At 63.8% G+C, this 57,671-nt stretch carries 49 protein-coding genes (1 of these 49 running past the window's edge); 24 read left to right on the forward strand and 25 right to left on the reverse strand.

Annotated elements, in window-relative coordinates; translation table 11 throughout:
- The coding region (locus DCO48_RS22955) for an RHS repeat-associated core domain-containing protein (protein ID WP_305887845.1) at positions 1–758 on the forward strand (758 nt) is incomplete at its 5' end.
- Positions 759–989: 231 nt separating this feature from the next.
- Entirely contained in the window at positions 990–2,111 is a 1,122-nt protein-coding gene (locus DCO48_RS09905; RefSeq protein WP_116550424.1) for an OpgC family protein, read from the forward strand.
- Between the two features lie 66 nt (positions 2,112–2,177).
- Here DCO48_RS09905 and DCO48_RS09910 read toward each other — a convergent pair whose 3' ends face one another.
- On the reverse strand, positions 2,178–3,593 hold the full coding sequence (locus DCO48_RS09910) for an amino acid permease (RefSeq protein WP_116550425.1): 1,416 nt from the start codon (positions 3,591–3,593) through the stop codon (positions 2,178–2,180).
- Positions 3,594–4,032: 439 nt separating this feature from the next.
- Between DCO48_RS09910 and DCO48_RS09915 the strand changes: the two genes are divergently transcribed.
- The 3 genes from DCO48_RS09915 to DCO48_RS09925 all read left to right on the forward strand — a co-directional run bounded on the left by DCO48_RS09915 (position 4,033) and on the right by DCO48_RS09925 (position 8,660).
- Positions 4,033–7,200: a transglycosylase domain-containing protein gene (locus DCO48_RS09915; protein ID WP_116550426.1), complete on the forward strand. Its 3,168-nt coding sequence runs from the start codon at positions 4,033–4,035 to the stop codon at positions 7,198–7,200.
- A 126-nt stretch (positions 7,201–7,326) separates the two neighbouring features.
- Positions 7,327–7,899 (forward strand): PadR family transcriptional regulator, encoded by a 573-nt coding sequence (locus DCO48_RS09920; protein ID WP_116550427.1) that lies wholly within the window; start codon positions 7,327–7,329, stop codon positions 7,897–7,899.
- The gene (locus DCO48_RS09925; RefSeq protein ID WP_116550428.1) at positions 7,896–8,660 is read left to right on the forward strand and encodes a siderophore-interacting protein; all 765 of its coding nucleotides are present in this window, start codon (positions 7,896–7,898) and stop codon (positions 8,658–8,660) included. The genes DCO48_RS09920 and DCO48_RS09925 overlap by 4 nt, the downstream gene beginning before the upstream one ends.
- Before the next feature lie 10 nt (positions 8,661–8,670).
- Here DCO48_RS09925 and DCO48_RS09930 read toward each other — a convergent pair whose 3' ends face one another.
- Positions 8,671–9,321, reverse strand: coding sequence for a Pr6Pr family membrane protein (locus DCO48_RS09930; protein WP_116550429.1), 651 nt, complete (start codon positions 9,319–9,321; stop codon positions 8,671–8,673).
- A 4-nt stretch (positions 9,322–9,325) separates the two neighbouring features.
- Complete coding sequence (locus tag DCO48_RS09935; protein WP_116550430.1) at positions 9,326–9,547, reverse strand: VF530 family DNA-binding protein; 222 nt, start codon at positions 9,545–9,547, stop codon at positions 9,326–9,328.
- Between the two features lie 189 nt (positions 9,548–9,736).
- On the opposite strand from DCO48_RS09935, the gene DCO48_RS09940 reads away from it, so the two are divergent.
- The 5 genes from DCO48_RS09940 (at position 9,737) to DCO48_RS09960 (ending at position 18,877) form a co-directional block, all read left to right on the forward strand.
- On the forward strand, positions 9,737–11,785 hold the full coding sequence (locus tag DCO48_RS09940) for a TonB-dependent receptor (RefSeq protein WP_116550431.1): 2,049 nt from the start codon (positions 9,737–9,739) through the stop codon (positions 11,783–11,785).
- Positions 11,786–11,985: 200 nt separating this feature from the next.
- Entirely contained in the window at positions 11,986–13,338 is a 1,353-nt protein-coding gene (locus DCO48_RS09945; protein ID WP_116550432.1) for a carbohydrate porin, read from the forward strand.
- A gap of 46 nt (positions 13,339–13,384) precedes the next feature.
- On the forward strand, positions 13,385–15,793 hold the full coding sequence (locus tag DCO48_RS09950; protein ID WP_116550433.1) for a glucose/quinate/shikimate family membrane-bound PQQ-dependent dehydrogenase: 2,409 nt from the start codon (positions 13,385–13,387) through the stop codon (positions 15,791–15,793).
- 176 nt (positions 15,794–15,969) lie between these two features.
- The gene (lon, locus tag DCO48_RS09955; RefSeq protein WP_116550434.1) at positions 15,970–18,390 is read left to right on the forward strand and encodes an endopeptidase La; all 2,421 of its coding nucleotides are present in this window, start codon (positions 15,970–15,972) and stop codon (positions 18,388–18,390) included.
- 94 nt (positions 18,391–18,484) lie between these two features.
- Positions 18,485–18,877 (forward strand): protease inhibitor I42 family protein, encoded by a 393-nt coding sequence (locus tag DCO48_RS09960; protein WP_116550435.1) that lies wholly within the window; start codon positions 18,485–18,487, stop codon positions 18,875–18,877.
- Positions 18,878–18,885: 8 nt separating this feature from the next.
- Here the strand turns inward: DCO48_RS09960 and DCO48_RS09965 are convergent, their stop codons facing one another.
- Both DCO48_RS09965 and DCO48_RS09970 read right to left on the reverse strand, forming a co-directional pair.
- Positions 18,886–19,905 carry an alpha-xenorhabdolysin family binary toxin subunit B gene (locus DCO48_RS09965; RefSeq protein WP_116550436.1) on the reverse strand — a complete coding sequence of 340 codons (1,020 nt, stop codon included), beginning with the start codon at positions 19,903–19,905 and terminating at the stop codon, positions 18,886–18,888.
- Entirely contained in the window at positions 19,905–21,098 is a 1,194-nt protein-coding gene (locus tag DCO48_RS09970; protein ID WP_133247608.1) for an alpha-xenorhabdolysin family binary toxin subunit A, read from the reverse strand. The genes DCO48_RS09965 and DCO48_RS09970 overlap by 1 nt, the downstream gene beginning before the upstream one ends.
- Before the next feature lie 268 nt (positions 21,099–21,366).
- Here DCO48_RS09970 and cmoA point away from each other — a divergent pair, with 268 nt between their 5' ends.
- Together cmoA and cmoB are read left to right on the forward strand one after the other, a co-directional pair.
- Positions 21,367–22,110, forward strand: coding sequence for a carboxy-S-adenosyl-L-methionine synthase CmoA (cmoA, locus tag DCO48_RS09975; RefSeq protein WP_116550438.1), 744 nt, complete (start codon positions 21,367–21,369; stop codon positions 22,108–22,110).
- Positions 22,107–23,063 carry a tRNA 5-methoxyuridine(34)/uridine 5-oxyacetic acid(34) synthase CmoB gene (gene cmoB / locus DCO48_RS09980; RefSeq protein WP_116550439.1) on the forward strand — a complete coding sequence of 319 codons (957 nt, stop codon included), beginning with the start codon at positions 22,107–22,109 and terminating at the stop codon, positions 23,061–23,063. The genes cmoA and cmoB overlap by 4 nt, the downstream gene beginning before the upstream one ends.
- Positions 23,064–23,168: 105 nt before the next feature.
- Here cmoB and DCO48_RS09985 read toward each other — a convergent pair whose 3' ends face one another.
- From DCO48_RS09985 to DCO48_RS10000, 4 genes are read right to left on the reverse strand one after another with little or no spacing between them, the layout of a single operon-like run.
- Positions 23,169–23,366: a hypothetical protein gene (locus tag DCO48_RS09985; protein WP_116550440.1), complete on the reverse strand. Its 198-nt coding sequence runs from the start codon at positions 23,364–23,366 to the stop codon at positions 23,169–23,171.
- 51 nt (positions 23,367–23,417) lie between these two features.
- Positions 23,418–26,597: a CusA/CzcA family heavy metal efflux RND transporter gene (locus DCO48_RS09990; RefSeq protein WP_116550441.1), complete on the reverse strand. Its 3,180-nt coding sequence runs from the start codon at positions 26,595–26,597 to the stop codon at positions 23,418–23,420.
- A gap of 19 nt (positions 26,598–26,616) precedes the next feature.
- On the reverse strand, positions 26,617–27,840 hold the full coding sequence (locus DCO48_RS09995; protein WP_116550442.1) for an efflux RND transporter periplasmic adaptor subunit: 1,224 nt from the start codon (positions 27,838–27,840) through the stop codon (positions 26,617–26,619).
- 48 nt (positions 27,841–27,888) lie between these two features.
- Positions 27,889–29,115, reverse strand: a complete 1,227-nt coding sequence (locus tag DCO48_RS10000; RefSeq protein ID WP_116550443.1) for a TolC family protein — start codon at positions 29,113–29,115, stop codon at positions 27,889–27,891.
- A gap of 195 nt (positions 29,116–29,310) precedes the next feature.
- Between DCO48_RS10000 and DCO48_RS10005 the strand changes: the two genes are divergently transcribed.
- Entirely contained in the window at positions 29,311–29,985 is a 675-nt protein-coding gene (locus DCO48_RS10005; protein ID WP_116550444.1) for a heavy metal response regulator transcription factor, read from the forward strand.
- Complete coding sequence (locus tag DCO48_RS10010; RefSeq protein ID WP_116550445.1) at positions 29,982–31,364, forward strand: heavy metal sensor histidine kinase; 1,383 nt, start codon at positions 29,982–29,984, stop codon at positions 31,362–31,364. The genes DCO48_RS10005 and DCO48_RS10010 overlap by 4 nt, the downstream gene beginning before the upstream one ends.
- 48 nt (positions 31,365–31,412) lie before the next feature.
- Here DCO48_RS10010 and pdxJ read toward each other — a convergent pair whose 3' ends face one another.
- From pdxJ to rpoE, 10 genes are all read right to left on the reverse strand, one after another.
- Positions 31,413–32,156, reverse strand: coding sequence for a pyridoxine 5'-phosphate synthase (gene pdxJ, locus DCO48_RS10015; RefSeq protein WP_116550446.1), 744 nt, complete (start codon positions 32,154–32,156; stop codon positions 31,413–31,415).
- Between the two features lie 44 nt (positions 32,157–32,200).
- On the reverse strand, positions 32,201–32,884 hold the full coding sequence (gene recO, locus DCO48_RS10020; RefSeq protein ID WP_116550447.1) for a DNA repair protein RecO: 684 nt from the start codon (positions 32,882–32,884) through the stop codon (positions 32,201–32,203).
- Between the two features lie 60 nt (positions 32,885–32,944).
- Entirely contained in the window at positions 32,945–33,847 is a 903-nt protein-coding gene (gene era / locus DCO48_RS10025) for a GTPase Era (protein ID WP_116550448.1), read from the reverse strand.
- Positions 33,840–34,529: a ribonuclease III gene (gene rnc, locus DCO48_RS10030; RefSeq protein WP_116550449.1), complete on the reverse strand. Its 690-nt coding sequence runs from the start codon at positions 34,527–34,529 to the stop codon at positions 33,840–33,842. Before rnc ends, era begins: the two co-directional genes overlap by 8 nt.
- Before the next feature lie 235 nt (positions 34,530–34,764).
- A complete protein-coding gene (gene lepB / locus DCO48_RS10035) occupies positions 34,765–35,619 on the reverse strand; it encodes a signal peptidase I (RefSeq protein WP_116550450.1) in 855 nt (284 codons plus the stop codon).
- Between the two features lie 5 nt (positions 35,620–35,624).
- Entirely contained in the window at positions 35,625–37,424 is a 1,800-nt protein-coding gene (gene lepA, locus DCO48_RS10040) for a translation elongation factor 4 (protein WP_116550451.1), read from the reverse strand.
- 171 nt (positions 37,425–37,595) lie between these two features.
- Positions 37,596–38,975: a DegQ family serine endoprotease gene (locus DCO48_RS10045; protein WP_371919498.1), complete on the reverse strand. Its 1,380-nt coding sequence runs from the start codon at positions 38,973–38,975 to the stop codon at positions 37,596–37,598.
- Between the two features lie 314 nt (positions 38,976–39,289).
- Complete coding sequence (locus DCO48_RS10050) at positions 39,290–40,252, reverse strand: MucB/RseB C-terminal domain-containing protein (protein WP_116550453.1); 963 nt, start codon at positions 40,250–40,252, stop codon at positions 39,290–39,292.
- Positions 40,253–40,264: 12 nt separating this feature from the next.
- On the reverse strand, positions 40,265–40,855 hold the full coding sequence (locus DCO48_RS10055) for a sigma-E factor negative regulatory protein (protein WP_116550454.1): 591 nt from the start codon (positions 40,853–40,855) through the stop codon (positions 40,265–40,267).
- Between the two features lie 31 nt (positions 40,856–40,886).
- Positions 40,887–41,468, reverse strand: a complete 582-nt coding sequence (gene rpoE / locus DCO48_RS10060; RefSeq protein ID WP_010220971.1) for an RNA polymerase sigma factor RpoE — start codon at positions 41,466–41,468, stop codon at positions 40,887–40,889.
- Between the two features lie 457 nt (positions 41,469–41,925).
- Between rpoE and nadB the strand changes: the two genes are divergently transcribed.
- A complete protein-coding gene (nadB, locus tag DCO48_RS10065) occupies positions 41,926–43,542 on the forward strand; it encodes an L-aspartate oxidase (protein WP_116550455.1) in 1,617 nt (538 codons plus the stop codon).
- On the opposite strand, the gene DCO48_RS10070 is transcribed toward nadB, so the two are convergent.
- Both DCO48_RS10070 and DCO48_RS10075 read right to left on the reverse strand, forming a co-directional pair.
- Complete coding sequence (locus tag DCO48_RS10070) at positions 43,511–43,963, reverse strand: protein YgfX (protein ID WP_116550456.1); 453 nt, start codon at positions 43,961–43,963, stop codon at positions 43,511–43,513. The two genes, nadB and DCO48_RS10070, sit on opposite strands and share 32 nt — an antisense overlap.
- Entirely contained in the window at positions 43,947–44,201 is a 255-nt protein-coding gene (locus DCO48_RS10075) for a succinate dehydrogenase assembly factor 2 (protein ID WP_116550457.1), read from the reverse strand. The genes DCO48_RS10070 and DCO48_RS10075 overlap by 17 nt, the downstream gene beginning before the upstream one ends.
- Positions 44,202–44,366: 165 nt before the next feature.
- On the opposite strand from DCO48_RS10075, the gene DCO48_RS10080 reads away from it, so the two are divergent.
- Both DCO48_RS10080 and DCO48_RS10085 read left to right on the forward strand, forming a co-directional pair.
- Positions 44,367–45,308 carry a folate-binding protein YgfZ gene (locus tag DCO48_RS10080; protein ID WP_116550458.1) on the forward strand — a complete coding sequence of 314 codons (942 nt, stop codon included), beginning with the start codon at positions 44,367–44,369 and terminating at the stop codon, positions 45,306–45,308.
- Between the two features lie 36 nt (positions 45,309–45,344).
- Positions 45,345–46,151, forward strand: a complete 807-nt coding sequence (locus DCO48_RS10085) for an HDOD domain-containing protein (RefSeq protein ID WP_116550459.1) — start codon at positions 45,345–45,347, stop codon at positions 46,149–46,151.
- A 3-nt stretch (positions 46,152–46,154) separates the two neighbouring features.
- On the opposite strand, the gene DCO48_RS10090 is transcribed toward DCO48_RS10085, so the two are convergent.
- A complete protein-coding gene (locus DCO48_RS10090; RefSeq protein WP_116550460.1) occupies positions 46,155–47,537 on the reverse strand; it encodes a sensor histidine kinase in 1,383 nt (460 codons plus the stop codon).
- The gene (locus DCO48_RS10095; RefSeq protein ID WP_116550461.1) at positions 47,530–48,201 is read right to left on the reverse strand and encodes a response regulator; all 672 of its coding nucleotides are present in this window, start codon (positions 48,199–48,201) and stop codon (positions 47,530–47,532) included. The genes DCO48_RS10090 and DCO48_RS10095 overlap by 8 nt, the downstream gene beginning before the upstream one ends.
- 202 nt (positions 48,202–48,403) lie before the next feature.
- Here DCO48_RS10095 and DCO48_RS10100 point away from each other — a divergent pair, with 202 nt between their 5' ends.
- The 5 genes from DCO48_RS10100 to DCO48_RS10120 all read left to right on the forward strand — a co-directional run bounded on the left by DCO48_RS10100 (position 48,404) and on the right by DCO48_RS10120 (position 53,855).
- The gene (locus DCO48_RS10100; RefSeq protein ID WP_116550462.1) at positions 48,404–49,693 is read left to right on the forward strand and encodes an OprD family porin; all 1,290 of its coding nucleotides are present in this window, start codon (positions 48,404–48,406) and stop codon (positions 49,691–49,693) included.
- Between the two features lie 32 nt (positions 49,694–49,725).
- Positions 49,726–50,706 carry a tripartite tricarboxylate transporter substrate binding protein gene (locus DCO48_RS10105; RefSeq protein ID WP_116550463.1) on the forward strand — a complete coding sequence of 327 codons (981 nt, stop codon included), beginning with the start codon at positions 49,726–49,728 and terminating at the stop codon, positions 50,704–50,706.
- A 132-nt stretch (positions 50,707–50,838) separates the two neighbouring features.
- Positions 50,839–51,297 carry a tripartite tricarboxylate transporter TctB family protein gene (locus tag DCO48_RS10110; RefSeq protein ID WP_116550464.1) on the forward strand — a complete coding sequence of 153 codons (459 nt, stop codon included), beginning with the start codon at positions 50,839–50,841 and terminating at the stop codon, positions 51,295–51,297.
- A gap of 1 nt (position 51,298) precedes the next feature.
- On the forward strand, positions 51,299–52,813 hold the full coding sequence (locus tag DCO48_RS10115; protein WP_116550465.1) for a tripartite tricarboxylate transporter permease: 1,515 nt from the start codon (positions 51,299–51,301) through the stop codon (positions 52,811–52,813).
- Positions 52,806–53,855 (forward strand): AbrB family transcriptional regulator, encoded by a 1,050-nt coding sequence (locus DCO48_RS10120; protein ID WP_116550466.1) that lies wholly within the window; start codon positions 52,806–52,808, stop codon positions 53,853–53,855. The genes DCO48_RS10115 and DCO48_RS10120 overlap by 8 nt, the downstream gene beginning before the upstream one ends.
- Here DCO48_RS10120 and ung read toward each other — a convergent pair.
- Positions 53,852–54,547: a uracil-DNA glycosylase gene (gene ung / locus DCO48_RS10125; RefSeq protein WP_116550467.1), complete on the reverse strand. Its 696-nt coding sequence runs from the start codon at positions 54,545–54,547 to the stop codon at positions 53,852–53,854. The two genes, DCO48_RS10120 and ung, sit on opposite strands and share 4 nt — an antisense overlap.
- Before the next feature lie 129 nt (positions 54,548–54,676).
- On the opposite strand from ung, the gene DCO48_RS10130 reads away from it, so the two are divergent.
- Positions 54,677–55,783 carry an enoyl-CoA hydratase/isomerase family protein gene (locus DCO48_RS10130; protein ID WP_116550468.1) on the forward strand — a complete coding sequence of 369 codons (1,107 nt, stop codon included), beginning with the start codon at positions 54,677–54,679 and terminating at the stop codon, positions 55,781–55,783.
- A 48-nt stretch (positions 55,784–55,831) separates the two neighbouring features.
- Here the strand turns inward: DCO48_RS10130 and DCO48_RS10135 are convergent, their stop codons facing one another.
- Positions 55,832–56,185: a hypothetical protein gene (locus DCO48_RS10135; protein WP_116550469.1), complete on the reverse strand. Its 354-nt coding sequence runs from the start codon at positions 56,183–56,185 to the stop codon at positions 55,832–55,834.
- Between the two features lie 213 nt (positions 56,186–56,398).
- Here DCO48_RS10135 and DCO48_RS10140 point away from each other — a divergent pair, with 213 nt between their 5' ends.
- A protein-coding gene (locus DCO48_RS10140; protein WP_116550470.1) for a sensor domain-containing diguanylate cyclase crosses the window boundary here: on the forward strand, positions 56,399–57,671 show its 5' portion. It continues 215 nt past the right edge of the window; 1,273 of the gene's 1,488 nt are visible here — the first part of the coding sequence; its start codon is at positions 56,399–56,401; its stop codon lies off the right edge, out of view.

A 57,671-nucleotide genomic window follows, 5' to 3' on the forward strand; every position in this document is an offset into this window, starting at 1 on the left:
CAGAACCGATGACCGGGCACTACCTGCTGGGTAGTTATCGAGGCTTCAATCCACTGTTGATGCGCTTCAATAGCCCGGACAGTTTCAGCCCGTTTGGCAGCGGCGGACTGAATGCGTACGCCTATTGCGCAGGCGACCCGGTGAATCGGCGCGATCCAAGTGGCCATTCATTCTGGTCGTCGATCCTGAAAGGCCTGGGGTTGGCCGGAAAATCCTCTCTGAGCCGAGCCAACCTGCAAGCCGATATGAGAAAAAGTGCCGCGTTTTTGAACGCATTCACTATGCGCTTGGCCGAGACGCCGGCAACGACGACCCTGCTCAGAAACTACAGGGTATACTCACCTACGATCAGCACATTTGAAAGAGCCATGTTCGGCGGCAAAGTGGAACTCAATATAAGCGGGCATGGGCTACCGGGGTATATCGAAGATGGTAGCAATATGAAAAAAGCAGCTGACTTCGTCGAGGAGTTCACAGCGCAGCCTGGCATTATCAGCCCAGAAACCGCCCGTATAAGACTGCTGCTCTGCCACGGTGCCGACCCGGCACCCGATGGTTCAGCGTCACTTGGCCAACGGCTGCACGATGCAACCGGCATACCGGTGAAAGCTTACCAAGGGGTGTTGAATGCCAGAACCGACTCAGTTCCCAAGCAGAGAATCCCCTTCAACATCGAACCGAACAAACAAGCGCCCAACTATAAACCCATGACCTTCACTTCGTCGTCGAAAACAAATCGGGAAGTGCGAAAGGCCTAAACTGATCTGAACATACCCTGCTCCACCTGACAGTGGTGTATTTCGCCGTGTGCCGTCTGTGCAACGGCCGATGTCGCTGCCCCCTGGAGACATCCAGTAACAAGCCCCCATTGCAATTGTTTCCCTTTTTTTACACCCTCGCCGCCGCTGATCGGTAACGCTCCGCGCCGCGGAACCTCACCGCGTGGGCACCTATCCTTTACTGAAACACCCTCGCCAAGGCCTGACATCATGAACAACGGTCGCGACCATCGCATCGACTTCTTCCGTGGGCTGGCGCTGATTTTCATCTTCTGGGACCACATTCCCGGTAACCCGCTGGCCAACATCACCGTACGCAATTTCGGCTTCAGCGACGCGGCGGAAATCTTCGTGTTCCTCGCCGGCTACGCCGCCGTGCTGGCCTACGGCAAGATCGCCCTGCGCGACGGTTGGCTGGTCGCTTGCGTACGCATCCTGCGCCGGGCCTGGGTGCTGTACATCGTGCATATCTTCCTGCTGGTGCTGCTGATGGGGATTGTCTTCGTCGCCAACAACCATGTCGAAACCCGCGACATGATTCAGGACATGGGCCTCTACTACTTCCTCGGCAACCCACAGCAAGCGCTGGTCGACGAACTGCTGCTGCGCTTCAAACCGAACCTGATGGACCCCCTGCCGCTGTACATCCTGCTGCTGCTCGGCTTGCCGCTGGTGCTGCCGTTACTGCTGCGCAAGGCCGAATATGTAGTTGGGCTGTCGGTGGCACTGTACCTGCTGGCACCGACGTTCCAGTGGAACCTGGCGGCACAGGAAGGCGGCGTGTGGTTCTTCAACCCGCTGGCCTGGCAACTGCTGTTCGTGCTGGGCGGTGCGGTGGCGATAGATGCGCAGCGCGAGAAACCGCAGGAGACCCGGCCGCTAACGCGCCAGCCACTGTTCTGCGTGGCCGCCGGGTATCTGCTGGTGTGTGCGGCGATTGCCCTGTCGTGGCGCTGGCCCACCGTGCACGATGCACTGATGCCAAGGATGCTCGCCGAGTGGCTATACCCGATCAGCAAGACCAACCTGTCGCCGGCACGCCTGCTGCATTTCCTCGCGTTGGCCTACTGCACGGCGAAGCTGTTGCCCCGCGGCGCCTGGGTGCACGGCTGGCTGGCGCAGCAGAGCTGCCGAATGGGCCGCTACTCGCTGGAGGTGTTCTGTTTGGGTGTGCTGCTGGCGCCACTGGCAGACATGGCCAATGCGCTGGGCGGGGATGAGTGGCCGATGCAGGTGCTAACGGCACTGGTGGGGGTGGGCTTGATGGTATTGCTGGCGGTGTGGCTGGACCTGAACAAGCGCTTGAATCGGCCGGTTCAGGTTACCGCGTGAGGGCCTCATCGCGGGACGAGCCCGCTCCCACAGCACGCTGGGAGCGGGCTCGTCCGGCGAAGCGTTTTAGGCGCGCGCCACAGCGCCCGCTTCAGCCTTCGGCGACAGCTTGAACAGGTAATACAGCACGGTCAGCAGCACCAGGAACGCCGGGCCGACATACAGCGCCACGCGGGTTTCTTCGAAGTACGCCATCAGGCCTACCACCAGAATCAGGAACGCCAGCGCCAGGTACGAGCTCAGCGGCCACAGCCACATGCGGTACTTCAACGCTGCGCGCTCGGCATCGTTCAGGCCGGCTCGGAACTTGAGCTGCGCGAGCAGGATCATCACCCAGGTCCAGATCGCACCGAAGGTGGCAATCGCGGTGACCCAGACAAACACTTTCTCCGGTACCAGGTAGTTGGCAAGCACGCCCAGCAGCAGTGCGCCGATCGACAGCAGCAGCGCGTTACGCGGCACGCCATTGTTCGAGGTACGGGCGAAGGTCGCCGGCGCCTGGCCGTTCTGCGCCAGGCTGTAGAGCATGCGCCCGGTGCTGAAGATACCGCCGTTGCACGACGACAGCGCGGCGGTGATGACCACGAAGTTGATGATGCCGGCGGCGGTCTTGATGCCCAGACGCTCGAAGGTCATCACGAACGGGCTGCCCTGGCTGCCGATTTCGTTCCACGGGTAGATCGACAGGATCACGAACAGCGCACCGACGTAGAACAGCAGGATGCGCCAGAACACCGAACCGATGGCCTGTGGAATGGTTTTTTGCGGGTTGCGCGCTTCGCCGGCGGTCAGGCCGATCATTTCCACGCCCAGGTAGGCGAACATCACCATCTGCAGCGACATCAGCACGCCGGTCACGCCGTTGGGCATGAAACCGCCATTGCTCCACAGGTTGGAAATACCCAGGGCCACGCCGTCATTGCCGAAACCGAAGGCAATCACCCCGACCCCGCCCAGCACCATGGCAATGATGGTGACGATCTTGATCAGGGCAAACCAGAACTCGAACTCACCGAAGGCCTTGACTGCAATCAGGTTGATCGCGCCCATGCTGCCCAGCGCCGCCAGGGCCCAGATCCAGCGCGGCACTTCGGGGAACCAGATGCCCATGTAGATGGCCACTGCGGTGATTTCCGCCACACAGGTCACCAGCCACAGGAACCAGTAGTTCCAGCCGGTCAGGAAGCCCGCCAATGGGCCCAGGTAGTCCTGCGCGTAACGGCTGAAGGAGCCGGCGACCGGGTTGTGCACGGCCATCTCGCCGAGCGCCCGCATGATCACCAGGATCGCCAGACCGCCAATGATGTACGACAGCATGATCGCCGGGCCGGCCATTTCGATGGCCTTGGCCGAACCGAGAAACAGACCGACACCGATACAGGCGCCCAGCGCCATCAGGCGAATGTGACGTTCGCCGAGCTCTCGCTTGAGTGGGCCGCCCTGGGCGGTCTCACCATGAGAAGGGTGGTTGCCGACTGGCATAGAAATACAACCTCATTTTGTTATTGGATATAACCCGTCGTGCAGGCAGCGCGCCACCGATAAGCAGTGCGGCACCTCGCCGGACCCAGCCTTGTGGGCGGGGCCCGCCTGCCAAGCGGCGAAGCACCGGCAGAGCGAAAGGGGCGAGCAGTATAGAAAGGCCACTACAGGTCTTTTCACTATAAAAACCACGATATTTGGCGAGAAGTCTCGGCAATAACCGCTATTACGGAGTGGCATTCCCCGAGTCGCGTCGGACCGAGGGAAACCGGGCGGCTAACATAGCACCAAAACGGGGCATTACCAGTCCCACCAAAGACGCATTTCCAGTCAATGACTTACACCTCAAGCGCTGAAATCCCACAATTTTTTCACCTTCGCCGGCCAGCGTCTAAGCTTCAGGCAAGCAAGACGAACATTCGTAGCCGGGCTGAACACTATGGGCGCACAGTTGCATCAGGAACCAACCAGGACTCAAGCACCCTCTGCAGAAACGGATGACTCGCCATTGCCCAAACGCCCGCGCCTACGCCGGGGCTGGTGGTTGTTCTGGCTGATCGTACTGGTCCTGCTGATTGTCGGCGCCGTGATCGGCATGGGCGCTTACCGTGAAATGCAGAGCTCGGAACTGCAATCGCGCGAATTCAGCAAGTTCGCCGCGACGCTCAGCTATTCCATGCACCCCGGCCCCACCGATTCGATCCAGTACCCGGGCGACGGCCCGTTCGACAAGCGCCTGGGCTACAGCGCCATGGACGAGTTCTTGCAGCGCCTGCTCAAGCGCGACTACGTGATCGTCGAGCAGACGCGCTTCTCGCCCGCCCTGATGAACTATGTCAAGCACGGCTTCTTCGTGCCCTATACGGAAAAGATCCAGGCGGGCCTGGCGATCACCGACTGCAAGGCCGAGGTGCTGTACCAGTACCACTACCCACAATACCTTTACCCGGATTTCGGCTCGATCCCGCCGGTGATCGTGCACAGCCTGCTGTTCATCGAGAACCGCGACCTGCTCGACCCCAACGACCCGCGCGGCAACCCCGCAGTGGATTGGCCACGCTTCGCCATGGCCGCCTACAGCCAGGTGGCCAAGTACCTCGCCCTGCCCGGCCAGTCGGCCGGCGGCAGTACCCTGGCGACCCAGTTGGAAAAGTACCGGCACTCGCCGGACGGCCTGACCGTGTCGGGCAGCGAGAAGATCCGCCAGATGATTTCGGCCAGCGTGCGCGCCTACCAGGGGGGGCCGCAAACCCTGGAAGCGCGCCAGCGTATCGTCCGCGACTACCTCAACAGTGTGCCGCTGTCGGCCGTGCCAGGGCATGGCGAGGTGCATGGCATGGCCGAAGGCTTGCGCGTGTGGTACGGCGCCGACTTCAACCAGGTCAACCAGACGCTCGCCTCCACCGCCAGCGACCCGGCCAGCCTGGCGGCACGCGGTCTGGCCTTGCGCCAGGTATTGTCGCTGATGATCGCCCAGCGCCGGCCTTCGCATTTCCTCGCCAAAGGCCGCGCCGAACTGGCCGAACTGACCGACAGCCATGTGCGTCTGCTGGCGGCGAACAACATCATCGACCGCCCGCTGGCCGACGCCGCGCTGGCGAGCACGGTGACCTTCCGCGACTGGGTGGCGCAACCGACCATCGTCCCGATTGTTACCAACAAGGGCATCAGCGTGGCCCGCAGCCGCCTGTCGTCGATGCTCAACCGACCGCTGTACGACCTCGACCGGCTCGACCTGTCGGCCACCAGTACCTTGCAGTCGGAGTTGCAGACCCAGGTCAGCCAATACCTGAAGAACCTCGCCGACCCGGCATTTGCCGCACAGATGGGGCTGATGGGCGAACGTCTGCTGACGCCGACCAGTACCACCCAGGTGCGCTACAGTTTCACCCTGCTGGAGCGCACCGCCGACGGCTCGCGGGTGCGGGTGCAGACCGACAGCACCGACCAGCCGTTCGACATCAACGAAGGCAGCAAGCTGGAACTGGGCTCCACAGCCAAGCTGCGGGTGCTGACCAGCTACCTGCAGATCATCGCCGAACTGCATGAGCGCTATGCCGGCAAGCCGCTGGCAGAGCTGAAGAACGTCGAGGTTGCCGACACCGACTTCATCACCCGCTGGGCGCTCGACTACCTGATGCAGCACAAGGACCAGAACGTCACTGACATGCTCGACGCGGCACTGGAGCGCAAATACTCCGCCAGCCCCGGCGAAGCCTTCTTCACGGGCGGCGGCCTGCATGTGTTCAACAACTTCCGCAAGGAGGACAACGGCCGGATTCCGACCCTCAAGGATGCCCTGCGCGATTCGATCAACCTGCCATTCATCCGGCTGATGCGCGATCTGGTGCGGTACAGCACCTATCAAGCGCCAGGCAATAGCGGGCCGTTGCTCAAGGACGACGCCGAACCGCGCCGGCAGGAATACCTGGCGCGGTTCGCCGACCGCGAAGGCACCGATTTCATGCGCCGGTTCTGGAAGAAGTACCAGCGCAAAACCTCGCAGGAGCGTCTCGATACCTTCCTCGACAGCCTGCGCATCACGCCGATCCGCCTGGCGGCGGTGCACCGCTACCTGTTCCCCGAAGCCAGTCAGGCCACCTTCAATTCGTTCGTCCGCGCGCACCTGAAAAAAGATCTGCAGGTCAACGGCAAGCGCCCGACCAACAAGCAGGAAGCGGTCACCGACGCGCGCCTGGAAGACTGGTACCTGGCCTATGGACCGGGCAAATACGACCTCCCCGACCAAGGCTATATCGCCCGCGTGCACCCGCTGGACCTATGGCTGCTCGGCTACCTGCTGCAACACCCCAGCGCCAGCTTCCAGGACGCCGTGCTCGCCAGCCATTTCGAACGTCAGGAAGTCTACAGCTGGCTGTTCAAGAGTCGGCACAAGGGCGCGCGCGACAGCCGGATCCGGACCATGGTCGAGATCGAGGCGTTCCTCGATATCCATCAGCGCTGGAAACAGGTCGGTTATCCGTTCGATCACCTGGTGCCATCGCTGGCCACCGCCATCGGCAGTTCGGGCGACCGCCCGGCGGCGCTGGCCGAACTGGTCGGGATCATCCAGAACGACGGCGTGCGCCTGCCGGTGCTGCGCATCGACACCCTGCACTTTGCCGCCAACACGCCCTATGAAGTGCGCCTGGCCGGTGACCCGGATCGTGGCGAACGGGTGCTGTCGGTGGAAGTGGCGCGGGCACTGCGCGGGGCCATGTCGCAGGTGGTCGATGCCGGTACCGCACGGCGCGTGTCCGGCAGCTTCAAGACGGCCGACGGCACGCCGCTGGTGATGGGCGGCAAAACCGGCACCGGCGACAACCGTATCGAGAGCTTCGGTGCCGGCGGCCGGCTGATCGGCTCGCGCTCGCTGAACCGCACGGCCACGTTCGTGTTCTACCTGGGCGACAACCACTTCGGCACGCTCACCGCCTTTGTGCCGGGGCGCGCCGCCGAGGCCTTCAAGTTCACTTCGGCATTGCCGGTGCAGGTGCTCAAGGGCATGGCACCGATCCTCATGCCGTACCTGGAACCGGGTCAGAACACCCTCTGCGCGCCGCCGGTTAGCGCGCCCAGCCACGCTACGATGGCTGCCCTGCACTGAAGAAACGGCTGCGGATTTCGTCTCCTGCACGGTATCAATGCGCACCACGCGTCTGATACCGACTTGCTTTGCGATATATCTTACGTAATATCTTGAGATATATCTTACGCAAACGGGAGACAGTTCATGCGTGACCACCACCACCCTCATCGCGAGGCGAACGAGCGGCACGACGGTTTCGACCGGCCGCATGGCCGCGAACGCGGCGACCGCGGTCCCCGCGTATTCGCCCCCGGCGACCTGAAACTGCTGCTGTTATCGATGCTCGCCGAGCAACCCGGCCACGGCTACGACCTGATCCGCCAGATCGAAGCGCTGTTCAACGGCGGCTACACGCCGAGCCCCGGGGTGATCTACCCGACCCTGAACTTCCTCGAAGAAAGCGAGCTGATCAGCGGCGAAACCCAGGGCAGCAAACGCCTCTACAGCATCACCGCCGCCGGCCGCTCGTCGCTGGCCGAGCAGTCGATTGCGCTCGATGGTGTGCGCATGCGCATCGAAGTCAGCAAGCGCTCGCTGCGCGTCAACGACCGTCCGCAGGAAATCCACGAAGCCGTGCACAACCTGCGTCATGCCCTGCAGATGCATGCCGGGCGCTGGAACCCGGAAGAAATCGAGCGGGTGCGCACCCTGCTCAACGACACCGCCAACGCCATCGTTGCCGGCCCGGCAGCGCCTACCCAGGAGAAACCCGAATGACGGTTAGCGAACCCACCATTCACCGCGTCAACCACGAAATCAAACGCCGCACGCTGCAGGTGCTGCGAGTCACCGAGCTGACCCCACGGATGCGCCGCATCACCCTCGGCGGGCCGGAGCTGGCCGGCTTCGTCAGCGTCGGCACAGACGATCACGTCAAACTGATGTTCGCCTGCTCGCCCGAAGAGCAGGCCGCCCTGGACGACCCGGCAGCCAACGACGGCGTGCGCCCGACCCTGCGCGAATACACCCCACGGCGCATCGACCTGGCTGCTGGCGAGCTGGACCTGGATTTTGTCCTGCACGGCGACGGCCCTGCGTCGACCTGGGCAGCCCAAGCCGCACCCGGCCAGTGCCTGGTGGTCGCCGGCCCACGGGCCTCGATGGTGGTGCCGGACATCTTCGACAGCTACCTGCTGATCGGCGATGAAACGGCGATCCCGGCCATCGCCCGGCGCCTGGAAGAACTGCCGGCGAACCGCCGTGTGCTCGCCGTCATTGAAATCGAGAATGCCGACGAGCAGCACGCGCTGCACAGCCAGGCGCAAGTCGAGGTGATCTGGGTTCAGCGCCGGCCGGACGCGCTGCTCACTGTACTGCGCGACCTGGCGCTGCCCGAGGGCCGGCTGTACAGCTGGATCGCCCTGGAAAAAAGCCTGACGCGCAAGGCCAAGGCATTGCTGCTGGAAAGCAAAGGGGTACAGGAAGATGCCTTGAAGGCCGTCGCCTACTGGCGCCTGGACCTCAGCGACGACGCGTAAACCGGTGGCATCAGGGCTGTGCCCTGGCATTGGCCAGGCGCCTGCCCTGCCAGCGGTCGAGGGCGATCAGCAGCGCGCCGATCAGGATGAACACGGCGAGAATCGCCAGCGCATTGAGCAACACGCGGGCAACCCCCAGGCTTGCGACATCGACAAACGGGTACGGGTAAAAACCGATGCCATGCCCACGCAGCAGCGTGTAAACGAAATACACCAGCGGATACAGCAGCCAGTGCAGCAAGTGCCTGGCCCGCAAGGTGCCCTTCTCGACACAGCACCACCAATAGCCAACGAACAGCAACGGCATGATGTCGTGCAGCAGTTCGTCGGCCAGCCATTGCCAACCTTGCGGCGACCATAGATGGCGCAGCAGCAGGCTGTAGGTCAGGCCGACGAGAATAATGCTGGTGGCAATCGCGCTACTGATCGAGGGGCTGAGAAAGAACCGTCGCGCCGCCGATTCGCGGCCGCACACCGCGTAGGTCAGCACACTGGCGACCAAGGTGTTGCTGAGGACGGTGAAGTAACTGAAATAGTTCACCAGGCCGCCAAGCAGGCTGGCCTGATCCTGCCAGCGGGCAATCAGCACCAGGTACAGCTGGATGCTCAGGGCTGCCCAGCCCAGGCCGGCGCCGAGCGCGATCCACAGGCGTGGCGGCATAGGCTCAGCGCCCGCGCTGCAGGTTCACGTACAGGCGTTCGACCTTCTCCCGCGCCCACGGGGTTTTGCGCAGGAAGGTCAGGCTCGACTTGATGCTCGGGTCGCTCTTGAAGCAGCGGATGTCGATGCGCTGCGCCAGGCCTTCCCATTGGTAGTGCGCCACCAGCGCGGTGAGGATCTGTTCCAGCGTCACGCCGTGCAGCGGGTTGGTATTAGCGGCAGTCATGCCTTAGCTCCAGCCAATCAAAGGTGCGCACCTTAGCCCAGGCGCGTCGGCGCGTCTGCATTTCGCGGTTTTTTAGCCGCTTTGCTCGCAGTCTAGTCGCGGCGAAGGCTCTAGTCAGCGCTCGGGGATTTAATGTTTATTGTTAATGTTATACTGTAACAATAAACACCGACTGCCAAGGACCCGATAATGCGTCACCTCCCGCTTCACCTCTCCCCCCTCGCTGCCGCGCTGCTACTGGCCTCGCCACTGAGCCAGGCCCTGGAACTGCAACCCCAGCTCATCACCGCCAACCCGCTGGGCGCCGCGCAATCGGCCACGCCCAGCAGCGTGCTCGAAGGCGACGCGCTGACCCTCGAACAAAAAGGCAGCCTCGGCGAAACCCTGAACAACCAGCCCGGCGTGGCCTCGACCTACTTCGGCCCGGGCGCCAGCCGCCCGGTGATTCGGGGCCTGGATGGCGACCGCATTCGCCTCCTGCGCAATGGCGTCGGCGCGCTGGATGCTTCGTCGCTGTCGTATGACCACGCCGTACCGCTGGACCCGGTCAACATCGAACGCATCGAGATCGTCCGCGGTCCGGCCGCGTTGCTGTACGGCGGCAACGCCATCGGCGGCGTGGTCAACAGCTTCGACAACCGCATCCCCGATGCGCCCATCGACGGCATCCACGGTGCCGGCGAACTGCGTTACGGCGGTGCCGACACCACACGCAGCAGCGCCGGCAAGCTGGAAGCCGGCGATGGCCGCTTCGCCCTGCACCTGGATGCCAACAGTCGCCAGTTCAACGACCTGCGCATCCCCGGCTACGCCCGCAGTTCGAAGGTGCGCGACGCCGACAACCGCGGCGACAAGCACCGTCTGGACAACAGCGATGGCCGCCAGGATGGCGGTGCAATCGGCGGTTCCTACAACTGGGATCACGGTTACGCAGGCTTGTCCTACAGCCGCTACGACTCCAACTACGGCTCGGTCGCCGAGCCCGGCGTGCGCCTGGACATGCAACAGGACCACTACGCTTTCGCCTCGGAATTGCGCGACCTCGACGGCCCGTTCAGCGCGGTGAAGTTCGATGCTGGCTACACCGACTACCAGCACCGCGAGCTGGAAAGCGGCGAGGTCCACACCACCTTCAAGAACAAGGGCTACGAGGCCCGCGTCGAAGCCCGGCACCCGCCACTGGGGCCGCTGGAAGGGGTGGTCGGCGCGCAAGTCAGCCGCAACGAGTTCTCCGCGCTGGGCGAAGAAGCCTTTGTTCCGCACACCAACACCGACAGCCTGGCGCTGTTCCTGCTGGAACAGTGGCAAGCCAGCGAACGCCTCAGCCTGAGCGTCGGCGCGCGCCTGGAACACACCCGCGTCGACCCGGACAGCAAGGGCAGCGAGCGCTTCGCCGACACCGACAGCACCAGCAGCTTCAACGCCGCCAGCCTCTCGACCGGCACCGTGTATCAACTGACCCCGGTCTGGGCACTGGCCGCCAACCTTGGCTACACCGAGCGCGCGCCGACCTTCTACGAGCTGTACGCCAATGGTGCCCACGTCGCCACCGGCACCTATGAAGTGGGCGATGCGAACCTGTCCAAGGAAAAAGCCCTCTCCAGCGACCTGGCGCTGCGCTTCGACAACGGCACCCACAAGGGCAGCGCTGGCGTGTTCTACAGCCACTTCCGCAACTACATCGGCCTGCTGAGCAGCGGCAACCTGCGCGAGGGCCACCACCACGATCACGGCGACGAGCATGACCACGATCATGATCACGACCACGGCGATGTGCCGGAATACCTCTACCACGGCGTGCGCGCACGCTTCTATGGGATCGAAGCCGAGGACCGCTGGCAGCTGCTGCAAAGCCAGTACGGCAACCTTGCCCTGGAGCTCTCCGGCGACTACACCCGGGCGAAGAACCTCGACACCGGCGAAGACCTGCCGCGCATCGCCCCGCTGCGCCTGAACAGCGGCCTGGTGTGGGACCTGGAACGCTGGCAGGCGCGCCTCGACGTGCAGCACGCCAGCGCCCAGCACCGCAAACCGGCCAACGAAACCAGCACCGACGGCTACACCACCCTCGGCGCCAGCGTCGGCTACCGCTTCGAGGTCGGCACGAGCGACTGGCTGGCTTTCGTGCGCGGTGAAAACCTCACCGATCAGACCGTACGCTATGCCAGTTCGATCCTGCGTGACATCGCCCCGGCACCGGGCCGCAGTGTCGAAGTAGGCCTGCGCACCACGTTCTGAAGCACCGCCGTTGCCGGATTGTTACGCATCCGGCAACGGTGCCTCTTGCCGATTTGTCTTTTTTTCTTACAAGTTCGTCTATATCCTCCCCGCCGCACGCTGAACCGCTTCAGTAGCACCCCTTATCGCCCTGATCTCGACGATGTCTGCACGTCGGGATATTTGCCGTTTTTCCTAAAATCAGAAGATAGCGCTATCCCATGCCTCATATTCATCGTTCCCGCCCCGCCACTGCGACCCTCTTGTCAGCGCTGACTGCCAGCACCCTGGCCTGCTCGGTCAATGCCGCAGCACTGTTCGACGGTGACTCGCCCTGGATGCTCGGCGACTGGGGAGGCACCCGCACGGAGCTTGCCGAGCGCGGCTACGATTTCACCCTGGGTTACGTCGGCGAGCTGGGCGCCAACCTGCGCGGTGGCTACGACCACAGCAACACGGCGCGTTACAGCGACCAGTTCACCCTGGGCAGTCACCTGGACCTGGAAAAGATCCTCGGCTGGCACGACAGCGAATTCCAGTTGAGCGTGACCGAGCGTCACGGCAACAACATCAGCAATGACCGCATCAACGACCCGCGCGTCGGCGGCTTCACCTCCGCCCAGGAAGTCTGGGGCCGTGGCCAGACCTGGCGCCTGACCCAGCTGTGGTTCAAGCAGAAGTACTTCGACGGTGCGCTGGACGTGAAATTCGGCCGTTTCGGCCAGGGCGAAGACTTCAACAGCTTCCCCTGCGACTTCCAGAACCTGGCGTTCTGCGGCTCGCAGGTCGGCAACTGGGCCGGCAGCGTCTGGTACAACTGGCCGGTCAGCCAATGGGCACTGCGGGTCAAATACAACCTTTCGCCTGAACTCTATGCGCAGATCGGGGCCTATGAGCAGAACCCCTCTAACCTCGACCGCGAGAACGGCTTCAAGCTCAGCGGCAGCGGCAGCGAAGGTGCGCTGTTCCCGCTGGAACTGGTCTGGAGCCCGGCCGTTGGCGGCCTGAAAGGGGAATATCGCGCCGGTTACTACTACAGTAATGCCAAGGCACAAGATGTTTACAAGGACGGCAACGACCAACCGGCAGCGTTGAGCGGCCAGGCCTATCGCAGCAGTTCGAGCAAACACGGGTTCTGGTTGGGGGCACAGCAGCAGGTGACGTCGTTGGCCAGCGATCATTCGCGTGGCCTGAGCGTTTTCGCCAACGCCACGATGCACGACAAGAAGACCAATGCCATCGACAACTATGTTCAGGCAGGTGTGGTGTACAAGGGGCCGTTCGCTGCCCGCGCCAAGGACGACATCGGTTTCGCCCTCGCCCGCGTGCACGTCAACCCGGCCTACCGCAAGAACGCTGCGGCACACAACCTCGCCGCCAACGTCTTCGACTACAACAACGCCGCCTTCCTGCCCGTCCAGGACACCGAGTACAGCGCCGAGCTGTATTACGGCATCCACCTGGCCGAGTGGCTGACCGTGCGCCCGAACCTGCAGTACATCCGCCATCCGGGCGGGGTCGGTCAGGTCGACGATGCGCTGATCGGCGGGCTGAAGATCCAGAGCAGCTTCTGAACCGGGCTGTGGCCCCTGAACTTTTCAACCTAACGGAGAACACACGATGAGCACAGACGGTGCCCTGAGTAGAACCCGCTGGCTACCGAGACTGCTCGGCGTGCTGCTGTTGCTGATGGGCCTGGCCCTGCTGGCGGGCGGCATCAAGCTGAGCCAGCTGGGCGGCTCGCTGTATTACCTGATTGCCGGCGCAGGCTTCGCCCTGTCGGGCCTGTTGCTGCTGCTGTTGCGCCGCGAAGGCCTGGGCCTGTACGGCCTGGTGCTGCTCGGCAGCAGCCTGTGGGCGCTGTGGGAAGTCGGCCTGGACTGGTGGCAACTGGTACCGCGCCTGGCGCTGTGGTTCGCCCTCGGTGTCGTGCTGCTGTTGCCATGGGCCTGGCGTCCATTGGCCGGTTCACCGGCACGCGCCAACCTCGGCCTGCTTGGCCTGGGCGTAGTGCTCGCCGGCGGCAGCGCGATCGGCAGCCAGTTCACCAGCCCTGGCGAGATCCACGGCAAGCTCGGCCGTGACGGCGGCGAGCTGCGCAGTGCCGCCCCGGACATGCCCGACGGCGACTGGCAGGCCTATGGCCGCACCGAGTTCGGCGACCGCTACTCGCCGCTGCGCCAGATCACCCCGGACAACGTGCACAAGCTGCAGGAAGCCTGGCGCATCCAGACCGGCGACCTGCCAACCGCCAACGACCCGGTCGAGCTGACCAACGAGAACACCCCGCTCAAGGCCAACGGCATGCTCTATGCCTGCACCGCGCACAGCCGCGTGCTGGCCCTGGACCCGGACACCGGCAAGGAAATCTGGCGTTTCGATCCGCAGATCAAGAGCCCGGTAGGCTTCAAGGGCTTCGCCCACATGACCTGCCGCGGGGTTTCCTACTACGACGAGAACAGCTACCTGAGCGCCGATGGCAGCCCGGTACCGAAAATCTCCGAAGCCGGCCAGGCCGTGGCCCGCGCCTGCCCACGTCGGCTGTACCTGCCGACGGCCGACGCACGCCTGATCGCGATCAACGCCGACAACGGCAAGGTCTGCGAAGGTTTCGCCAATCAAGGCGCGATCGACCTGACCACCGGCATCGGCCCGTTCACGGCCGGTGGCTACTACTCCACCTCGCCGGCGGCGATTACCCGTGAGCTGGTGATCATCGGCGGCCACGTGACCGACAACGAGTCGACCAACGAACCGTCCGGGGTAATCCGTGCCTACGACGTGCACGACGGTCATCTGGTGTGGAACTGGGACAGCGACAAGCCGGACGACACCGCCCCGCTCGCCCCGGGCAAAACCTACAGCCGCAACTCGGCGAACATGTGGTCGCTGGCCAGCGTCGACGAAAAGCTGGGCATGGTCTACCTGCCGTTGGGCAACCAGACCCCTGACCAGTGGGGCGCCAACCGCACCCCGGGCGCCGAGCAGTTCAGCGCCGGCGTGGTGGCCCTGGACCTGGCCACCGGCAAGGTGCGCTGGAACTACCAGTTCACCCACCATGACCTGTGGGACATGGACGTCGGCAGCCAGCCGACCCTGGTCGACCTGAAAACCGCCGACGGCGTGAAGCCGGCGCTGATCGCACCGACCAAGCAGGGCAGCCTCTACGTGCTCGACCGTCGCGACGGCAGCGCCATCGTGCCAATCCGCGAGATCCCGGCGCCACAGGGTGCCGTCGAAGGCGACCACACCGCCCCGACCCAGGCCCGTTCCGACCTCAACCTGCTGGGTCCGGACCTGACCGAAGCGGCGATGTGGGGCGCCAGCCCGTTCGACCAGATGCTCTGCCGCATCCAGTTCCGCGAGCTGCGCTATGAAGGTCAGTACACGCCGCCGTCGGTGCAGGGCAGCCTGATCTACCCGGGTAACGTTGGCGTGTTCAACTGGGGTGGCGTGTCGGTCGACCCGGTACGCCAGATGCTCTTCACCAGCCCGAACTACATGGCCTTCGTCTCGAAGATGGTGCCACGTGCCGAGGTGGCTGCCGACAGCAAGCGCGAGAGCGAAACCTCTGGCGTGCAGCCGAACAGCGGCGCGCCGTACGCGGTGATCATGCACCCGTTCATGTCGCCGCTCGGCGTACCGTGCCAGGCGCCGTCGTGGGGCTATGTCGCGGGTATCGACCTGACCACCAGCAAGGTGGTCTGGAAGCACAAGAACGGCACCAGCCGCGACAGCTCGCCGATCCCGATCGGCCTGCCGATCGGCGTCCCGAGCATGGGCGGTTCGATCGTCACTGCCAGTGGCCTGGGCTTCCTCAGCGGCACCCTGGATCAGTACCTGCGCGCGTATGACAGCAACACCGGCAAGGAGCTGTGGAAAGCCCGCCTGCCGGCAGGTGGCCAGGCCACGCCAATGACCTACACCGGTAAGGACGGCAAGCAGTACGTGCTGATCGTCGCCGGCGGCCATGGCTCGCTGGGCACCAAGATGGGCGACTACGTGATTGCCTACAAACTGGCGGATTGATCCCCCGGCTTGCAGACCGTACAACGGCTACCTTCGGGTAGCCGTTTTTGTTTCTTGTGGGAGCGCGCCTTGCCCCGCCAAGCGCGCAGCGCTCTGATAAGCTAAACCGGCACCCGCATTGAAACCTCCACCGACCCTCCCCATCTAAGCACCATAGTCATTTGCGCAGGTGCCCCATGAGCGACCAGCAGGATCTCCCGGAACAGCCCGACGAACACACCGAAGTCGAACACCTCGATACCTCCGACCACCACGGCCGTCACCTGGCCCTGCCCGGGCAGAACCTGCCGGACAAGGTCTATGTCATCCCGATCCACAACCGGCCGTTCTTCCCCGCGCAAGTGCTGCCGGTGATCGTCAACGAAGAGCCGTGGGCGGAAACCCTCGACCTGGTCGCGAAAACCCCGGACCACGCCCTGGCGCTGTTCTTCATGGACACCCCGCCGGAAGACCCCCGCCATTTCGACACCTCGGTGCTGCCGCTGTACGGCACCCTGGTCAAGGTGCACCATGCCAGCCGCGAAAACGGCAAACTGCAATTCGTTGCCCAGGGCCTGACCCGTGTGCGCATCCGCACCTGGCTCAAGCACCATCGTCCGCCGTACCTGGTGGAAGTCGAGTACCCGCACCAGCCGAGCGCGCCCACCGACGAGGTCAAGGCCTACGGCATGGCCCTGATCAACGCGATCAAGGAACTGCTGCCGCTCAACCCGCTGTACAGCGAAGAGCTGAAGAACTACCTCAACCGCTTCAGCCCCAACGATCCGTCGCCGCTCACCGACTTCGCCGCGGCGCTGACCTCCGCCACCGGCAACCAGTTGCAGGAAGTGCTCGACTGCGTGCCGATGCTCAAGCGCATGGAAAAAGTTCTGCCAATGCTGCGCAAGGAAGTCGAAGTGGCGCGCCTGCAGAACGAAATCTCCGCCGAAGTGAACCGGCAGATCGGCGAGCACCAGCGCGAGTTCTTCCTCAAGGAACAGCTCAAGGTCATCCAGCAGGAGCTGGGCCTGACCAAGGACGACCGCAGCGCCGACCTCGAACAATTCGAGCAGCGCCTGCACGGCAAGACCCTCTCGGCCGCCGCCCAGAAACGCATCGACGAGGAAATGAACAAGCTGTCGATCCTCGAGACCGGCTCGCCGGAATACGCGGTCACGCGCAATTACCTGGACTGGGCCACCGCCCTGCCGTGGGGCGTGTATGGCGCCGACAAGCTCGATCTCAAGCACGCCCGCAAGGTGCTCGACCAGCACCATGCCGGTCTGGACGACATCAAGGAACGCATTCTCGAATTCCTCGCGGTGGGCGCCTACAAAGGCGAGATCAGCGGCTCCATCGTGCTGCTGGTCGGCCCGCCGGGCGTGGGCAAAACCAGTGTCGGCAAATCCATCGCCGAGTCGCTCGGCCGGCCGTTCTATCGCTTCAGTGTCGGCGGCATGCGCGACGAAGCCGAAATCAAGGGCCATCGTCGCACCTACATCGGTGCCCAGCCGGGCAAGCTGGTACAGGCGCTGAAAGACGTCGAAGTGATGAACCCGGTGATCATGCTCGACGAGATCGACAAGATGGGCCAGAGCTTCCAGGGCGACCCGGCCTCGGCGTTGCTGGAAACCCTCGACCCGGAACAGAACGTCGACTTCCTCGACCATTACCTGGACCTGCGCCTGGACCTGTCCAAGGTGCTCTTCGTGTGCACCGCCAACACCCTCGACTCGATCCCCGGACCGCTGCTCGACCGCATGGAAGTGATTCGTCTGTCCGGCTACATCACCGAAGAAAAACTCGCCATCGCCAAGCGTCACCTGTGGCCCAAGCAACTGGCCAAGGCCGGGGTGTCGAAAAGCAGCCTGAGCATCAGCGACAGCGCCCTGCGCGCGGTGATCGAAGGCTATGCCCGCGAAGCCGGCGTGCGCCAGCTGGAAAAACAGCTGGGCAAGCTGGTGCGCAAGGCGGTGGTGCAGTTGCTGGATAACCCTGAAGCGAAGATCAAGCTCGGCCCCAAGGACCTCGAAGCGTCCCTCGGCATGCCGCTGTTCCGCAGCGAACAGGTGCTGTCCGGCAAGGGCGTGATCACCGGCCTGGCCTGGACCAGCATGGGCGGTGCGACCCTGCCGATCGAGGCCACCCGCATCCACACGCTGAACCGCGGCTTCAAGCTGACCGGCCAGTTGGGCGACGTGATGAAAGAGTCTGCCGAAATCGCCTACAGCTATGTCAGTGCCAACCTCAAGCAGTACGGCGGCGAGCCGGGCTACTTCAACGAGGCCTTCGTCCACCTGCACGTCCCGGAAGGGGCCACGCCGAAGGACGGCCCGAGCGCCGGCATCACCATCGCCAGCGCCCTGCTGTCGCTGGCGCGCAACCAGCCGCCGAAAAAAGGCGTAGCGATGACCGGCGAGCTGACCCTCACTGGCCAGGTGCTGCCGATTGGCGGGGTGCGCGAAAAGGTGATTGCCGCGCGCCGGCAGAAGATCCACGAGCTGATCCTGCCCGAGGCCAACCGCGGCGACTTCGAGGAGCTGCCCGACTACCTGAAGGAAGGCCTCGACGTGCATTTCGCCAAGCGCTTCAGCGACGTCGCCAAAGTGCTGTTCTGAACCTGAGCGCCCCGCACCGCCAGGCGGTGCGGGGACGCTGGAAATCTGTCCGGCTTGGGGTATGCTGCGCCTCTGTCTTCGCACCGGAGCCGCCATGACTGCCGCCCGCTTTTTGTTGCCTCTGGGCCTCGCCCTGCTCGGCGCTTGCGCCACCCAACCGGGTAACGTCGTCAACCTGGAAGAACAGGCGCAATGCCCTGTGAACCTGCAGGTCGGCCAGACCCTCAACCTGACCCTGCCAAGCAACCCCAGCACCGGCTACCGCTGGCTGCTGCAGAACCCTGCGACGGCGATCCTGCGCAGCCTCGGCCCGGAGGTCTACAGCAATCCACAAACCGCCGGGATCGTGGGCAGTGCCGGTCAGTCGGTCTGGCGCTTCCAGGCCCAGGCGGCCGGCGAAGGTCATCTGCTCCTGGTCTATCAGCAGCCCTGGGCCCCGGAAGTACGCCCGGTGCAAACCTTCGACTGTGTAATCACGGTGCGCTGAACCGCCGCTCACGCATCCTCGTAGCGTTTGCGGATCACCCCGAAGTAGCACGCCACCTGCCGCAACCCCTCGTTCAGCGACGCCAGGCTAAGTTGCTGCTCGCAGGCCAGCAGCAGGAAGCTCAAGCCTTCCGGCACCTTGCTCGCTTCGCTCAGCCATTGCTGGCGCAATTGATCGAGGCGGCCAATGCCCTGCCATTGGCTCAGTTCCTTCTCCAGCCGGGCCTGACGCGCGGTGCCGGCGTCGATATCGGCCTGCCGATCGAGCTGATTGCGCCGCGCCCGATCCCGCGCCACCACCACGTCGGCATAGCGCCGACCTTTGGCGACCAGATCGATGTGTTGCTCCAGCAGGCGCGCGGCGTCTTTCAGGAGACCGCTGTCGAAATCGGTGAGGTTTTTCAGCGTGAGCAACTGGTCGATCATCCCTTCGCTGGGGATCTGGCCCTTGAACAAGCGGCTTAGGCTTGGCGGCGAAAATGCCTCGATGACCTTATCCAGGTCGGCCTGGATCAACCGCTGTGCCGCCAGCGCCTGGCGGGACTTGTCCAGCTCGGCATTCAGGCTGGCCAGTTGCAGCGTCAGGGTCGCCACCTGCTCGGCACCATCGTCCAGCGCGAAACGTTGCAGCTCACGCACCCGGTCCTGCAAGGCGTCACGCTGGTTGCGCAGATCGAGCAGCAGGCGTTGCCCCTCCTGTTCAAGGTCCTGCTGGAATAACCGCTTCGCTTCCTCGCGCTGTGCTGGAGTCAGGCGCACGTCCTGGGCGATGCGCTGCAACTCCTGCTCGGCTTCCGCCGCCGACTGATTGTTCAGCTTCACCAGGCTACGCAACACTTGCGCAGCCACATAGTCCTCGCAGGCATCGGTCGCTTCCAGCAACTCGATCAATTGCGCACGCGGGGCCGCACCCAGCGCATCGCTGTCGCGCCGCACCAGTGTGTGCATGGCCTGCTTGGTTAGTTTCATGGCATTGATATCCGGCAGTTCAATCGTGCCGGACAGCGGGCAACTCTTAACATTGTTCATTAGATAACGACCTCGTCATTGATCGGCTCATTGAAAATCTTCGACAGCTCGCGGGACAGACTTCCAATCTTTTGCCAAGGCCGTAGCACTTTCTTGAAGTCCCAGATGAACTTCGCCACGGCAACATCCGTGCGTAACGCGGCGAGGCTGGATTCGGAGTGATCGATATACGCGTCGAGCATGCGCCAGACGTCTTCGAGGTTCTTTGCCGCCGCCTCGACATTCGTCAGGAGAAACTTCAGGTCCTTGAGTGTGGTGCCCTGGGCTTCAAGTTCGCCGACCAGCGGACAGATGCTGCCAAGTTTGCGATTGAACTCGGCGCGCTGCGCGACCATGGCGCTGCGCTGACGCCGCACGTCTTCGGCCTTGGCCCCGTAAATACCCCCGGTTACCAGTAAGCCCAGCGGGCCGAAAACCAACCCGGTAAAGCTGTAGCCGACAAACGCGGAATATTCCTGGTCCTTCTTCTCGATCTCCAGGTCGAGCGTGGCCACCTCTTCGCGCCAGGTATTGATCCTGGCCAGGATGTCGACATCGGTGACGCGCTTGAGCAACAACTCCACGGTCGGCACCAGGACACTGCCGATCTGTTTCGAGAAGTGGTCGCACATTTCCGTAACGACGGTGACCCGGCCACTCAGTACCTTGATCACCAGCTTCAGTTCTTTCAGGTAAGTCGGCACGTCGACCTCGACGACCCGGCGATCCTGCAGGCTCAACGACGAGTGCCGCTGAATCCGCTGGCGGGCCAGCTCCGGCGTCAGTGACTGGAGGGCTTGATAGGCTTCGGTACTTTCCAGGGTAGTGATCAGTTCGTTGCCGGAGGCTGCGAAGTCCTCGGAGAACAACTCGATGTGGGAACCGAGGTCCTTGGTGTAGTTCTCCAGTTTTTCCCACGTGTCGGCATGGCGCTTGAGGTTTTTATAGAAGTGCAGAATACCCTCGGCATCAATACCCACTTCGCTAAAGCCCTTCTGCCGGGCCAAGACTATTTCATCGGTGGGTAATCGATGAACCTGGTGGGTATAGCGTTTGATCCGGACCAGGTCGGAGCGGGTGAAGATCAGTGCCGGCTCGATATTCTTTACCGGGCTCTGGCTGGAAATAAAATTGAAATAAGACGCTGGCACTAGCTCCGCGCGTTCCTGGATACCCAGTTCGACCACGGGCTTATGCTCAATGGTGTCCGTCATCACGATAACCTCGTAGCACATAAAGAATCACTTCCCGCTGGGCAGTGAATGCCGAACTTCAATGGCGGCATGTACTCAAGGCTAAGTAACTGGCGGCCGTGCAGACAGTCGTGAAGTATCAACTGCTCTGCCGGAAAGTTCTGTGCTGGCCCACCGAACGGCGGCCCGACGCAGCCCGCCGCGACGATGAACGACCACCCGGCAGCGTAGGCATGGCCCCGTCTCTTGGCTAGAATGGCGCCCCTGTCCGATCACCCGTGTACAAACCGTGAGCAAACAACCCGACCGTCTTTTCGCCCAACCGCTGGACCAAGTGCCCGATTTCGCCTTCAACGAAGACGTGGTGCGGGTGTTCCCGGACATGATCAAGCGCTCGGTGCCCGGTTACCCGACCATCGTCGAGAACATCGGCGTGCTCGCCGCGCAGTTCGCCCAACCCGACACGCTGCTCTACGACCTCGGCAGTTCGCTCGGCGCGGTCACCCAGGCCATGCGTCGGCATGTACGCAGCGAAGGCTGCCGGGTACTGGCAGTGGACAATTCGGCGGCGATGGTCGAGCGTTGCGCCGAGTACCTCAAAGCGCAGGACGCGATGTACCAGGAACTGCTGCCGGTGCAAGTCCTGGAAGCCGACATCACCGCCCTGGCGTTGCAACCCGCGTCGCTGATCGCGATGAACTTCACCTTGCAGTTCATCGAGCCGGGCGCACGCCTGGCCTTGCTCGGCAAGATCCGCCAGGCGCTGGTGCCCGGCGGCGCGTTGATCCTGTCGGAAAAACTGCGCTTCGAAGATGCGCAGGAGCACGCGCTGCTCACCGACCTGCACATTGCCTTCAAGCGCGCCAACGGCTACAGCGAACTGGAAATTGCCCAGAAGCGCAGTGCCATTGAAAACGTAATGAAACCCGACAGCCTCGAAGATCACCGCGCGCGCTTGCTCGATGCCGGTTTCTCCAAGGTGGTGCCGTGGTTCCAGTGCCTTAATTTCGCCTCGTTGATTGCCCTGCCATGATTGATCTTTCCCCTCTGGTCCGCCGTCTGGCGGGTACTCCCCTGGCCGAATGGTCCCAGGGCCTGCAAGCGCAACTCGATGCCAAGCTGGAAAAAGGCCACGGCGACCTGGAACGCTGGCAGAGCGCGCTGGACGCGTTGCCAGCGCTGCTACCGAGCGAAGTTGACCTGGTCAACGGCCTGCGCCTGGACTGCGACTGCGAGGCGGCGACCCGTGAACAGTTACACACCGCCCTGATGGGCCTGTCACCTTGGCGCAAGGGGCCGTTCGACCTGTTCGGCGTACATGTCGACACCGAATGGCGCTCCGACTGGAAATGGTCGCGGGTCGCGCCGCATCTGGACCTGCGCGGCAAGCGCGTGCTGGATGTGGGGTGCGGTAATGGCTATTACCAGTGGCGCATGCTCGGGGCGGGTGCCGACAGCGTGATCGGGGTCGATCCGAACTGGCTGTTCTTCTGTCAGTTCCAGGCGGTGCAGCGTTACCTGCCGGAGTTGCCGGCCTGGCATCTGCCGTTTGCACTGGAGGACCTGCCGGCGAACCTGGAAGGCTTCGACACCGTGTTTTCGATGGGCGTGTTCTACCACCGGCGCTCGCCGATTGAGCATTTGCTGGCGTTGAAGGATTGCCTGGTGAAGGGTGGCGAGCTGGTGTTGGAGACCTTGGTGGTCGAAGGTGACGAGCACCAGGTGCTGGTACCGGAAGACCGTTACGCGCAGATGCGCAATGTGTGGTTCCTGCCGTCGGTACCGGCGCTGGAGCGCTGGTTGCGCCGCGCCGGCTTCAGCGACGTGCGCTGTGTGGATGTGAGCGTGACCAGCACCGAGGAGCAGCGCAGCACCGACTGGATGCGCTACCAGTCGCTGAGCCACTTCCTCGACCCGAACGACCCGAGCAAAACCGTCGAAGGCCTGCCGGCGCCACGGCGGGCGGTGTTGGTGGCGCGTAAGTAAAGCGCAAGTCTGGCCCTATCGCGGGACGAGCCCGCTCCCACAAGAAAGCACTACAGCTGTGCTTTTCTGTGGGAGCGGGCTCGTCCCGCGATGCTTTCAAGGCACCTATTCCTTGGCAACTTTCTCTTGCTCCTGCTTGCGCTGCTCCTTCACCACCGCTTCATCCTGCTTGCCATGCACCTGCTCCTGGCTCAGGCGAAACTGCTCCCAGAATGCCTTGGAGCGCTCCGAGCCACCTTCGGCCAGGGCAGAGGTGCTGGCCAGGGCAAGCGCAGCGATCAGGGCATAATTGAACCGTTTCATTGACGTTTCCTCACGATTGAAATCAGACAGCCCAATCTTAAGGACGCCCGCCTAACGGCAAGGTGAGCCAGACATTACAGTCCCGTCATCCAGCCCCTCGTCTTCCTCCCGGCGATGCGCCCAGAAATACAGCGCCGGCAACACCAGCAAGGTCAATACGGTCGACGACAGGATCCCGCCAATCACCACCGTCGCCAACGGTCGCTGCACCTCCGCCCCGGTCCCCGTGGCCAGTGCCATCGGGATAAACCCGAGCGATGCCACCAGCGCCGTCATCAGCACCGGCCGCAAGCGCGTCAACGCCCCTTCGTCGATCGCCAGCCGCAACGGCCGGCCCTGCTCGCGCAAGCCACGAATGAAGGCAATCATCACCAGGCCGTTGAGCACCGCCACCCCGGACAAGGCAATAAAGCCGACCCCCGCCGAAATCGACAGCGGAATATCCCGCAGCCACAAGGCCACCACGCCACCGGTCAGGGCGAACGGAATCCCGGTAAACACCAGCACGCCATCCTTGAGGTTGTTGAACATCATGAACAACAGCGCAAACACCAGCAGCAACGCCACCGGCACCACCACCTGCAAGCGCTTGGCCGCCGACTGCAACTGCTCGAACTGGCCGCCCCAGCGCGTCCAGTAGCCCGCCGGCACGCTGACCTGAGCCGCAATGCGCTCGCTGGCTTCGGCCACGAACGAACCGATATCGCGCCCCCGCACGTTGGCGCTGACCACCACCAGGCGCTTGCCGTCCTCCCGGCTGATCTGGTTCGGCCCCTGCACCAGGGTTACCCGCGCCACCTCGGCCAGGCTGATAAAGCCGATCTGGCCGCTGCTGGTGGCACTCGCCGGCACCGGGACAAGCATCTGGGCCAGGGCCTCGGTGTCGGTGCGCACGTCGTCCGGCAGGCGCACCACCAGGTCGAAGCGGCGGTCGCCCTCATACAGCGTGCCGGCCTGACGGCCGCCGACGGCGACGGCGATGGTGTCCTGCACATCGCCGACATTCAGGCCGTAGCGCGCGGCCTTGTCACGGTCCACGTCGATGGTCAGCACCGGCAAGCCGGAGGTCTGCTCGACCTTCACTTCCGAAGCCCCCGGCACCGCCTGCAAGGTGCTGGCGATCTGCGCGGCGGTGCGCTTGAGCAGCGCCATGTCGTCGCCGAAGACCTTGACCGCGACATCGCTGCGCACCCCAGAAATCAGCTCGTTGAAACGCAGCTGGATCGGCTGCGACATCTCATAGTTGCTGCCCGGCACCCGCGCGGCTGCGCGCTGGATATCGGCGATCAGTTGCTCGCGCGACTTGCTCGGGTCGGGCCACTGATCGCGCGGCTTGAGCATCACGTAGCTGTCGGAAATGTTCGGCGGCATCGGGTCGGCGGCAATTTCTGCGGTGCCGGTGCGGGCGAACACCCGGAGTACTTCCGGCACCTGGCCAATCACGCTCGCTTCCAGCTGTTGCTGCATGTGCACCGACTGGCTGAGGCTGGTGCCCGGCACGCGCAGGGCCTGCAAGGCGAAGTCGCCCTCGCTCAGGCTCGGCACGAACTCGCTGCCCAGGCGCGCGGCCAGCACCCCGGAGCCCAGCACTGCCGCAGCGGCCAGGCCAAAGGCCAGCGCCCGATGCGCCATGACCCACGCCAGCAGCGGCGCGTAACCGCGCTTGGCGCTGCGCATCAGCAGGTTTTCGTCTTCCTTGACCTTGCCGGTCACGAACAGGGCAATCGCCGCCGGGACGAAGGTCACCGAAAGCAGCATGGCGCCGAGCAAGGCGATCACCACGGTGAAGGCCATCGGATGGAACATCTTGCCCTCGACCCCGCTCAGGGCAAAAATCGGCAGGTACACCACCATGATGATCAGTTGACCGAAGATCAGCGGCCGCCGTGCTTCGCGGGCGGCATTGAAGACCTCGTGGAAACGCTCCGAGCGGGTCAGCAACCGGCCATGCTGCTTCTGCGCATGGGCCAGGCGGCGGATGGCGTTCTCGACGATCACCACCGCACCGTCGACGATGATGCCGAAGTCCAGCGCACCCAGGCTCATCAGGTTGGCGCTGACCTTGTTGCTGAACATGCCGGTGAAGGTGAACAGCATCGACAGCGGAATCACCATCGCGGTAATCAGCGCCGCGCGAATGTTGCCGAGGAACAGGAACAGCACCGCGATCACCAGGATTGCGCCTTCCACCAGGTTCTTCTTCACCGTGGCGATGGCCTTGTCGACCAGCGTGGTGCGGTCGTACACCGTGACCGCAGTCACCCCTTTGGGCAGCGTGCGATTGATCTCGGCAAGCTTCTGCGCCACCGCCTGCGACACCGTGCGACTGTTCTCGCCAATCAGCATGAACACCGTGCCCAGCACCACTTCGCGGCCATTGTCGGTGGCCGCGCCGCTGCGCAGCTCCCGGCCGATATCCACCTCGGCCACGTCGCGCACGCGGATCGGCGTGTCGTCCAGCGTGCTCAGGACGATATTGGCGATGTCGTCGATGCCGGCCAACTGGCCCGGTGCGCGGATCAGCAACTGTTCGCCCTGACGCTCGATATAGCCGGCACCGACGTTGGCGTTGTTGCGCGCCAACGCCGTCAGCAGGTCGCCGAGGGTCAGCTTATGCGCCGCCAGCCGCCGCAGGTCGGGCGCAATCTGGTACTCCTTGGCGAAGCCGCCGATGCTGTTGATTTCGGCCACCCCGCGAACGTTGCGCAGTTGCGGCTTGATGATCCAGTCCTGGATCTCGCGCAGGTCGGTCGGGGTGTAGGCCTGACCATCCGGTTTGCGCGCATCCGGTGCCGCCTCGACGGTCCACAGGAAGATCTCGCCAAGGCCGGTGGAAATCGGCCCCATCACCGCCTCAACGCCCTCCGGCAGCTGTTCGCGCGCCTGCTGCAGGCGCTCGTTGACCAACTGACGGGCGAAGAACAGGTCGGTGCCCTCCTGGAAGATCACCGTCACCTGCGACAGGCCCGAGCGCGACAGCGAGCGGGTCTGCTCCAGCCCCGGCAGGCCGGCCATGGCCGTCTCGATGGCGAAGGTGATGCGCTGCTCGGTTTCCAGCGGCGAGAAGCCAGCCGCCGACGTGTTGATTTGCACCTGGACGTTGGTGATATCAGGCACCGCGTCGATCGGTAGCTTCTGGTAACTGGCGACGCCGAGCCCGGCCATCAGCAGCACCGCAAGCAACACGATCAGGCGCTGCTCGATGGCAAATTGAATGATGCGTTCGAACATGGCGATTACTCGGGAAGGCTCAATGGGAGTGCTCGGCGCTGGCCTTGCCCAGTTCCGACTTGAGGATGAAACTGCCCTGCGCCGCGACCTGCTGACCGGCAGCCAGGCCCTGGCGGATCTCGACGAAACCGTCAGCGCTGAGCCCGGTCTCCACCGTCTGCGCCACGAAACCTTGGGCCGTACGCACGAACACCGTGGGCCGCTCTTCCAGGGTTTGCAGCGCCTGCGCCGGCACGGCGAGGGTTTGCTGGCGCTGTTCGGTGGGCACGCTGACCGCCACGAACAGGCCCGGCCGCCAGGCGCCGCGCGGATTGTCCAGGGTCACCCGGACGCTAGCGGTGCGCGACTGCTCGCCGAGCAGGCTGCCAACATGGCTGATGGTGCCGCTGGTCTGCTCGCCGAGGTCGCTGGCCAGTACGCTGACCGGCATGCCGACGCGGACCTTGGCCAGGTCGCGCGGGGCAACGCCGAAGGTCGCCCAGACCCGCGACAGGTCCGACAAGGTGAAGGCCGCCGTGCTTTCGCTGACCACCTCGCCCGGCACCAGGTGCTTCTCGACCACCTGGCCGGCGAACGGCGCCCGCAGTTCGTAACGGTTACCGCCGGCCAGCACCACGCTGCCGCTGAGTGCGCTGACCTTCTGCCGGGCATTGGCCTGGGCGATCTCGGCCTCCTGCAAGGCCTGGCGCGCTTGCAGGTAATCCTGCTCGGCGGAAATCCCGGCCTGCCACAGGTCCTTTTCCCGTGCGTAGGTGCTGCGGGCCATCGCCAGCCGGCGCTGGCTGGCGGCCAGTTCGCTACGCTGTTCGGACACCTGCGGGCTGGCGATCACCGCCAGCAGGTCGCCGGCCTTGACCTGCTGACCGAGGCTGACTGCCACCGCCTCGACCACCCCCGGCGCCCGTGGAAACAGGTGCGCGGTACGGTCTTCGTCGAAGCGGATCTCGCCGGGCAGACTCAGCACCCGGCTCAGCGCACGCGGGGCGGCGCTAGCCAGCTCGATGCCGGCGACCGCGATCTGTTCCGCGCTCAGGCTGATCTTGCCCTCTTCGGCATGGCTCTCTTCGGCATGCCCTTCCTCGCCATCCCCGTCTTCATCATGATCGCCTTCGTCATGATCGCCTTCAGCATGGGTGGCCGCCGGGGCCGGCAGCGGGCTGTCGACCTGGCGCCCGAGCAGCGCGCCGAGACCGATCCCGGCCATCAGGGTCAGGGCCAGCAGGATGATGTTTTTCCTGTTCATGCAAACTCCTCGGCACTAAGGCGGCCGGCGCCGAACACAAAGGATGGGTTAGCGGCTGGCCAGGGTCAGGTCGCCGAAGATCCGCTCCAGGCGCACGCGCGCGGCGCTGCCTTCAGCCTGGGCCTGGAGATACTGGGTGCGGGCCGCGACCAGGGTGCGCTGGGCGTCGAGCACGTCGAGGAAGCTGAACTTGCCGCGTTCGAAGCCGCGGGTGGCGGCCTCCACCGCCTGTTGCGCGGCGGGCAGGATCGAGCGGTCGAAAGCCTGCACCTCGCGCTCGGCCGTGCGCCATTGCGCCAGGGCCTGGATCACCTCGCTGCGCACCCGCAGCGCGGTGCCGTTGCGCAGGTCGCGGGCCTGGTCGGCGCGACGCGCGGCAGCCAGCACATTGCCCTGATTGCGGTCGAACAGCGGCAACGGCAACGACACGCCAACCACATTGATCCGCTCGCGCTCGCTTTCGCTGTACTGGCTGCCGACGCTGACGGTGAGGTCGGGAATGCGCTGGGTACGGGCCAGGTCCAGCGAAGCTTCGCGCTGCTCGATCTGCAAGCGCGCCAGACGCAGCTCGGCGGTGTGCTCAAGGCGCGCGAGCAATTGCTCGTTGGCCGGCAGTGGCGTGCTGCTGGCCGTCGGCCCTGTCACCCGCTCGAAAGCCATCTGCGGCGCACCGATGAGCGCCGCCAGCTGCTGATAGGCCACCACCGTATCCTGCTCGGCGCGGCCCTGCTCCAGGCGGATTTCCGACACCTGCACCTGCGCCCGGGTGGCTTCGATCGGCGAGGCACTACCGGCCTTGACCCGCCCTTGCACCACCTGCAAGCCGCGCTCGGTGAGGCGCAGCGATTGCTCGGCCAGGGCCAGGCGGTCTTGCGCTTGCAACGCAGCGTCGAAGGCTGCCAATACGTCGGCGCGCAGGGCATTGCCCTGGCGCTCCAGCTCCAGCGCGGCCAGCGCCTGCTCGCGCTCGGACAGGCCAATGCGCGCAGCGCGCTTGCCGCCCAGCTCGAAGCGCTGGCTGAGGCTGACGGTGGTGGTCTGCTGGTTGCGCCGGGTGTCTTCCAGCTCCCAGCTCAGTTCGGGGTTGGGCAGCAGCCCAGCCTGGATCCGCTCGCCATCGGCAATCGCTGTGCCCCAGCGCGCAGCGGCCAGCTCCGGGTTGTTATCGCGGGCCGTGCGCAAAGCGGCGTCCAGCGTCAATGTCTGTGCCTGTGCCGTCGGCGCTGTTGCGATCAGCAACAGCCCCAGCGCCACCCAGCTGTGCCCGTTCACCATGGCTGTATTCCCGCTGTTTTTTCGGAGCGAGCACTCTAGGTAGCGGGCTTTATCGTCAACATGACCCCAAGATTACAAATCCGTTATCCAGGCCCTGCGACCAGCGACTTGGCTTAGACTGCGTACTGTCGCTTGACCCTGTAGCCACTAGAGGGTCGAGAATCGCCACCCTTGCCTGCCCGTAACGAGCCCCCCATGCGTTTGCTGATCATCGAAGACGAAGTGCGTACCGCCGAGTACCTGCAACAAGGCCTGCGTGAGAACGGCTATGTGGTCGATTGCGCCGGTACCGGTGCCGATGGTCTGCACCTGGCGCGCCAGCAGGCATACGACCTGATCATCCTCGATGTGAACCTGCCCGAGCTGGATGGCTGGACGGTGTTGCAGCGCCTGCGCGCCGAGTCGGCGACGCGGATCATGATGCTCACGGCCCACGGCCGGCTGTCCGACCGAGTCAAGGGGCTGGACCTGGGCGCCGACGACTACCTGCTCAAACCTTTCGAATTCCCCGAGCTGCTGGCGCGTATCCGCACCCTGCTGCGACGCAGCGAGCAGACCTTGCAACCGACCACCCTGAAGGTCGCCGACCTGGAGCTGAATCCCGGCCGCCATCGTGCCTACCGCGCCAACCAGCGCATCGACCTGACCGCCAAGGAGTTCGCCCTGTTGCACCTGCTGATGCGCCAGAGCGGCGAGGTGCTGTCGCGCACCCAGATCATTTCGCTGGTGTGGGACATGAACTTCGATTGCGACACCAACGTGGTCGAGGTGTCGATCCGCCGCCTGCGGGCGAAGATCGACGACTCGTTCGAGCACAAGCTGATCCACACCCTGCGCGGCGTCGGTTACGTGCTGGAACCGCGCGAATGAGGTCGAGCCGCCTGGCCCTGCGCCTGGGCCTGAGTGTCAGCCTGATGGGAGCGGCGCTGGTGCTGTTGCTGGCCGGGCTGGCGGTGCTGGCGCTGGACCACGAGTTGGATAGCCGGGCGGGCAAGGTGCTGGCGCGCAAGATGGAGCAGATCAAGCACAGCCTGGCGGCCGACATGACCGCCGCCGACCTCAGCCGGCGCGCGCACCCGTTGCTCGACCTGGTGATGGGGCATGACGACCTGAGCCTGAACATCATCGGCCGCACCGGCCGCCATTCGGCGCTGCTCAGCCTCGGCCCGGCGCTGCAAGCCCAGGACCTGATGCAGATCACCGTGGGCCAGGGCCTACGCTACAGCGAGTGGACCGACAGTAACGGCGAGCAGATGCTGACGGCCTCTCAGGTGATGAAGCTGCAGGACGGCACGCCAGTGCGCGTGTTGCTCACGGTCAACCGCGCCGACGACCTCGGCCTGATGCAGGCGTATCTGCAATCGACGCTGATCGCCCTGCCGCTGCTGTTGCTGCTGATCGGCAGTGGTGCCTGGCGTCTGGTGCAGAGCGGGTTGGCGCCGTTGCGGCACTTTCGGCGGATTGCCGAACGGGTGTCGGCGCAGGAGCTCGGCCATCGCCTGCCGGAGAACGATCTGCCGCAGGAACTGCGCGAACTGGCCCAGGGCATCAACGTGATGCTCGACCGCCTGGATCGCGGCGTGCAGCAGCTGTCGCAATTCTCCGACGACCTCGCACATGAGCTGCGCACGCCGATCAGCAACCTGATGGGCAAAGCCCAGGTAACGCTGGCGCGGGCACGTCCGGTGGAGGATTACCGCACGGCGCTGGAGGACAGTGTCGAGGAACTGACCCGGCTGAACCGGATCATTACCGACATGCTGTTTCTGGCGCAGGTCGACCAGCCGACCAGCCAGGTGCAGTTGAAGGCCGTGGCGCTGGCGGATGAGACCGCGCGGATTGCCGAACTGTTCGCGCTAAGCGCCGAAGCCAAGGGTATCGCGTTGAAGCTGCACGGCTGGGGCACGGTGCAGGCGGACCGGCTGATGGTCCAGCGGGCCTTGTCGAATTTGCTGAGCAATGCCATTCGGCATGGGGCCGAAGGGCAGCCCATCGAGGTGGGCATCGAGCCGCGTGAGGACGGCATGCATTGCTGGGTACAGAACGCCGGGCCGGGGATTGCGCCGGGGCATCTTGCGCATCTGTTCGAGCGCTTCTATCGGGCCGGGTGTGGCCGCTCGCGCCTGGAAGGCGGGACCGGGCTGGGCCTGGCGATTGTGCGCTCGATCATGCAGGTGCATGGCGGGCGGGTCGAGGTGCGCAGTGCGCTGGAAGGGCCTACACGGTTCAGTCTGGTGTTTCCGGGGTGAGCGCATCGCGGGACACGTCGCTCGTCCCGCGATTGCATCAGCGCGCGATCACGCCTTGCTGGCCGCCAGAATCAACGCCTTCATCTCAGAAACCGCCGACTTGAAGCCAACGAACAGCGCATGCGCCACCAGCGCATGACCGATGTTCAGTTCATTGATCCCGTTGATCGCCGCCACGGCTTCAACATTGTGGTAATGCAACCCGTGCCCGGCATTGACGATCAGCCCCTGGTCGAGGCCGAACGCTACACCGTCGGCCACCCGCTTGAGCTCTTCGGCCACGTCCGCCGGGGTGTGCGCATCGGCATAGCGTCCGGTGTGCAGTTCGATGGCCGGTGCGCCAACCCGACGCGACGCCTCAATCTGCCGCTCATCGGCATCGATGAACAGCGACACTTCCGAGCCCAGGCGTGACAGCCGCTCCACCGCTGCCTTGATCCGCGCTTCCTGCCCGGCTACGTCCAGACCGCCCTCGGTGGTGAGCTCCTGACGGGTTTCCGGCACCAGGCAGATGTGTGCCGGACGAATCAGTTCGGCGAACTTCATCATCTGTTCGGTCACGCCCATTTCGAAGTTCATCCGCGTCTGCAGCACGTCCTTGAGCAGCAGCACGTCGCGCTCCTGGATATGCCGGCGGTCTTCTCGCAGGTGCACGGTAATGCCGTCGGCACCCGCCTCTTCGGCGTCCAGCGCGGCCTTGACCGGGTCGGGGTAACGCGTGCCACGGGCCTGGCGCAGGGTCGCCACGTGGTCGATGTTGACGCCGAGAAGGATGCGGTTGCTGTGGGTCACGAAGAGACTCTCCTGGAAATTGAGCCTCACAGCATACGACGAGCTTAGCGCTTGCGAAACAGTTCCCGACTGGCTAACGGCTTGCCGCCCAGGTGCACCGCCAGCGCCTGGCGCATCAGACGCTTGGCGGCGCTCAAGGCACCCGGCACCGCCCAATCGGCTTGAGCCATGGCCGCCAGTTCCGCGCCATTGAACAGCCCCGGCTGCAACAGGTAGACCCGCTCCAGCCCGGCATCGACTTGCAGGCGGTATAGACCCTCGTGCTCGACCGGGTCGCCATTCACGTCCAGGTCCAGCGCAAAGCCATAGCCCAGCTCATCGAGCAGGCGCCATTCGAACGCGCGCAGCAGCGGCTCCAGCGCGCGCCCGGCCGCCAGTGCCTGCAAGGTGGCGGTGTAATGCTCGAACAACGCCGGATGCGGGTCTTCTGCCGGCAGCAGGCGGATCAGCAACTCATTGAGGTACAAACCGCTGAACAGTGCGTCGCCATTGAGCCAGGCCGCCACCCCGGCGCTTTCGATCCGGCCGACGTTCTTCAGCTCGCCACGCCCGTGAAACTCGACCTCCAGCGGCACGAACGGCCGCGCCAGGCTGCCGCTTTTGCCCCGCGCACGGCGCAACACGGCGCGCAGGCGCCCTTGCGGGGTGAGGAAATCGACCAGTGCGCTGGTTTCACGGTAGGCCCGGCTGTGCAACACGTAAGCCGCTTGGCCGTCTGGCTGATCCATGCTGTGCGCTTCGACAGAGAGTGGGCCCGACGCCGGACGGCATCGGGCCTCAGGAGGGAGTTACAGGTCGCCGTAGCCCAGCGAACGCAGGGCGCGCTCGTCGTCGGACCAGCCACCCTTGACCTTGACCCAGAGGTTGAGCATGACCTTGGCGTCGAACAGCACTTCCATGTCCTTGCGCGCCTCGGAACCGATGCGCTTGATCCGCTCGCCCTTGTCGCCAATGATGATTTTCTTCTGCCCATCACGCTCGACCAGAATCAGTGCGTGAATATGCAGCACATGCCCCTGCTGCTTGAACTCTTCGATCTCGACGGTGATCTGGTACGGCAGCTCGGCGCCGAGCTGACGCATGATCTTCTCGCGCACCAGTTCGGCGGCCAGGAAGCGGCTGCTGCGGTCGGTGATCTGGTCTTCCGGGAAGAAGTGGTCGTTTTCCGGCAAGTGCTTGGCAATCTGCGCTTCGAGGGCGTCGAGGTTGTGCCCCTGCTGCGCCGATACCGGCACGATATCGGCGTTCGGCAGTTGCTCCTGCAGCCATTGCAGGTGCGGCATCAACTCGGCCTTGTCTTCGATCCGGTCGGTCTTGTTGATGGCCAGGATGACCGGGCCCTGCACGTACTGGATACGCTCCAGCACCAGTTGATCTTCGTCGGTCCACTTGGTGCGGTCGACCACGAAGATCACCACGTCGACGTCCTTCAACGCCGCCGAGGCGGTTTTGTTCATGTAGCGGTTGAGCGCCTTTTCGTTGCTCTTGTGCATGCCGGGGGTATCGACATAGATCGCCTGCACATCGCCTTCGGTCTTGATCCCGAGCATGTTGTGGCGCGTGGTCTGCGGCTTGCGCGAAGTAATCGCCAGCTTCTGGCCGAGGATATGGTTGAGCAAGGTCGATTTGCCCACGTTGGGACGGCCGACGATAGCGACGTAGCCGCAACGGGTAGTATTCGATTCAGTCATTGCCATTCTCCACGCCCAGGGCGATCAGTGCTGCGGCGGCCGCGACTTGCTCGGCGATACGCCGGCTCACGCCCTGCCCTCGGCTTTTTTCAGTCAACAGGGTCACTTCGCACTCGACGAAGAAGGTCCGGCAGTGCGGCTCGCCCTGGATATCTACCACTTCATAGCGGGGCAGTTCGCATGCCCGCGATTGCAGGAATTCCTGCAGACGGGTTTTCGGGTCCTTGTTGGTGTCGACCAGGGTCAGGCTTTCGAACTCGCCGGCCAGCCAGGCCAGTACGCGCTCGCGGGCGGTCTGCATGTCCGAATCGAGGTAGATCGCCCCGATCAGCGCTTCGAGGGCGTCGGCCAGGATCGACTCGCGACGGAAACCACCGCTTTTCAGCTCGCCCGAGCCCAGGCGCAGGTACTCGCCGAGGTCGAAACCACGGGCCAGCACGGCCAGGGTCTCACCTTTCACCAGCCGCGCACGCAGGCGTGACAACTGGCCTTCACGGGCCTGCGGGAAGCGCTCGAACAGTGCCTCGCCGGCAACGAAGTTGAGGATCGCATCGCCCAGGAATTCCAGCCGCTCATTGTTGCGGCCGGCAAAGCTGCGATGCGTCAGGGCCAGCAGCATCAGCTCCTGGTTCTGGAAGGTGTAGCCGAGCTGACGCTCAAGGCGGGTAAGGGAAACGCTCACAGTGTACCCACGCGCAGTTCGTGGTCGATGTTCAGCAGCGGCGCAACGGCGCCGGCCTCGCTCAGTTCAAACGGGCTCGTGGCCGTCATGGTTAACGCGTTGTTCAAATGCAGATCCTGAAAGACTGTTTGATTCTTGCCTGGTGGCTGGCCGCCCCGCGCAGGTCGCGGGCTTCACGTTACAGCCTATGCCAGAAAAGCATTCGGCGCTGTCGAAGGACAGCGCCGTTTGAGTGTTACTTGATCAGACCGACCCGCGACAGGCTCGGGAAGTGACTCAGCTTTGGCTCTGGCCAGCTCATCCACACCGCGAAGGCCTTGCCGACGATGTTCTGGTCCGGGACCATGCCCAGCAGCTCCTTGGGAATGTTCGGATCGTCCCAGTAACGGCTGTCGTTGGAGTTGTCGCGGTTGTCACCCATCATGAAGTAGTGACCGGCCGGAACCACCCACTGCTGATCGGGCGGCATGCGGTAGCGGCTCATCTCCTTGCGGATCAGGTGCTCGGCCGCGCCGAGTTTTTCCTTGTACAGCTCGGCGCTGCCCAGGGTACCCGGCTCGTTGCCGACCAACTGCTCGGCAATCGCCTGGCCGTTGACGTACAGGCGCTTGTCGCTGGTATAGCGCACCTGATCGCCCGGCAGGCCAACCACCCGCTTGATGTAGTTGACGTTCGGGTCGCTCGGGAAGCGGAACACCATCACATCGCCACGTTGCGGGTCGCCAATTTCGATGACCTTTTTATCGATCACCGGCAGGCGGATGCCGTACGAGAACTTGTTGACCAGGATGAAATCGCCCACTTCCAGCGTTGGTTTCATCGAGCCCGATGGAATCTGGAACGGCTCGACGAGGAACGAACGCAGCACCAGTACGATGAACAGTACCGGGAAGAACGACTTGCCGTACTCAACCAGCAACGGCTCCTTGTTCAACTGCTCGAGCACCGCCCCTTCAGGCTGGCTGACGCTGCCCTGATAAGTGGCGATTGCCGCCCGCCGACGCGGGGCCAGGAACAGCAGATCGATCAGGGCCAGCAGTCCGCAGACCGCAACGGCGATGACTAACAACAGCGGGAAATTTAGCGACATAGGACCTAACTATCCAACCTGAGCACGGCGAGGAAGGCTTCCTGTGGAATTTCCACGTTACCGACCTGTTTCATGCGTTTCTTACCGGCCTTCTGCTTCTCCAACAGCTTGCGCTTACGGCTTACGTCACCGCCGTAGCATTTGGCCAGTACGTTCTTTCTGAGCGCCTTGACAGTGGTCCGCGCAACAATCTGCCCACCAATGGCGGCCTGGATTGCCACGTCGAACATCTGCCGAGGAATCAGTTCCTTCATCTTTTCGGTCAACGCACGGCCTTTGTAGTGCGCGTTGTCACGGTGCACGATCAGCGCCAGGGCGTCGACCTTGTCGCCGTTGATCAAGACGTCCAGCTTGACCAGGTTGGCCGACTGGTAGCGATCGAAATGATAGTCCAGCGACGCATAACCGCGACTGGTGGATTTCAGACGATCGAAGAAGTCCAGTACCACTTCGTTCATCGGCAGGTCGTAACGCACCTGCACTTGCGAGCCGAGGAACTGCATGTCGCGCTGAACGCCGCGTTTCTCGATGCACAGGGTGATGACGTTGCCCAGGTGCTCCTGCGGCACGAGGATGGTCGCAGCAACAATCGGCTCGCGGAAGTCCTCGACCGACGACACGTCCGGCAGTTTGGACGGGTTGTCGACGTAAATGGTCTCGCCGGTCTTGAGCTTGACCTCGAAGATTACGCTGGGCGCAGTGGTGATCAGGTCCAGGTCGTATTCGCGCTCGAGACGCTCCTGGATGATCTCCATGTGCAGCATGCCGAGGAACCCGCAACGGAAGCCGAAGCCCAGGGCGTCGGAGCTCTCTGGCAGGTACTGCAGCGAGGAGTCGTTCAGGGTCAGTTTTTGCAGCGCATCGCGGAAGTCTTCGAAGTCTTCCGAAGACACCGGGAACAGACCGGCATAAACCTGCGGCTGAATCCGCTTGAAGCCCGGCAGCACGTCCACTTCCGGAGTACTGCTCAGGGTCAGGGTGTCACCCACCGGCGCACCCAGGATGTCCTTGATGCTGGCAATGATGAAGCCCACTTCACCGGCCTTGAGGTCGGCGGTCTGCGTGTGTTTCGGGGTGAATACACCGACGCTGTCGACCAGGTGTACCTTGCCGGTGGACTTGACCAGGATCTTGTCGCCCTTCTTCACGCGGCCATGGCGCACGCGAACCAGGGACACGACACCGAGGTAGTTGTCGAACCAGGAGTCGATGATCAGCGCTTGCAGCGGCGCGTCGATATCGCCGGTCGGGGCCGGGATCTGCTGAACCAGGCGTTCGAGCACTTCGTCCACGCCCATGCCGCTCTTGGCACTGCAGGCCACGGCGTCGGTGGCGTCGATACCGATGATTTTCTCGATTTCTTCCTTAACGCGGTCCGGGTCGGCCTGCGGCAGGTCCATCTTGTTCAGCACTGGCATGACTTCCAGGCCTTGCTCGATGGCGGTGTAGCAGTTGGCAACCGACTGGGCTTCGACGCCCTGACCGGCATCGACCACCAGCAGCGCGCCTTCACAGGCCGCCAGCGAACGGCTGACCTCATAGGTGAAGTCAACGTGGCCGGGGGTGTCGATGAAGTTCAGCTGATAGGTGACGCCGTCGCTTGCCTTGTAATGCAGGGTGACGCTGTGGGCCTTGATGGTGATCCCGCGCTCGCGCTCCAGGTCCATGGAGTCGAGTACCTGGGCTTCCATCTCGCGCGCGGACAAGCCGCCACACATCTGGATGAAGCGGTCGGCCAGCGTCGACTTGCCATGGTCAATGTGGGCGATGATGGAGAAATTGCGGATATGACTCAAATCACTCACGGGTCAACACTCAAAATGGCTGCGGGCCGAACGCCCGCCGAAAAATAGCCGGGAATTGTACCTGAAGCTGGAGGGTTATGGGAGATTCCATATTGCTGGACACGGCGCTTTCATCTGGCCGCCAGGCACAAAAAAGGGCGACCAGGGCCGCCCTTTTTCGCTCAAATCGGCTTATTCAGCCAGTTTGAAGGTGATGAAGCTGGCACGTCCCTGACGCAGAACGCGCATGGAGACCGAACGGTTCTTCGGCAGTTCCTTGGCGATTTCGGTGAATTCCTTCGCCGAGCTGATCGCCTGGTTGTTCAGGTGGCTGATGACGTCGCCCGGGCGCAGGCCGATCAGGGCCGCAGGACCGTCCTGCACTTCCTTGATCACCACGCCGCCCTTGAGCTCAAGGGTTTTCTTCTGTTCGGCACTGAGGTCGGCAACCGACACACCAAGGCGATTGCTGCTGCGCTCGATGCTACCGTTGGCACCGGTGCTGACTTCCTGATCGTCTTCCGGCAGTGCGCCGATGGTGACGTCGAGGTTCTGACGCTTGCCGTTGCGAATGATTTCCAGCTTGGCCTTGGCGCCGTCCTTGAGGCCGCCGACCAGGTGTGGCAGGTCCGCCGACATGACGATCGGCTGGCCGTTCATGCTCAGGATCACGTCGCCGACTTGCAGGCCACCCTTGGCGGCCGGGCCGTCTTCCAGGACCTGGGCCACCAGGGCACCGGCCGGTTTGTCGAGACCGAAGGATTCAGCCAGGTCCTTGTTGACCTCCTGAATCACCACGCCGAGCCAGCCGCGGCTGACCTTGCCGTCTTTTTTCAGCTGGTTGGAGACATCGATGGCCACGTCGATCGGGATGGCGAAGGACAGGCCCATGAAGCCGCCGGAACGGGTGAAGATCTGCGAGTTGATCCCGACCACTTCACCGTTCATGTTGAACAGCGGCCCACCGGAGTTGCCTGGGTTGATCGCCACGTCGGTCTGGATGAACGGCACATAGGTGTCGTTCGGCAGGGTGCGCCCCTTGGCGCTGACGATACCTTTGGTGACCGAATGGTCGAAGCCGAACGGCGAACCGATCGCCAGCACCCATTCGCCGACCTTGAGCTTCTCGGAGTCGCCCAGTTTTACCGTCGGCAAGTCCTTACCCTCGACTTTCAGCAGGGCTACGTCGGTGCGCGGATCGGTGCCGACCAGCTTGGCCTGCAGCTCGCTACGGTCGGACAGGCGCACGACGATTTCGTCGGCATCGGCCACCACGTGGTTGTTGGTCAGGATGTAGCCATCGCTGGAGATGATGAAGCCCGAACCCAACGACTGCGCTTCACGCTGGCGATCGCCACGTGGCGAACGCGGTGCCTGCGGCATGCTGCGTTCGAAGAACTCGCGCAGGCCTGGCGGCAGGCCTTCCAGGTCGGGCATCTGCCCGGCGGCGTACTTGCGCTCCGGCAGCTTCTGCTTGGTACTGATGTTCACCACCGCCGGCGAGGCCTGCTCGACCAGGGTAGTGAAGTCCGGCAGGGCTTCGGCTTGCGCGCTGACCACCTGACCGAGCATGAGCACGGCAGCGACCAGCGATAGGTAGGTTTTCAAGCGTGGTATTGACATACGGCTCCCGTCACAACGAGCGTGGTTAAGCAGTAGGGACCTGCACATGCAAAAAGCCCGGCACCCCCTAGGGGCTGCACCGGGCTCGGTACATCGGCATTTTTGATGCTGCAACAGCAGCAAAGGCCAGCCCCCAGAGGGACTGACCTATAGAAAACTTTTGATGATTTTGCAAACTTGAAGGCTTACCAATCATGTCAGCGCCTCAGCGATCGGCCGATCATTCAAGTTTCACCTCAAGCCTGCGCATATCGGCCGGCGACTCACTGCCGTGCCTGGGCGTCTTGCGCCCGCATCGACAGGGCCACCCGTTCGGCGGTACCGATCGGGATCTCGCCCACCACCGTAACCATCACTTCACCCTTGGGCGTGGTCAGGCGGCGCGACACCGCCACCGTTGGCCCCAACTGGGTGCGTGTATCCGCGCCGCTGCCGCCATCGCTGGCCTCCAGGAATACCGAGAAACGTGCCAGGCCATCGTCATACATCAGGCTGCTGACACTGCCTTTGCCGGCGGCGTCCTTGCGCACACTGCTATTAACCAGTTCGAAGCCGGGCGGCAACCAGTCGGAGCGCCAGCCCGCCACCGCCTCATTGCTACGCGCGACGACGTGCGCAACCGGCTTGCAGTTGGCACTGGGTTGCAGTTCGCTGTCGGCGGGATCCTGAATTTGCAGATCGGTGAACTGGAACCGCTCAAGCAACTGCTCCTTGTCGTTGATCAGCAGGGACTTGAGCGGCAGCCCGGTCTTGTCGTCCAGGTGCAGCTCGAAGGCATAGCGGTGTTGATCGCGCGGTCTGAGGGTAACGATGGTGACATCACGACCGGCCACGCGGGAGCGGCCGGCCACACTCAGGTCATACCAGTTCATCAGTTTCAGCGGATCGAGCACACGCGCCGACGATTCCGCCGCAGAGCCTACCCCTTGCACCAAGGCCCCACTCACGCACTGGGTCTGCCCATCGACACGCACGACTTCCTGGGCCGGGCCGTCGAGCTGCAACAGACGCTCGCTGACCTTGCCGTCCTGGACCCGATGCCAGATGTCGTGGGTGGAGAAACTGCCATTACGCTCGTAAACGAAAGTACCTTGGTAACTCTGCTGTTGCTCGGCCTTGGCCAACCGGTTCAACCAGTCGGCGGCCTCTGTCGATGAGTTGGCGGCCAGGGCTGGCACGGCCATGCACCCACCGAGCAAGAGCGGTATGAGAGGTAGCGCGCGCATGATCCTCCTTACTTAACGATTTTCCAGGCTGGCCGCACGGGCATAGGGTAGTGCACTTTCAGTCCCCTTCACGGCAGCTTCCTGGGCATGCTGACGCAGGTAGCCTGGCAGACGCTGATCTTGCCAGCCGCTTTGACCCTGCAGCACACCGTTGGCCATCGGACCGGTTGGTTGCTCGGCACTTTCACTATAGCCGGCCAAAACCGCCGGGCCTTGTACTTGTGGTAAGCCCAGAGCAGGTTGTGGTTGCTGGGCAGCCAGTTGCGCACCGCTGATTTCGTCTTGGTTGTACAGGCGAACACCCGCCAGCACTGCAACGGTGACCGAAGCGGCTACCGCCAGGCGACCCAAGGTGCGCCACGGGCCACGACTGACCTTGACCGGGGTGGCTTCATCGGCCAGCGCGGCAGACACAGCCGAAGCGATGTCCAGTTTCGGCAGCAGCAGCTCCTTGTGCATGGCTGCACGGGCGACTTGGTAACGCGACCAGGTGGCACGGGTTTCGGCATCGTCGACGGCATTCAATACCCGACGTAACTCCAGTTCGTCCGCTTCGTTATCCATCACCGCGGACAGCGATTCCTGCAAAGCTTCACGACTCATGGCGGTTCCTCTCTTGGCTGTCGCCGCTGTCTCAGGTTTCCTGCAACAGAGGCTGCAGGGCTTTATCAATGGCCTCCCGAGCGCGGAAAATTCGAGAGCGCACGGTACCCACCGGACACTGCATGACGCTGGCAATGTCTTCGTAACTCAGACCATCGAATTCACGTAAAGTTAATGCCGTACGCAAATCTTCTGGCAGCTGCTGGATGGTGCGATGGACAGTGCCTTCGATTTCATCACGCAGCAGCGCTCGTTCTGGGGACTCGAGATCCTTGAGGCCATGATCGCCGTCGTAAAACTCTGCATCCTCGGAACTCACATCACTATCCGGTGGCCGCCGACCGCGGGACACCAGGTAATTCTTCGCCGTGTTGATCGCAATCCGGTAGAGCCAGGTGTAAAACGCACTGTCCCCACGAAAGTTGCCAAGCGCACGGTAAGCCTTGATGAACGCTTCCTGCGCCACATCCTGGGCTTCATGGGTGTCGTGCACAAAACGCACGATCAACCCGAGAATCTTGTGCTGATACTTCAGCACCAACAGATCAAACGCTCGCCTATCGCCACGCTGAACGCGTTCGACAAGCTGCTGATCCTCTTCCTGGGTTAGCATGAACACTCCTCGGTGGACCTGGAGGAGTGCTGCATCAGCCATCGTTCAGGCTTGCAAGCATAGACTCGGGCTTTTCGCAAAAGTTCTCCCCTCCAGGCAAGTTTCCTGCGGCCCTTGGTCGGCTCGCACGAAAAACGCAGCACGGTCACGGCCGGCTGCGTCAATAATCGGGTCTTCGTATATGGGCACTGGCGAAATCGGCCTGGCCTCCCGTCACTACCGCGTCCTGACGTACAGGCAACCTACTATGGATACGTGCGATTCCAGGAAAGTTCCCACTCGGCAGCATCGACACATCGCCCACGCCGTGGAAATCAGGGTATCGAGGCTGCTATAAAGGCAACCCAGCCAGATTCACGATAGTTTCACAATGCCATAAACGCCCGACTATTGTGCCGATACCCCCGTCCTTATACTAGTGTCCTTCGTGGTCGCCCTCGCGCGGAATTTCCAAGACATGAGCCAACAATTCCAACATGACGTTCTTGTGATCGGCAGCGGCGCCGCCGGCCTCAGCCTGGCGCTGACCCTCCCGGCGCACCTGCGCATCGCCGTACTGAGCAAAGGCGACCTGGCCAACGGCTCGACCTTCTGGGCCCAGGGCGGCGTTGCCGCCGTACTCGACGATACCGACACCGTACAGTCGCATGTCGAAGACACCCTCAATGCCGGCGGCGGCCTCTGCCACGAGGATGCCGTGCGCTTCACCGTGGAGCACAGCCGCGAAGCCATCCAGTGGCTGATCGACCAGGGCGTGCCGTTCACCCGTGACGAACACGCCAGCGACGACGACGGTGGCTTCGAATTTCACCTCACCCGCGAGGGCGGTCACAGCCACCGGCGCATCATCCATGCCGCCGACGCCACCGGCGCCGCCATTTTCACCACCCTGCTCGCCCAGGCCCGGCAACGGCCGAACATCGAGCTGCTGGAGCAACGGGTAGCCGTCGACCTGATCACCGAACGCCGCCTGGGCCTTGAGGGCGACCGCTGCCTCGGTGCCTACGTGCTGGATCGCAACACCGGCGAGGTCGATACCTTCGGCGCGCGCTTTACCGTGCTTGCTACCGGCGGCGCAGCCAAGGTCTACCTCTATACCAGCAACCCCGACGGGGCCTGCGGCGACGGTATCGCCATGGCCTGGCGGGCCGGCTGCCGGGTGGCGAACCTGGAGTTCAACCAGTTCCACCCGACCTGCCTGTACCACCCGCAAGCCAAGAGTTTCCTGATCACCGAGGCCCTGCGCGGTGAAGGCGCTCTGCTCAAGCTACCCAATGGCGAGCGCTTCATGCCGCGCTTCGACCCGCGCGCCGAACTGGCCCCACGCGACATCGTCGCCCGCGCCATCGACCACGAGATGAAGCGCCTGGGCGTCGACTGCGTGTACCTGGACATCAGCCACAAGCCGGCCGAGTTCGTCAAAAGCCACTTCCCGACGGTGTATGAGCGCTGCCTGACGTTCGGTATCGACATCACCCAACAGGCGATCCCGGTGGTCCCAGCCGCCCACTACACCTGCGGCGGGGTCATGGTCGACGACCAGGGCCACACCGACGTGCCCGGCCTCTACGCCATTGGCGAAACCAGCTTCACCGGCCTGCACGGCGCCAACCGCATGGCCAGCAATTCGCTGCTCGAATGCTTCGTCTATGGCCGTTCGGCATCGGCCGACATCGTCGCCAAGCTCGCCGCGGTCGACATGCCGCACGCCCTGCCCTGCTGGGATGCGAGCCAGGTCACCGACTCCGACGAGGACGTGATCATTGCGCACAACTGGGACGAACTGCGGCGATTCATGTGGGACTACGTGGGCATCGTGCGCACCAATAAGCGCCTGCAACGCGCCGAGCACCGCGTGCGCCTGCTGCTGGACGAGATCGACGAGTTCTACAGCAACTACAAGGTCAGCCGCGACCTGATCGAGCTACGCAACCTGGCCCAGGTGGCCGAACTGATGATTCGCTCGGCCATGCAGCGCAAGGAAAGCCGCGGCCTGCATTACACCCTCGACTATCCGGGCCTGCTCGACGAAGCCCGCGACACTATCCTGCAGCCGCCCACCTACGCCGACTGAACTTCAGCCGCAGACGCAGGCGCCGGTGTTGCACCGGCTCCAGCGCGTCGTGGGCGATGCACAGGCTTTCACTGAATAAGCGCCCCGCGCGGCGGTAGCGCAGCACCACCAACCCCGGCACAGCCAGGCTGTCGCGGCGCAACTGCACCGCGTGCCAGCCTCGCGCGTGGCTCCACAGCCACCAGCCGCTGGCGTCGCGGCGCAGGCGGCTGATGGCGTGCGGATGGCTCAGAAGGATGCGTCGCGGCACCACCCAGGCAGCATGCCCCAGGCACAACAGGGCGCCGAGCAAGCTCAACCAAAGTGGAATGGCAAGGATAAACACTGTTGCCAGCGCGATCAGCTGGCAGGCGAGGTAGGTCGCCAGCAAGACCCGCGAGCCTTGCCAGCGACACTCGAAACGATCACTTGGGCTGGACACGGTCCAGGATGATGCGGACCATGCGCTGCAGCTCCGGGTCTTCCGATTCGCTGCGCTCCATGAACCAGCCGAACATGTCCTGGTCTTCGCAGCTCAGCAGGCGCTTGTACAGTTCACGGTCTTCCGGGCTCAGGGTCGGGTAGACCTCCGCGCTGAAAGGCACCAGCAACACATCCAGCTCCAGCATGCCGCGGCGGCTGTGCCAGAAGAGACGGTTGAGTTCAGTTTGTTCGACCATCGAGCCCTCCTCAAATAGGCGGCCAGTATACAGGCCATGGCCGACCCGGGCACAAGGCGTTGGTCGAGTACGCCTGTGACAATGGATGACCGGTCCCGAGCCTGCTACCTATTTTGCCGACGGCGCTCTATGATGGCCGCCAGTCTTATTTACCTGCGATGACCCATGGCCGACTCTGCTTTCTTCTGCCCCCTGTCCCACGAGGGCGTCCTCGCCGTCCGCGGCTCTGACGCCGGCAAGTTCCTGCAAGGTCAGCTGACCTGCAACATCGGTTACCTCAACGAGCACACCGCCAGCCTGGGCGCCCGCTGCATGGTCAAGGGCCGTATGCAGTCGAGCTTCCGCATCCTCCCCGAGGGCGACGGTTTCGTGCTGGCGATGGCCAGCGAACTGCTCGAAGCGCAATTGGCCGACCTGAAAAAGTACGCCGTGTTCTCCAAGGCCAAGCTCACCGACGAAAGCGCTGCCTGGGCTCGCTTCGGCCTGCAACAGGGCGACGCCGCACTGACCGTGCTGGGCCTGGACGTGCCGGCGCAGAACGACGCCACCAGCCGCCACAACGGCCTGATGGCCATCGCCGTGTCGCCGGGCCGGGTCGAACTGTGGGTGCCGGCCGAACAGGCCGAAAGCGTACGCACGCAACTGGCGGCGCTGCTGCCGGTCGGCGAGCTGAACGACTGGCTGCTCGGGCAGATCCGCGCCGGTATTGGCCAGGTCATGGCGCAGACCCGCGAGCTGTTCATTCCGCAGATGATCAACCTGCAGGCGGTCGGCGGCGTCAGCTTCAAGAAAGGCTGCTATACCGGCCAGGAAATCGTCGCGCGCATGCAATACCTGGGCAAACTCAAACGCCGCCAATATCGCCTGGCCCTGGCTGGCGAAGCGCCGCCAGAGCCTGGCGCCCAGGTATTCTCGCCCACTCACGCCTCGTCGGTCGGCGAAGTGGTGCTGGCCGCCAGCAATGGCAGTGGCAGCGAACTGCTCGCGGTGCTGACTGCCGACGCGGTCGAGGATAACAACCTGCACCTGGGCAGTGCCGATGGCCCGCGCCTGGAACTGCTTTCCCTGCCTTACGAACTGGACCGCGACCGCGAAATCCAGCGCTGAGCCAGCCCACGCCCCTGATTGCGGTAGAAACTAAAGATGAACACGCTGGCCACGATGGTTGCAGCTCAATTGCTGGCCGCCATCGACAACGATGACCTGGTGCTGCCGACCTTGCCCGAGGTCGCCCTGAGCATTCGCGAAGCGGCGGAAGACACCGAGATCAGCGTCAGCGCCCTGAGCAAGGTGATCGGCCGCGACGCAGCCCTCGCCGCGCGCCTGATCAAGGTGGTGAACAGCCCGCTGCTGCGCGCCGCCACCGAAGTCACCGACCTGCAAACCGCGATTACCCGGCTGGGCATCAACTACAGCTGCAACCTGGCGATCGGCCTGGTGATCGAACAGATCTTCCACGCCCGCTCGGAAGTCGTTGAACAGAAGATGCGGGAAATCTGGGCAACCAGCCTGGAAATCGCCGGCATCAGCTACGAACTGTGCATGCGCTTCACCCAGCTCAAACCCGATCAGGGTGCGCTGGCCGGGCTGGTGCACCAGATCGGCGTGCTGCCGATCCTCACCTACGCCGAAGAACACAACGAGCTGCTCTCCGACCCGGTGTGCCTGAACCACGTCATCGAACAGATCCACCCGGTACTGGGCGACAAGATCCTCAGTGTCTGGGAGTTTCCCGAGCTGCTGGCCGGGCTGCCGAGCCAGGTGCAGGACCTCGACCGGCACACCGCGCAAGTCGATTACGTCGATATCGTGCAGATCGCCCGCGCGCTCAGTGATGTCGGCCGCGAACGACCACTCGGCGCCCTGCCCGCCTATCGCCACCTCAACCTGCCGGCCGGCAGCCAGTTGGCCATCGGCGAACTGCTGGGCGCCCGGCACATGTTCCGCTGAGGTTCAGTCCGGCGGGTTGAAGCTGACCCGCACCTTCAGACCACCGCGCTCGCCATCGTGCAGGCTGATCTGCGCCAGGTGCGCGCGGCAAATTTCGCCGACGATGGCCAGCCCCAGCCCGGTTCCCTGGGCACCGCGCCGATAGAACCGTTCGAACACCCGCTCGCGCTCCTGCTCGGGAATCCCTGGGCCGTCGTCCTCGACTTCCAGCACCCCCGGTTCGCTCACCCGCAGGATCACGTTGCCATTGGCCGGGGTATGCGCCAGGGCGTTGTCGACCAGGTTGCTCAGCAGCTCATTGAGCAGGGTTGGCTCGCCACGCACCCACACCGGGTTATCCGCCTCCAGCGCCAGCGCCACACCGCGGGCATGGGCCAACGGGGCCATGGCCATGCCCAGCTCGCGGGCCAGCTGACTGAGGTCGAGCAACTGCGCCCCGCCTTCGGCAATCGCTCGAGCACCGTTTTCCACCCGCGCCAGCGACAGCAACTGGTTGGCCAGGTGGGTCAGGCGGTCGGTGCCCTGGGCCGCTGCTTCGAGGGTCTCGCGCCACACCTGCGGCTCTTTCGAGCGCAGGCCCAGTTCGACCCGCGCCTTGAGCGCGGCCAGCGGCGTGCGCAGCTCGTGCGCGGCCTCGGCGATGAACTGCGCCTGACGCTCGAACTGGCCACGCAGGCGCTCGGTGAAATGGTTCAGGGCGCGCACCAGCGGCCCCAGTTCACGCTGCACCTGCACCACCGGCAAGGCCCGCAGGTCGTCCGGCTGGCGCTCTTCCACGGCGCCACGCAGGCGCTCCAGCGGTCGCAACGCAGCACTCACGGCAAACCACACCAGCATCAGTGCGCCCAGCGCCAGCATGCCCAGGCGCAACAGCGTGTCGGCCATCAGCCCACGGGCCATGCGCACCCGCGCCTCTTCGGTTTCGGCCACGCGGATTTCGGCCATGCCGTTCATGTTCGGCTCGCTGACCGCCTTGAGCAGGCTGACCACACGCACGTCCTGGCCCAGGTAACGGGCGTCGTAGAAGCGCGCCAGCGCCGGGTAGTCGTCAGTGCGCGGCGTGCCGGGCGGCGGCGCCGGGAGGTTTTCGTAACCGGAGATCAACCGCTGATGAATGTCGTTGACCTGGTAGTAGATCCGCCCGGCACTGTCGTAGGCGAAGGTGTCCAGGGCCACATACGGCACATCGGCGCTGAGCGTGCCGTCGCGCTGCGACAGGCCCGCGGCGATGGTCCGCGCCGAGGCCAGCAGGGTCCGATCATAGGCGGTGTCGGCGGCGACGCGACCGTTCCAGTAAGCGCTCAGACCGCTGGCAAGCATCAGCACCACCAGCAGCAGCGCCAGGTTCCACACCAGCCGCCCGCGCAGGCTGCCGGCGTCACGCATCGCGGTGTTCAAGCAGGTAGCCCAGGCCACGGAAGGTCACGATGGCAACGGCATGCCCGTCGAGCTTCTTGCGCAGGCGGTGCACATAGATTTCGATGGCATCGGCGCTGGCTTCCTCGTCCAGGCCGAACACCTGCGCGGCCAACTGCTCTTTGCTCATCACCCGCCCCGGTCGGGCGATCATCGCTTCGAGCACGGCCTGTTCGCGCGAAGTCAGTGTCAGCAGCTCGTCACCCAGGGTGAAGCGCCGCGTATCCAGGTCATAGACCAGCGGACCGCAGCGCTGCTGGCGTTCGCCGCCAAGCACGCTGCGCCGCAACAGGGCTTTCACCCGCGCTTCCAACTCGGTCAGCTCGAACGGTTTGGCCAGGTAGTCGTCGGCGCCCAGGTTCAGCCCATGGACCCGGTCCTTCACATCGCTGCGTGCGGTGAGCATCAGTACGGGCACGGTCTTGCCACGCGCGCGCAGGCGCGCCAGCACGTCGAAGCCGTCCATCCGCGGCAGCCCGACATCCAGCACCGCCACTGCGTACTCCTCGCTGGCCAGGGCCAGGTCGGCGGCTACGCCATCGTGCAGCACGTCCACGGTCAGCCCGGTGCTTTTCAGCGCCTGGGCGACGCTTTCGGCCAATTGCAGATGGTCTTCGACGAGCAGCACACGCATCGGTTTCTCCTGGTCGCGTCACAGTCAATGGCGCGGAGTTTACAGAGGAAGGCAGCCCTGTGAAGCCATCGCAACGCCGAAAGGCTGTTGAAAGGTTAGCGAAAGGTTGAGCCCCTAGCATCCACTCACGGCCCTTTCCGGGTGCCGTAGATCGAACCGCAGTGTTCGAGCCCAATAAGAACAATAACGGAGTCACTCCACGATGCTGTCCATGCAGCCACAGGCGTCCGCGCCTATCCGTCGTTTGCACACCCGCCCGTCCGTCGTGGCCAGTGCCATCGCCTTTGCCGGCGTTGCCCCGCTCGCTCAGGCCGCCTTCGTCGAAGACAGCAGCCTGACCTTCGAAACCCGCAACATGTATTTCAACCGCGACTTCCGCGACGGCACCAGCGCACAGCAATCCAAGCGCGACGAGTGGGCGCAGGGTTTCATGCTCAACCTGGAATCGGGTTACACCGAGGGTACCGTCGGCTTCGGCGTGGATGCGCTAGGCATGCTCGGGGTCAAGCTCGACTCCAGCCCCGACCGCACCGGTACCGGCCTGCTGCCGACCCACGACAACGGCAAGGCTGCCGACGAGTACGCCAAGCTCGGCCTCACCGGTAAAGTGAAGATCTCCGCCAGCGAACTGAAAGTCGGTACGCTGATCCCGGAACTGCCGGTGCTCAAGCCCAACGACGGGCGCATCCTGCCGCAAACCTTCGAAGGTGGCCTGCTGACCTCCAAGGAAATCAAGAACCTGACCTTCACTGGCGGACGCCTGGAGAAAGCCAAGGACCGCGATGACACCAACAAGGAAGACATCGCCCTCAACAACAAGAACAGCCGCTTCCTCGGCAGCGTCGCCGGTAACCACTTCGACCTCACCGGCCTGGACTACACGTTCACCGACCGGATCACCGGCAGCTACTACTTCGCCCAGCTCGACGACGTCTACCGCCAGCACTTCGTCGGTATGCTCGCGACCCAGCCGTGGGGCCCGGGCACCTTCGGCGCCGACCTGCGCCTGGCGCTCAGCGACGACCAGGGCCAGGCCCGTGGCGGCAAGATCGACAACACCTCGCTCAACGGCATGCTCAGTTACGGGCTGAACGGCCACAAGTTCAGCGCGGCCTACCAGAGCATGTCCGGCGACAGCGCCTTCCCTTACGTGGATGGCTCCGACCCGTACCTGGTCAACTTCGTGCAGATCAACGACTTCGCCGGCGCCGACGAGCGCTCCTGGCAGGTGCGTTACGACTATGACTTCGCCAAACTGGGGATTCCGGGCCTGACCTTCATGAGCCGCTATATCAGCGGCGACAATGTCAGCCTGGCCAACGGTGGCGAAGGCAAGGAGTGGGAACGCAATACCGAGTTCAAGTACGTGGTGCAAAGTGGCGCACTGAAAAACGTCGCCGTGCGCCTGCGTAATGCCACCTACCGCTCGACCTTCGCCCGCGATGCCGATGAAGTCCGGCTGTTGGTGAGTTACAGCGTGGCGCTGTGGTAATCCCCGATAACAACAATGCACGGAGATAGACGATGACTTTTTCACTGCGTCGAATTGCCCTCGCCACCGGTTGCCTGCTGTTTGCCGGCCAGGTACTGGCCGCCGAACCGAAACGCCCTGAATGCATTGCCCCGGCCTCGCCCGGCGGCGGTTTCGACCTGACCTGCAAGCTGGTGCAAAGCGCCCTGGTCAACGAGAAGATCCTCAGCAAACCCATGCGCGTCACCTACATGCCCGGCGGTGTCGGCGCGGTAGCGTACAACGCGGTAGTGGCCCAGCGTCCGGCCGATGCCGGGACCCTGGTGGCCTGGTCGAGCGGTTCGCTGCTGAACCTGGCCCAGGGCAAGTTCGGCCGCTTCGACGAGAGCGCGGTGCGCTGGCTGGCGGCGGTCGGCACCAGCTACGGCGCCATCGCGGTGAAAAACGATTCGCCGTACAAAACCCTCGACGATCTGGTCGCGGCACTGAAGAAGGACCCGAGCAAGGTGGTGATCGGCTCCGGCGGCACCGTTGGCAGCCAGGACTGGATGCAGACCGCGTTGATCGCCAAGGCCGCCGGGATCAACCCGCGCGACCTGCGTTATGTCGCCCTCGAAGGCGGCGGCGAAATCGCCACGGCGTTGCTCGGCGGGCACATCCAGGTGGGCAGTACCGACATTTCCGACTCCATGCCGCACATCCAGAGCGGCGACATGCGCCTGCTCGCGGTATTCGCCGAGCACCGTCTCGACGAGCCGGAAATGAAGAACATTCCTACGGCCAAAGAACAGGGCTACGACATTGTCTGGCCCGTAGTGCGCGGTTTCTACGTGGGGCCGAAGGTCAGCGATGCGGAATACGCCTGGTGGAAGGAGTCCTTCGACAAGCTGCTGGCGTCCGACGAGTTCGCCAAGCTGCGTGACCAGCGCGAGCTGTTCCCGTTCGCCATGACCGGCCAGGCGCTAGACACCTACGTGAAGAAACAGGTGGCCGACTACAAGGCGCTGGCCAAGGAATTCGAGCTGATCCAGTAAGGCTCAGGTTCGCCCCAACAGCATCGCGGGCAAGACCCGCTCCCACAGGTTGTGTTTACACAGTGCGTTCTCTGTGGGAGCGGGCTTTGCCCGCGATCGACCGCAAACGGTCGCCAATCGAGGATTCCCCCAATGATCCTGCAACGCTGCTTCGCCCTGATTCTGCTGGCGCTGTGCATTGCCCTGGCCGTGATGGCCTGGCCGTACCAGGCCGCGTTCTCCTATGAACCGGTCGGCCCGCGCGCCTACCCGCTGCTGATGCTTGGCCTGATGGGCCTGGCCCTGCTGTACCTGGCGATCCGTCCGACACCGATCGTGCACAAGGACGACGAGCCGGCCCTGGACCGCGAAACCCTGACCAAGATCGGCCTGTGCGTGGCCCTGCTGCTGGTCTTCGCCGCCACCTTCGAACCGCTCGGCTTCATCCTCAGCAGCATCCTTATCGGCGTCCCGATGGCCCGCCTGTATGGCGGCCGCTGGCTACCCAGCGGGATCGTCATTGCGCTGATGAGCGTGGCGCTGTACCTGCTGTTCGACCGCACCATGGATGTGCCTCTGCCCCTCGGCCTGCTCGACGTTCTGGAGAACTGATATGGATACGCTTGGTTATCTTGGCCAGGGTTTCGGCGTCGCGCTGAGCCCGTACAACCTGGTCACCGCGCTGTGCGGTACCTTGATCGGCACCGTGGTCGGCCTGCTGCCGGGCCTGGGCCCGATCAACGGCGTGGCGCTGCTGATCCCGATTGCCTTCGCCCTCGGGCTGCCGCCGGAATCGGCGCTGATCCTGCTCGCGGCAGTCTACCTGGGCTGCGAATATGGCGGCCGGATCAGTTCGATTTTACTGAACATCCCCGGTGAAGCCTCAACCGTGATGACGACCCTCGACGGCTACCCGATGGCGCGCCAAGGCTACGCCGGTGTCGCCCTGTCGTTGTCGGCCTGGAGCTCGTTCCTCGGCGCACTCATCGCCACCTGCGGCATGGTGCTGTTTGCGCCACTGCTGGCAAAATGGGCGATCGCCTTCGGCCCGGCGGAATACTTCGTGCTGATGGTGTTCGCCATCGTCGCCCTCGGCGGCATGGCAGGCGACCGACCGCTGAAAACCTTCATTGCGGCGCTGATCGGCCTGTTTCTCTCGGCGGTCGGCATCGACGCCAACAGCGGCGTGTACCGCTTCACCGGCGACAGCATCCACCTGACCGACGGCATCCAGTTCGTCGTGCTGGTGCTGGGCCTGTTCTCGATCAGCGAGATCCTTCTGCTGCTGGAGAAAACCCACCATGGCCATGAGGCGGTCAAAGCCACCGGTCGTATGCTGTTCAACGTCAAGGAAGCGGCCTCGGTGTTCCTGGTGAACATCCGTTGCGGTCTGCTCGGCTTCTTCATGGGCGTATTGCCCGGTGCCGGCGCCACCCTGGCCAGTGCCGTGGCGTACATGACCGAGAAACGCATCGCTGGCGCCAGCGGAACCTTCGGCAAGGGCGACAAGCGTGGCCTCGCCGCACCGGAAACCGCCATCGGTGCCTCCTGCTGTGGCGCCCTGGTGCCAATGCTGACCCTCGGCGTACCCGGTTCGGGCACCACTGCGGTGATGATCGGCGCCCTGACCCTGTACAACATCACCCCCGGCCCGCTGCTGTTCCAGCAACAACCGGACATCGTCTGGGGCCTGATCGCCTCGCTGTTCGTCGCCAACATCATGCTGGTGATCCTGAACATCCCGATGGTACGGCTGTTCACCCGCATCCTGTCGGTGCCGAACTGGGCCCTGGTGCCGGTGATCGCGATCATTACCGCGATCGGCGTGTACGCCGTGCATGCGACCACCTTCGACCTGTTCCTGATGATCGGCATCGGCATCTTCGGCTACATCCTGCGCAAGCTGGATTTCCCGCTGTCGCCGGTATTGCTTGGCTTCATCCTCGGCGGGCTGATGGAGCAGAACCTGCGCCGGGCGCTGTCGATCTCCAACGGCGACCTGCACATCCTCTGGGCCAGCCCGATCAGCCTGGGCGTCTGGACCTTGGTGGCGCTGATGCTGGCCCTGCCGCTGCTGCGTAGCTGGCGCAAACGCAACGCCCAACGTCGCGCCCTGGCCAATGTCTGATGGCACGTTGAAAAGCTGGTGGGCTACACCGCTGGTGGGCCTGGCCGGCGGCTACCTGGCCAGTTGCGTCGGCTGGCCGCTGCCCTGGATGGTCGGCTCGTTGCTGGCGATCATCCTGGTGCGCTGCCTGACCCCGTTCCAGATCGCCGAGATTCCCAACGGCCGCAAATGCGGCCAATGGATCATTGGCATCGGCATCGGCCTGCACTTCACCCCGCAAGTGATCGAGCAAGTGGCCAGCCACTTTGGCCTGATCTTCTTCGGTGCGCTGATCACCAGTCTGTCGAGCCTGCTCGGCGTGTGGTTGCTGCGGCGTACTGGCGAGGACCGCGCCACGGCGTTCTTCTCCAGCATGCCGGGCGGTTCCGGGGAAATGGTCAACCTCGGCGCGCGCAATGGTGCGGTGCTCAGCCGCGTCGCCGCCGCGCAAAGCCTGCGGGTGCTGGCGGTGGTGCTGTGCGTACCGGCGGCCTTCAAGTTTCTGCTCGGCGATGGCGTGCCGTTGGTGCACGGCGGGGCAGTGCACTGGGGCTGGTTGAGCGTGATCGCGCCGCTGGGGGTGCTCGCTGCGCTGCTCTGGCAACGGCTCCGGCAACCCAACCCGTGGCTGTTCGGACCGCTGCTGGTGGCATCGATTGCCAGCATCGGCGGCAACTTGCACCTAGGCTTGCCCGACGGCGCCAGCCAGGTCGGCCAGTGGCTGATCGGCAGCGGGCTGGGCTGTCACTTCAACCGGACGTTCTTCCGCCGCGCACCGTCGTTCCTCGGCCGCACGCTGCTGGCCACGGCCCTGACCATGCTGATTGCCGCCGTGGCAGCCTTGACCCTCAGCGCCCTGACCCACCTCGACCTGCGCTCGCTGACCCTCGGCATGATGCCGGGCGGCATCGCCGAAATGAGCCTGACGGCCGAGACGCTGCAACTGTCGGTGCCACTGGTGACGGCGCTGCAAGTGATGCGCCTGCTGTTCGTGCTGTTCCTCGCCGAGCCGCTGTTCCGCCACTGGGTGGCAGAACGCGAGTTGTCGTCCAACGACGACTAGAGCGCCGGCAGCGCCCAGTCGATCGGCGTCTGGCCGTTCTGTTCGAGGAACTTGTTGGTGCGGCTGAAATGGCCGCAACCGATGAAGCCCCGGTAGGCAGACAACGGCGATGGATGCACCGATTTGAGCACCAGGTGCTTCTGCGGGTCGATCAGCTTGGCCTTGCCTTGCGCATGCGCCCCCCAAAGCAGGAATACCAAGCCGCTCTGGTGTTCGTTGACCACCTCGATGATCCGGTCAGTGAAGAACTGCCAGCCCTTGTTGGCGTGAGAGGCGGCGTTGGCGCGCTCGACGGTCATGGTAGTGTTGAGCATCAGCACGCCCTGGTCGGCCCAGTGCTGCAGGCAGCCGTGCTTGGCGATGTCGATGTTCAGGTCGCGCTGCAGCTCCTTGTAGATGTTCACCAGCGACGGCGGCGTCGGGATCCCCGGTTGCACCGAGAAACACAGGCCATGAGCCTGACCGGGGCCGTGGTAAGGGTCCTGGCCGAGGATGACCACTTTCACCTGGTCCAGCGGCGTGGAGTTCAGCGCATTGAAGATCAGCGGGCCAGGCGGGTAGATCTCCTTGCCGGCGGCGTGCTCCTGGCGCAGGAACGCGCGCAGCTCATGCATGTAGGGTTGGTCGAACTCGGCGCGCAGGGCCTGCTTCCAGCTGGGTTCGAGTTTGATGCGGTCTTCTTCGGTGGTCATGGGGTTATCCGGTCGACAATGGGGCGGACACTAGGAAAGCTGTGGGCGCTTGTCAATCGATCCGACCGGCGACCGGCACATTCACGACCAGCAGCCATACTTGTCTGGATAACCGCAGAGAGGTTGCCCATGGCCGTGCAGTTCGAAGTACTCACCGGCGTGGACGGCGCCCGCCTCGGCATCGCCAGCCTGGACGCGCCGGCGTCGCTCAACGCTCTTTCACTGCCCATGATCGAGGTGCTGGACGAGTACCTTAACGCCTGGGCCGATGACCCTAACGTGGTCTGTGTGCTATTGCGCGGCAACGGCCCCAAAGCCTTTTGCGCCGGCGGCGATGTGCGCAGCCTGGTCGAGGCGTGCCGTGCCCATCCGGGCGAGGTACCGCCACTGGCCGCGCGCTTCTTCGCCGCCGAATATCGCCTCGACTATCGCCTGCATCACTACCCAAAACCGCTGCTGTGCTGGGGCCACGGCCATGTGCTGGGCGGTGGCATGGGCTTGCTGCAGGGTGCGCGGATCCGTATCGTCACCCCCAGCAGCCGGCTGGCCATGCCGGAAATCAGTATCGGTTTGTACCCGGATGTGGGCGCCAGCTGGTTCCTCCCGCGCCTGCCGGGCAAGCTCGGCTTGTTCCTGGGCCTGACCGGTGCGCCAATCAATGCGCGGGATGCCCTCGACCTGGGCCTGGCCGACCGCTTTATGGCCGAAGGCCAGCAGGAGGACCTGATCGACGGGCTGCTCCAGCTCAACTGGCAGGAACAGACCGCGATGCAGTTGAACAGCCTGCTCAAGGCGTTGCAGTTGCAGGCCAGAAACGATCTGCCGGCGGCGCAATGGCTGCCCAGACGGCAGCGCATCGACGAGATACTCGACGCCAGCGACCCGGCCTGTGCCTGGCGGGCGATTGCACAGTTGCGCCAGCACGACGATCTGCTTCTGGCCAAAGCCGCGCAGACCCTGCTCGAAGGCTGCCCGCTGACGGCGCATCTGGTCTGGCAGCAGCTTCGCCGGGCGCGCTACCTGTCGCTGGGACAAGTGTTCCAGATGGAGTACGCGATGAGCCTGAACTGCTGCCGGCACCCGGAATTCAGCGAAGGGGTGCGGGCGCGTTTGCTGGACAAGGATATGAAGCCGCGCTGGCACTGGCCGGAGGTGGCGCAGGTGCCACGGGCGGTGGTGGACGCACATTTCGGCAAGGCCTGGGAGGGGCGGCATCCGCTGGCGGATCTGGCCTAGAAAGCATCGCGGGACGAGTCGTCCCGCGATGGCTGCACAGCAGCCCCTCTATCGATGCCAGTTGCGATCCGGCCAGCCATCGCCGTTGCGATCCCGATCCCTGCGCGACTCCCCATGCCGGTAACGTTGATCGTAGCCACGCCCCGGATACGGCCTGTAATACGGCCCCGGCGCCGGCCGGTAGTAACGCGGCGCAGGCGCATAATAGCGGGGCTGCGGCGGCACCACGTAATAACCACGGTTGTAGTCGTTGGCGGGATAGGTCGGCCGGTAGTAACCGGGGTAGCCATAGCGATCAGCGGAATACACCTCGGTTCGGTAGTAGCCCTGACCTCCGTAATAAGGAGCACACGCGGTTGTCAGCAAAGCAAGCGAGACAATCAACAAGATTCGTCGATACATGGCGGCCTCCTGGACCGCAAAACTGCACATCCCAGCGGCGCTGGTCGGCGTCGATCGGCAAAGATTCATCGACACTCCATGAGACTGCGAAATCACCTTCTAGTGCGATTTGCGCAATAATTTGAAACAACACCGATAACCTTAAAAAACCACCAGTTATTTCCAGCGCCGGAATCTAGAATAAGGGCACTGAAAACAGCCTCCGGGAATGCCATGCCGCTTCGTTCCGCCATGCTTTCGCAACGCTCATTGCTGCTGGCATTGCTGCTGTTGCTCGGTTGCGGCTTCTTTGCCACGTCGCTGATCAGCTACTTTTCTTCGCGCAGCTCGATCCGCGACCACATCATCAATACCGAGCTACCGCTGACCTCCGACAACGTCTACTCGGAGATCCAGAAAGACCTGATCCACCCCATCGTGGTCTCCTCGATGATGGCGCAGGACACCTTCCTGCGCGATTGGGTCCTGGCTGGCGAGCACGACAGCAGCCTGATCACCCGTTACCTGGGCGAAGTCGCCCGGCGCCAGCAAGCCTACACCGCGTTCTTCGTTTCCGACGCCAGCGCCACCTACTACCAGGCCAAGGGTGTGCTGAAGCAGATCAACCCACAGGACCAACGCGATCGCTGGTACCTGCGCGTGCGCGACATGCAGGCGCCTTACGAAATCAATGTCGACCTGGACTTGGCCAACCAGGACGCCCTGACCCTGTTCGTCAACTACAAGGTGTTCGACTACCAGCAGCGCTTCATCGGGGTGACCGGCACCGGGCTGACGGTGGCATCGGTGGTGCGTCTGATCGACGACTACCAGAAGCGCTACCAACGCGAGGTGTACTTCGTCGACGCCCAGGGCCGGCTGGTACTCACCGGTTCGGCCGGCGGCCCGAAAGGTGCCCACGCCGGCACGGCGTTGAAAGACATCCCGGCGCTGGCCAGCCTGCTCGCGCGGATGCCAACCCCGGTCAGCGGCAGCCACGAATACAGCAGCGACACCGACAACCACTTCCTCAATGTGCGGCTGATCCCGGAATTGAACTGGTACCTGTTCGTCGACAAGCATGACGCGGGGGCACTCGACGGTCCTCGGCAGTCGCTGTACCTGAACCTGGTGATCTGCGCGGTCATTACCCTGGTGGTGCTGTCGCTGCTCAATGCGATGATTCGCCGCCATCAGGACAGCATCCAGGAGCTGGCCACCCTCGACAGCCTGACCGGCCTGCCCAATCGGCGGGCCTTCGACCTGCTCGCCGCTCAGGCCCTGCAAGAAGCCGAACGCGAACCGCTACCGCTGGTCGCTTTGCTGATCGACCTCGATCACTTCAAACAGCTCAACGACACCCATGGCCACCTGGCCGGCGACGAAGTCCTGCGCCAGTTCGCCCGGGTGCTGGAAGGCTGCCTGCGCCAGGCCGACATCATCTGCCGCTGGGGCGGCGAGGAGTTCATCGTGCTGCTCAAGGAGGCCAACACGGCCGCGGCCTTTG

Source organism: Pseudomonas sp. SDI (assembly GCF_003105155.1).
Classification (GTDB): Bacteria; Pseudomonadota; Gammaproteobacteria; order Pseudomonadales; family Pseudomonadaceae; genus Aquipseudomonas.

What these genes read in the sequence shown, in the direction of transcription:
- DCO48_RS09905 (WP_116550424.1), top strand. Translation starts at nt 990, where the DNA reads ATGAACAACGGTCGCGACCATCGCATCGACTTCTTCCGTGGGCTGGCG.
- DCO48_RS09910 (WP_116550425.1), bottom strand. Translation starts at nt 3,593, where the DNA reads ATGCCAGTCGGCAACCACCCTTCTCATGGTGAGACCGCCCAGGGCGGC.
- DCO48_RS09915 (WP_116550426.1), top strand. Translation starts at nt 4,033, where the DNA reads ATGGGCGCACAGTTGCATCAGGAACCAACCAGGACTCAAGCACCCTCT.
- DCO48_RS09920 (WP_116550427.1), top strand. Translation starts at nt 7,327, where the DNA reads ATGCGTGACCACCACCACCCTCATCGCGAGGCGAACGAGCGGCACGAC.
- DCO48_RS09925 (WP_116550428.1), top strand. Translation starts at nt 7,896, where the DNA reads ATGACGGTTAGCGAACCCACCATTCACCGCGTCAACCACGAAATCAAA.
- DCO48_RS09930 (WP_116550429.1), bottom strand. Translation starts at nt 9,321, where the DNA reads ATGCCGCCACGCCTGTGGATCGCGCTCGGCGCCGGCCTGGGCTGGGCA.
- DCO48_RS09935 (WP_116550430.1), bottom strand. Translation starts at nt 9,547, where the DNA reads ATGACTGCCGCTAATACCAACCCGCTGCACGGCGTGACGCTGGAACAG.
- DCO48_RS09940 (WP_116550431.1), top strand. Translation starts at nt 9,737, where the DNA reads ATGCGTCACCTCCCGCTTCACCTCTCCCCCCTCGCTGCCGCGCTGCTA.
- DCO48_RS09945 (WP_116550432.1), top strand. Translation starts at nt 11,986, where the DNA reads ATGCCTCATATTCATCGTTCCCGCCCCGCCACTGCGACCCTCTTGTCA.
- DCO48_RS09950 (WP_116550433.1), top strand. Translation starts at nt 13,385, where the DNA reads ATGAGCACAGACGGTGCCCTGAGTAGAACCCGCTGGCTACCGAGACTG.
- lon (WP_116550434.1), top strand. Translation starts at nt 15,970, where the DNA reads ATGAGCGACCAGCAGGATCTCCCGGAACAGCCCGACGAACACACCGAA.
- DCO48_RS09960 (WP_116550435.1), top strand. Translation starts at nt 18,485, where the DNA reads ATGACTGCCGCCCGCTTTTTGTTGCCTCTGGGCCTCGCCCTGCTCGGC.
- DCO48_RS09965 (WP_116550436.1), bottom strand. Translation starts at nt 19,905, where the DNA reads ATGAACAATGTTAAGAGTTGCCCGCTGTCCGGCACGATTGAACTGCCG.
- DCO48_RS09970 (WP_133247608.1), bottom strand. Translation starts at nt 21,098, where the DNA reads ATGACGGACACCATTGAGCATAAGCCCGTGGTCGAACTGGGTATCCAG.
- cmoB (WP_116550439.1), top strand. Translation starts at nt 22,107, where the DNA reads ATGATTGATCTTTCCCCTCTGGTCCGCCGTCTGGCGGGTACTCCCCTG.
- DCO48_RS09985 (WP_116550440.1), bottom strand. Translation starts at nt 23,366, where the DNA reads ATGAAACGGTTCAATTATGCCCTGATCGCTGCGCTTGCCCTGGCCAGC.
- DCO48_RS09990 (WP_116550441.1), bottom strand. Translation starts at nt 26,597, where the DNA reads ATGTTCGAACGCATCATTCAATTTGCCATCGAGCAGCGCCTGATCGTG.
- DCO48_RS09995 (WP_116550442.1), bottom strand. Translation starts at nt 27,840, where the DNA reads ATGAACAGGAAAAACATCATCCTGCTGGCCCTGACCCTGATGGCCGGG.
- DCO48_RS10000 (WP_116550443.1), bottom strand. Translation starts at nt 29,115, where the DNA reads ATGGTGAACGGGCACAGCTGGGTGGCGCTGGGGCTGTTGCTGATCGCA.
- DCO48_RS10005 (WP_116550444.1), top strand. Translation starts at nt 29,311, where the DNA reads ATGCGTTTGCTGATCATCGAAGACGAAGTGCGTACCGCCGAGTACCTG.
- DCO48_RS10010 (WP_116550445.1), top strand. Translation starts at nt 29,982, where the DNA reads ATGAGGTCGAGCCGCCTGGCCCTGCGCCTGGGCCTGAGTGTCAGCCTG.
- recO (WP_116550447.1), bottom strand. Translation starts at nt 32,884, where the DNA reads ATGGATCAGCCAGACGGCCAAGCGGCTTACGTGTTGCACAGCCGGGCC.
- era (WP_116550448.1), bottom strand. Translation starts at nt 33,847, where the DNA reads ATGACTGAATCGAATACTACCCGTTGCGGCTACGTCGCTATCGTCGGC.
- lepB (WP_116550450.1), bottom strand. Translation starts at nt 35,619, where the DNA reads ATGTCGCTAAATTTCCCGCTGTTGTTAGTCATCGCCGTTGCGGTCTGC.
- DCO48_RS10045 (WP_371919498.1), bottom strand. Translation starts at nt 38,975, where the DNA reads ATGCTCGGTCAGGTGGTCAGCGCGCAAGCCGAAGCCCTGCCGGACTTC.
- DCO48_RS10050 (WP_116550453.1), bottom strand. Translation starts at nt 40,252, where the DNA reads ATGCGCGCGCTACCTCTCATACCGCTCTTGCTCGGTGGGTGCATGGCC.
- DCO48_RS10055 (WP_116550454.1), bottom strand. Translation starts at nt 40,855, where the DNA reads ATGAGTCGTGAAGCTTTGCAGGAATCGCTGTCCGCGGTGATGGATAAC.
- rpoE (WP_010220971.1), bottom strand. Translation starts at nt 41,468, where the DNA reads ATGCTAACCCAGGAAGAGGATCAGCAGCTTGTCGAACGCGTTCAGCGT.
- nadB (WP_116550455.1), top strand. Translation starts at nt 41,926, where the DNA reads ATGAGCCAACAATTCCAACATGACGTTCTTGTGATCGGCAGCGGCGCC.
- DCO48_RS10075 (WP_116550457.1), bottom strand. Translation starts at nt 44,201, where the DNA reads ATGGTCGAACAAACTGAACTCAACCGTCTCTTCTGGCACAGCCGCCGC.
- DCO48_RS10080 (WP_116550458.1), top strand. Translation starts at nt 44,367, where the DNA reads ATGGCCGACTCTGCTTTCTTCTGCCCCCTGTCCCACGAGGGCGTCCTC.
- DCO48_RS10085 (WP_116550459.1), top strand. Translation starts at nt 45,345, where the DNA reads ATGAACACGCTGGCCACGATGGTTGCAGCTCAATTGCTGGCCGCCATC.
- DCO48_RS10090 (WP_116550460.1), bottom strand. Translation starts at nt 47,537, where the DNA reads ATGCGTGACGCCGGCAGCCTGCGCGGGCGGCTGGTGTGGAACCTGGCG.
- DCO48_RS10095 (WP_116550461.1), bottom strand. Translation starts at nt 48,201, where the DNA reads ATGCGTGTGCTGCTCGTCGAAGACCATCTGCAATTGGCCGAAAGCGTC.
- DCO48_RS10100 (WP_116550462.1), top strand. Translation starts at nt 48,404, where the DNA reads ATGCTGTCCATGCAGCCACAGGCGTCCGCGCCTATCCGTCGTTTGCAC.
- DCO48_RS10105 (WP_116550463.1), top strand. Translation starts at nt 49,726, where the DNA reads ATGACTTTTTCACTGCGTCGAATTGCCCTCGCCACCGGTTGCCTGCTG.
- DCO48_RS10110 (WP_116550464.1), top strand. Translation starts at nt 50,839, where the DNA reads ATGATCCTGCAACGCTGCTTCGCCCTGATTCTGCTGGCGCTGTGCATT.
- DCO48_RS10115 (WP_116550465.1), top strand. Translation starts at nt 51,299, where the DNA reads ATGGATACGCTTGGTTATCTTGGCCAGGGTTTCGGCGTCGCGCTGAGC.
- DCO48_RS10120 (WP_116550466.1), top strand. Translation starts at nt 52,806, where the DNA reads ATGTCTGATGGCACGTTGAAAAGCTGGTGGGCTACACCGCTGGTGGGC.
- ung (WP_116550467.1), bottom strand. Translation starts at nt 54,547, where the DNA reads ATGACCACCGAAGAAGACCGCATCAAACTCGAACCCAGCTGGAAGCAG.
- DCO48_RS10130 (WP_116550468.1), top strand. Translation starts at nt 54,677, where the DNA reads ATGGCCGTGCAGTTCGAAGTACTCACCGGCGTGGACGGCGCCCGCCTC.
- DCO48_RS10135 (WP_116550469.1), bottom strand. Translation starts at nt 56,185, where the DNA reads ATGTATCGACGAATCTTGTTGATTGTCTCGCTTGCTTTGCTGACAACC.